44 protein-coding genes and 1 pseudogene are annotated in these 51,102 nt (G+C 74.0%); 14 read left to right on the top strand and 31 right to left on the bottom strand.

Annotated elements, in window-relative coordinates; all coding sequences use genetic code 11:
- Positions 1–182: 182 nt before the first annotated feature.
- The 8 genes from ACR9ZK_RS03435 to ACR9ZK_RS03400 all read right to left on the bottom strand — a co-directional run bounded on the left by ACR9ZK_RS03435 (position 183) and on the right by ACR9ZK_RS03400 (position 6,935).
- Positions 183–410, bottom strand: a complete 228-nt coding sequence (locus tag ACR9ZK_RS03435) for a hypothetical protein (protein WP_481340305.1) — start codon at positions 408–410, stop codon at positions 183–185.
- Positions 411–447: 37 nt separating this feature from the next.
- A complete protein-coding gene (locus tag ACR9ZK_RS03430; RefSeq protein ID WP_481340311.1) occupies positions 448–1,410 on the bottom strand; it encodes a DUF4332 domain-containing protein in 963 nt (320 codons plus the stop codon).
- A 37-nt stretch (positions 1,411–1,447) separates the two neighbouring features.
- Entirely contained in the window at positions 1,448–1,849 is a 402-nt protein-coding gene (locus ACR9ZK_RS03425; protein ID WP_481340303.1) for a hypothetical protein, read from the bottom strand.
- Between the two features lie 14 nt (positions 1,850–1,863).
- Complete coding sequence (locus tag ACR9ZK_RS03420) at positions 1,864–2,769, bottom strand: hypothetical protein (protein WP_481340301.1); 906 nt, start codon at positions 2,767–2,769, stop codon at positions 1,864–1,866.
- Between the two features lie 47 nt (positions 2,770–2,816).
- On the bottom strand, positions 2,817–3,926 hold the full coding sequence (locus ACR9ZK_RS03415; protein WP_481340299.1) for a hypothetical protein: 1,110 nt from the start codon (positions 3,924–3,926) through the stop codon (positions 2,817–2,819).
- A gap of 82 nt (positions 3,927–4,008) precedes the next feature.
- Complete coding sequence (locus tag ACR9ZK_RS03410) at positions 4,009–6,078, bottom strand: S8 family serine peptidase (RefSeq protein WP_481340297.1); 2,070 nt, start codon at positions 6,076–6,078, stop codon at positions 4,009–4,011.
- A 225-nt stretch (positions 6,079–6,303) separates the two neighbouring features.
- On the bottom strand, positions 6,304–6,510 hold the full coding sequence (locus tag ACR9ZK_RS03405) for a hypothetical protein (protein WP_481340295.1): 207 nt from the start codon (positions 6,508–6,510) through the stop codon (positions 6,304–6,306).
- The gene (locus tag ACR9ZK_RS03400) at positions 6,507–6,935 is read right to left on the bottom strand and encodes a thymidine kinase (protein WP_481340293.1); all 429 of its coding nucleotides are present in this window, start codon (positions 6,933–6,935) and stop codon (positions 6,507–6,509) included. Before ACR9ZK_RS03400 ends, ACR9ZK_RS03405 begins: the two co-directional genes overlap by 4 nt.
- A gap of 115 nt (positions 6,936–7,050) precedes the next feature.
- Here ACR9ZK_RS03400 and ACR9ZK_RS03395 point away from each other — a divergent pair, with 115 nt between their 5' ends.
- Entirely contained in the window at positions 7,051–7,953 is a 903-nt protein-coding gene (locus ACR9ZK_RS03395) for an aminoglycoside phosphotransferase family protein (RefSeq protein WP_481340309.1), read from the top strand.
- A 204-nt stretch (positions 7,954–8,157) separates the two neighbouring features.
- Positions 8,158–8,832 (top strand): hemerythrin domain-containing protein, encoded by a 675-nt coding sequence (locus ACR9ZK_RS03390; RefSeq protein ID WP_481340291.1) that lies wholly within the window; start codon positions 8,158–8,160, stop codon positions 8,830–8,832.
- On the opposite strand, the gene ACR9ZK_RS03385 is transcribed toward ACR9ZK_RS03390, so the two are convergent.
- On the bottom strand, positions 8,813–11,317 hold the full coding sequence (locus tag ACR9ZK_RS03385; protein ID WP_481340290.1) for an ATP-binding protein: 2,505 nt from the start codon (positions 11,315–11,317) through the stop codon (positions 8,813–8,815). The two genes, ACR9ZK_RS03390 and ACR9ZK_RS03385, sit on opposite strands and share 20 nt — an antisense overlap.
- 135 nt (positions 11,318–11,452) lie before the next feature.
- Between ACR9ZK_RS03385 and ACR9ZK_RS03380 the strand changes: the two genes are divergently transcribed.
- On the top strand, positions 11,453–17,011 hold the full coding sequence (locus tag ACR9ZK_RS03380; RefSeq protein ID WP_481340307.1) for an ATP-binding protein: 5,559 nt from the start codon (positions 11,453–11,455) through the stop codon (positions 17,009–17,011).
- 28 nt (positions 17,012–17,039) lie between these two features.
- On the opposite strand, the gene ACR9ZK_RS03375 is transcribed toward ACR9ZK_RS03380, so the two are convergent.
- From ACR9ZK_RS03375 to pdxY, 4 genes are all read right to left on the bottom strand, one after another.
- Positions 17,040–18,104, bottom strand: a complete 1,065-nt coding sequence (locus ACR9ZK_RS03375; RefSeq protein WP_481340288.1) for a YdcF family protein — start codon at positions 18,102–18,104, stop codon at positions 17,040–17,042.
- Positions 18,105–18,200: 96 nt separating this feature from the next.
- A complete protein-coding gene (locus ACR9ZK_RS03370) occupies positions 18,201–18,662 on the bottom strand; it encodes a hypothetical protein (protein WP_481340286.1) in 462 nt (153 codons plus the stop codon).
- A gap of 121 nt (positions 18,663–18,783) precedes the next feature.
- A complete protein-coding gene (locus ACR9ZK_RS03365) occupies positions 18,784–20,004 on the bottom strand; it encodes an ATP-binding protein (protein WP_481340284.1) in 1,221 nt (406 codons plus the stop codon).
- Positions 20,005–20,228: 224 nt separating this feature from the next.
- A complete protein-coding gene (gene pdxY / locus ACR9ZK_RS03360; RefSeq protein WP_481340282.1) occupies positions 20,229–21,077 on the bottom strand; it encodes a pyridoxal kinase PdxY in 849 nt (282 codons plus the stop codon).
- A 127-nt stretch (positions 21,078–21,204) separates the two neighbouring features.
- On the opposite strand from pdxY, the gene ACR9ZK_RS03355 reads away from it, so the two are divergent.
- Entirely contained in the window at positions 21,205–21,534 is a 330-nt protein-coding gene (locus ACR9ZK_RS03355; protein ID WP_481340280.1) for a rhodanese-like domain-containing protein, read from the top strand.
- 27 nt (positions 21,535–21,561) lie between these two features.
- On the opposite strand, the gene ACR9ZK_RS03350 is transcribed toward ACR9ZK_RS03355, so the two are convergent.
- From ACR9ZK_RS03350 to ACR9ZK_RS03340, 3 genes are read right to left on the bottom strand one after another with little or no spacing between them, the layout of a single operon-like run.
- The gene (locus ACR9ZK_RS03350) at positions 21,562–22,314 is read right to left on the bottom strand and encodes a hypothetical protein (protein ID WP_481340278.1); all 753 of its coding nucleotides are present in this window, start codon (positions 22,312–22,314) and stop codon (positions 21,562–21,564) included.
- Between the two features lie 52 nt (positions 22,315–22,366).
- Complete coding sequence (locus ACR9ZK_RS03345) at positions 22,367–23,227, bottom strand: Fpg/Nei family DNA glycosylase (RefSeq protein WP_481340276.1); 861 nt, start codon at positions 23,225–23,227, stop codon at positions 22,367–22,369.
- Between the two features lie 12 nt (positions 23,228–23,239).
- On the bottom strand, positions 23,240–24,343 hold the full coding sequence (locus ACR9ZK_RS03340) for an App1 family protein (protein ID WP_481340274.1): 1,104 nt from the start codon (positions 24,341–24,343) through the stop codon (positions 23,240–23,242).
- 68 nt (positions 24,344–24,411) lie between these two features.
- Between ACR9ZK_RS03340 and ACR9ZK_RS03335 the strand changes: the two genes are divergently transcribed.
- The 4 genes from ACR9ZK_RS03335 to ACR9ZK_RS03320 all read left to right on the top strand — a co-directional run bounded on the left by ACR9ZK_RS03335 (position 24,412) and on the right by ACR9ZK_RS03320 (position 28,817).
- On the top strand, positions 24,412–25,056 hold the full coding sequence (locus tag ACR9ZK_RS03335) for an N-acetyltransferase (RefSeq protein WP_481340272.1): 645 nt from the start codon (positions 24,412–24,414) through the stop codon (positions 25,054–25,056).
- A gap of 50 nt (positions 25,057–25,106) precedes the next feature.
- Positions 25,107–26,198: a hypothetical protein gene (locus tag ACR9ZK_RS03330; RefSeq protein WP_481340270.1), complete on the top strand. Its 1,092-nt coding sequence runs from the start codon at positions 25,107–25,109 to the stop codon at positions 26,196–26,198.
- On the top strand, positions 26,177–28,102 hold the full coding sequence (locus tag ACR9ZK_RS03325) for a penicillin-binding transpeptidase domain-containing protein (RefSeq protein WP_481340268.1): 1,926 nt from the start codon (positions 26,177–26,179) through the stop codon (positions 28,100–28,102). Before ACR9ZK_RS03330 ends, ACR9ZK_RS03325 begins: the two co-directional genes overlap by 22 nt.
- 127 nt (positions 28,103–28,229) lie before the next feature.
- On the top strand, positions 28,230–28,817 hold the full coding sequence (locus tag ACR9ZK_RS03320) for a hypothetical protein (protein WP_481340266.1): 588 nt from the start codon (positions 28,230–28,232) through the stop codon (positions 28,815–28,817).
- 80 nt (positions 28,818–28,897) lie between these two features.
- On the opposite strand, the gene ACR9ZK_RS03315 is transcribed toward ACR9ZK_RS03320, so the two are convergent.
- A complete protein-coding gene (locus tag ACR9ZK_RS03315) occupies positions 28,898–30,958 on the bottom strand; it encodes a M4 family metallopeptidase (RefSeq protein WP_481340264.1) in 2,061 nt (686 codons plus the stop codon).
- A 334-nt stretch (positions 30,959–31,292) separates the two neighbouring features.
- On the opposite strand from ACR9ZK_RS03315, the gene fdhD reads away from it, so the two are divergent.
- Positions 31,293–32,144: a formate dehydrogenase accessory sulfurtransferase FdhD gene (gene fdhD / locus ACR9ZK_RS03310; RefSeq protein WP_481340262.1), complete on the top strand. Its 852-nt coding sequence runs from the start codon at positions 31,293–31,295 to the stop codon at positions 32,142–32,144.
- A gap of 56 nt (positions 32,145–32,200) precedes the next feature.
- Positions 32,201–32,539 (top strand): YciI family protein, encoded by a 339-nt coding sequence (locus ACR9ZK_RS03305; RefSeq protein ID WP_481340260.1) that lies wholly within the window; start codon positions 32,201–32,203, stop codon positions 32,537–32,539.
- A gap of 139 nt (positions 32,540–32,678) precedes the next feature.
- Here the strand turns inward: ACR9ZK_RS03305 and ACR9ZK_RS03300 are convergent, their stop codons facing one another.
- On the bottom strand, positions 32,679–34,313 hold the full coding sequence (locus ACR9ZK_RS03300) for an ABC-F family ATP-binding cassette domain-containing protein (protein ID WP_481340258.1): 1,635 nt from the start codon (positions 34,311–34,313) through the stop codon (positions 32,679–32,681).
- The gene (locus ACR9ZK_RS03295; RefSeq protein WP_481340256.1) at positions 34,310–35,524 is read right to left on the bottom strand and encodes a molybdopterin molybdotransferase MoeA; all 1,215 of its coding nucleotides are present in this window, start codon (positions 35,522–35,524) and stop codon (positions 34,310–34,312) included. The genes ACR9ZK_RS03300 and ACR9ZK_RS03295 overlap by 4 nt, the downstream gene beginning before the upstream one ends.
- Before the next feature lie 101 nt (positions 35,525–35,625).
- Between ACR9ZK_RS03295 and ACR9ZK_RS03290 the strand changes: the two genes are divergently transcribed.
- On the top strand, positions 35,626–35,853 hold the full coding sequence (locus ACR9ZK_RS03290; protein WP_481340254.1) for a VOC family protein: 228 nt from the start codon (positions 35,626–35,628) through the stop codon (positions 35,851–35,853).
- Here the strand turns inward: ACR9ZK_RS03290 and ACR9ZK_RS03285 are convergent.
- Complete coding sequence (locus ACR9ZK_RS03285; protein WP_481340252.1) at positions 35,840–37,213, bottom strand: L-serine ammonia-lyase; 1,374 nt, start codon at positions 37,211–37,213, stop codon at positions 35,840–35,842. The two genes, ACR9ZK_RS03290 and ACR9ZK_RS03285, sit on opposite strands and share 14 nt — an antisense overlap.
- Positions 37,214–37,380: 167 nt before the next feature.
- On the opposite strand from ACR9ZK_RS03285, the gene ACR9ZK_RS03280 reads away from it, so the two are divergent.
- Complete coding sequence (locus tag ACR9ZK_RS03280; protein WP_481340250.1) at positions 37,381–38,349, top strand: ornithine cyclodeaminase family protein; 969 nt, start codon at positions 37,381–37,383, stop codon at positions 38,347–38,349.
- A 177-nt stretch (positions 38,350–38,526) separates the two neighbouring features.
- Here ACR9ZK_RS03280 and ACR9ZK_RS03275 read toward each other — a convergent pair whose 3' ends face one another.
- The 4 genes from ACR9ZK_RS03275 to ACR9ZK_RS03260 are packed head-to-tail and all read right to left on the bottom strand — an operon-like array spanning position 38,527 to position 43,153.
- Positions 38,527–39,327, bottom strand: coding sequence for an SRPBCC family protein (locus tag ACR9ZK_RS03275; RefSeq protein ID WP_481340248.1), 801 nt, complete (start codon positions 39,325–39,327; stop codon positions 38,527–38,529).
- Positions 39,328–39,333: 6 nt separating this feature from the next.
- Positions 39,334–40,191, bottom strand: a complete 858-nt coding sequence (locus ACR9ZK_RS03270) for an FAD binding domain-containing protein (protein WP_481340246.1) — start codon at positions 40,189–40,191, stop codon at positions 39,334–39,336.
- A complete protein-coding gene (locus ACR9ZK_RS03265) occupies positions 40,188–42,674 on the bottom strand; it encodes a xanthine dehydrogenase family protein molybdopterin-binding subunit (RefSeq protein WP_481340244.1) in 2,487 nt (828 codons plus the stop codon). Before ACR9ZK_RS03265 ends, ACR9ZK_RS03270 begins: the two co-directional genes overlap by 4 nt.
- A complete protein-coding gene (locus tag ACR9ZK_RS03260) occupies positions 42,671–43,153 on the bottom strand; it encodes a (2Fe-2S)-binding protein (protein ID WP_481340242.1) in 483 nt (160 codons plus the stop codon). Before ACR9ZK_RS03260 ends, ACR9ZK_RS03265 begins: the two co-directional genes overlap by 4 nt.
- A gap of 191 nt (positions 43,154–43,344) precedes the next feature.
- Here ACR9ZK_RS03260 and mgrA point away from each other — a divergent pair, with 191 nt between their 5' ends.
- Positions 43,345–44,388, top strand: a complete 1,044-nt coding sequence (gene mgrA, locus ACR9ZK_RS03255; protein ID WP_481340240.1) for an L-glyceraldehyde 3-phosphate reductase — start codon at positions 43,345–43,347, stop codon at positions 44,386–44,388.
- Positions 44,389–44,507: 119 nt separating this feature from the next.
- Here mgrA and ACR9ZK_RS03250 read toward each other — a convergent pair whose 3' ends face one another.
- From ACR9ZK_RS03250 to ACR9ZK_RS03240, 3 genes are all read right to left on the bottom strand, one after another.
- Entirely contained in the window at positions 44,508–45,299 is a 792-nt protein-coding gene (locus ACR9ZK_RS03250; protein WP_481340238.1) for a trypsin-like serine protease, read from the bottom strand.
- Positions 45,300–45,435: 136 nt separating this feature from the next.
- Positions 45,436–46,272: a sterol desaturase family protein gene (locus ACR9ZK_RS03245; RefSeq protein ID WP_481340236.1), complete on the bottom strand. Its 837-nt coding sequence runs from the start codon at positions 46,270–46,272 to the stop codon at positions 45,436–45,438.
- A complete protein-coding gene (locus ACR9ZK_RS03240) occupies positions 46,272–47,015 on the bottom strand; it encodes a FadR/GntR family transcriptional regulator (RefSeq protein ID WP_481340234.1) in 744 nt (247 codons plus the stop codon). Before ACR9ZK_RS03240 ends, ACR9ZK_RS03245 begins: the two co-directional genes overlap by 1 nt.
- Before the next feature lie 84 nt (positions 47,016–47,099).
- Between ACR9ZK_RS03240 and ACR9ZK_RS03235 the strand changes: the two genes are divergently transcribed.
- Complete coding sequence (locus ACR9ZK_RS03235; RefSeq protein WP_481340231.1) at positions 47,100–47,582, top strand: PaaI family thioesterase; 483 nt, start codon at positions 47,100–47,102, stop codon at positions 47,580–47,582.
- A 4-nt stretch (positions 47,583–47,586) separates the two neighbouring features.
- Here ACR9ZK_RS03235 and ACR9ZK_RS03230 read toward each other — a convergent pair whose 3' ends face one another.
- The 4 genes and pseudogenes from ACR9ZK_RS03230 to ACR9ZK_RS03215 all read right to left on the bottom strand — a co-directional run.
- Positions 47,587–48,789, bottom strand: a complete 1,203-nt coding sequence (locus tag ACR9ZK_RS03230; protein WP_481340229.1) for an XdhC family protein — start codon at positions 48,787–48,789, stop codon at positions 47,587–47,589.
- Positions 48,782–49,909: a vWA domain-containing protein gene (locus ACR9ZK_RS03225; RefSeq protein ID WP_481340226.1), complete on the bottom strand. Its 1,128-nt coding sequence runs from the start codon at positions 49,907–49,909 to the stop codon at positions 48,782–48,784. Before ACR9ZK_RS03225 ends, ACR9ZK_RS03230 begins: the two co-directional genes overlap by 8 nt.
- Entirely contained in the window at positions 49,906–50,793 is an 888-nt protein-coding gene (locus tag ACR9ZK_RS03220; RefSeq protein ID WP_481340224.1) for an AAA family ATPase, read from the bottom strand. The genes ACR9ZK_RS03225 and ACR9ZK_RS03220 overlap by 4 nt, the downstream gene beginning before the upstream one ends.
- An 80-nt stretch (positions 50,794–50,873) precedes the next feature.
- Positions 50,874–51,102 (bottom strand): annotated as a pseudogene (locus ACR9ZK_RS03215) (hypothetical protein); the annotation flags it as partial.

Here is a 51,102-nt window from a genome sequence, read left to right as displayed (position 1 = left end):
ACCGCGGGAGGCCCTCCCCTGTCAGCAGCTCACAGCGCGAAGTCGCATTCCCTCAACCAACGTGCCCGGTCAGTACACCTAGGACCCACCGCCGCGCCGCTGTGGGCCGAGCCGGCCCACAGCGGGTGAGTCCGACCCCGTGGCTCGGCCGTGGTGAGTCCGCCGCGGTCACTCGTCGGCGGTCATTCGTCGGCGGGGCTCCCCTCCTGCTGGGCCTCGAGCACCTCCGCGTCCGTGTCCTCCGGCGGCTGGCCGCCGGCCTCGCGATCCTCGTCGGGCACGGCTGACGTGGACTGCCCCTGGTCGGGATGCAGCGCGTCCAAGCCGTCTGGGCGGCCCTCCTCGGGGGCCGTCATCGTGGGCTCGGAGTCCTGGTCCTGCTCGGCGTCGTAGTCGGTGTCGTCGCTCATGTCGACCCCGTACCCGGTGACCGGCCGGCCGACGCGTCTATCCGCGCCGGGACGCGGCGGCCGCGGCCACCCACTGCCCGGCGAGCTCTGGGTCGAGCGGCGTGGCGCCCGGCACGGAACCGGCGGCCTCGTCGAAACGCGCCACGAGGTCCTCGACCGACGCGGCACCGACGGCCGCGAGCGAGTCGAAACCGGCTGCACGCAGCACGGTCACGTGCCTGCCGGTGGCGCCCGGCAGCGTCACGAGCTCGGCCTCGCTGACCCAGGTTCGCAAGGTCGCCCGGTCGACGCCGAGGCGGCGCTGCAGCTCGGTCGCGACGCGGGCTCGCGAGCCGACGCTGACGAGGTCGCCGGCGCGGAAGAGCCCCGCGGCGGCGAGCGCCTTGCGGCCCGCCGCGTCGACGGACGGCAGCGTCTCGAGCGGCACCGACGGGCGCAGCAGTGACGCCGCCTCGGCGTTCTCGACGGGGATCGGCACGATGGTCATGGCGAGCCGCCCGACCGACGCGTCCTCCGGGGCCCCCGGCGTCGGGAAGCGGTAGCGCAGGTTGCCGAGCTCGTCGAGGTCGAGGCTCACCCTGGTGTCGAGCTGCACCTCGCGCAGCGCGAAGCGGGTGACGCCGTTGGAGGACTCGGAGAGCTGGCGCTGCAGCTGGTCGGTGGCGTTGGCGATCGCGGTGCCGAGCTCGTCGTAGTGGCGGCCCTCGCCCTGCAGGGACGCGACCTGCGCGCGCAGTGCGTCGTTCTCCCTCTGCAGCCGGGCGACCTCGGCGGCGAGGTCCTCGACGAGCTTGCGGTCGCTGTCGTCCTCGACGGAGTCGACCGGCCGGAAGATGCCGAGGACGCCGTCGTTGCGGATGACGGTGGTGCTCGGGCGCAGGACGGCACCGACGAGCACCGATCCGGACAGCGATCCGGAGGGCGATCCGGACAGCGGGCCGGTGGTCGCGGTGCCGACGTGGGTCGCCGTGCCGGGTCGCAGCGTGCCGTGGTCGGTCATGTCGGTCACGGGGATCGTCCTCCAGGGGTGGGAGCGTTCAGGGGGTGGGGTCGGCCGGGTCGGCCGGGTCGGCCGGGTCGGCCGGGTCGGCCGGGAGAGCGCTGCGCGGCCGGGCGTCCATGACGACCCGCAGCCGCATCTGCGTCGAGGCCTCGTAGCCCAGGAGCGCCGAGTCGACCGGGTTCGCGGTGCGCACGATCAGGCTCGGCCGCCCCGGCACCGTCGCGGAGACCCGCGCCGCCAGCTGCACCTCGAGGGCCGTCGAACCGACGGTGAACCAGAGCGGCGGTGGCACCGGCACGTCCCCGGGAGGGTCGTTGAGCCACGCGTCGGTGCGGGTTTGCGCATCGGCGTCGATCGTCGCCTGCGCGTCGACGACCGCGCCGAGGAGCCCGGCGACGAGGTCGCCGAGCTCCGCGGCCGGGCTGCTGCTGCCCATGGCGGTCGCGGCCGTCAGAAGACGACGGTCGTGTCGTTGGAGACGATGCCGATGCGCGCCGAGACGATCGACTCGACCGGCGAGCGGTCCGCCGCCTCGTCGAGGAAGGTCCGCCGCAGCAGGATCTGCACGGTGCCGTCCGCGTCGGTCTGGTCGACGCCGCCGACGTACTCGAACGGCACGCCGGAGGTCTCGATCGAGATGGTCTTGCCCGCGATCGGCGTGCTGTCACGGCGGAAGTACTCGACCGTCACCTGCATCGTCCGCTGGGCCGGCGTGCCGCCTGCCGCGGGGATGTCGATGATCTCGCCGGCACTGACCGCCAGGCGTGGCCCTTGGACCGCCTGGCGCGGCTTCGGCACCCCGATGTCGTGCCGCGGGGTCAGCTCCGAGTACATGCGGATCCGGCCGCGGGAGACGTCGGAGGTCACCTCGCTCGTGCCCGTCGTCGTCGTGCGGTCGTAGTCGAGGTACGTGCGACCGCCGCCGAGGATGACGAACAGGCCGCCCTGGCTCGACCCGTCGCTGTCGGTCGTGGTCGTCGAGGTGCTCGATGCCCCGGCCGACAGCTCGCTGGCGACGAAGCTGCCCTGCAGGCGCACCTGGCTCCACTGGTAGAGGACCGGGTCGATGAAGGTGATGAGCGGCAGGCGCTGCTCGTGCGACACCGACTCGTCGATGTTGCCGTCGTCGTCGTAGACGGTCTCTTGGACCGCGAGGACGTCGACGGTGGTCTCGGCGAGCGCCGTCGTCGTCGTGACGGCGGTGTCGTTGAGCTTGCGCTGCGTCGTGGCGACGGCCTGGCCGACGCCCGCGACGAGGTCGCCGAAGGACGTCCCGGCGCGCGCGAGCTCGTCGCTGACGTCGGAGTTGGGGATGTCGAGCGGGGCCGTACCGGCCCCGACCGGGATGATGCTCATGGTGTGCTCCTCGTGGTGGGGGCTCCGCGGGTCGCTGCTGCGACCCGTCAGAGCGTGACCTGGCTGCTCTGGCGGACCTGCCCCAGCGAGGCGGTGACTGGGAACTGGCGGGGCGTGACGGTGGCCCCGACGGGGACGACGCGCGAGAGGGTGACCTCGACCTCGCCGTCCGTGTTGGTGGTGCTGCCGCCGAAGCCACCACCCGTCGTGAAGCTGATCCCGAGCCCGGTCGCCTCGACGACGAGGTTCTTGCTCGGGTTGACGGCGCCGGACGACTTGAGGACCTTGATGCGGACCTTGACCGAGCGCGTCCGCACGCCGGCGGCCGTCGTGTCGGTGACCGACCCCTGTGAGAAGTAGAGGCGCGGGCCGATGTCGACGTTGGCCGGCGGGGTGAACCCGTCCGCCTCGCGCGGCGCGAGGAGCGCGTCGACGCGGACCTGCCCCTGCGACCAGTCGACCTCCTGCTCGGAGCTCGACGTGACGGTCGTCGTCCTCGACTCGTCGTGGGTGTCGAACCAGCCGAGGAAGCCCCAGAACATGCCGACGGCGTTCGAGCCGATCGAGACCTGCTCGCGCTTGAACGTCATGGCCTGGGTGTTGTCGATCTCGCCGACCTCGAGGTCCATCGCGAGGCGCACGAACTTCCACTCGTGCACCGTCGGGGTGATGAAGTTGAGCACCGAGACCTCGGAGGTGACGAGCTCGGTGGCATCGAGGTCGGGCAGGCCGTCGTCGTCGAGCGTCTGGATGACGTCGGTGACGACCTTGACCTTCTTGTCCGAGAGCGCCTTGACGCTGTCGACGAGCCCCTTGTCGAGGGCGGTCTGCGACGTGGCGACGCCGAGACCGATCGAGGACAGGACGTTGCCGAACGTCGGGGCGACGCGGCCGAGCTCGTCGGTCACGTCGGCGCCGAGGGCGGCGGGCGTCGTGGCGGCGCCCGCCGGCACGGTGTCGTCGAGCGCGACCCCGCCTGCCGGACGCGTCGCGCGTCGGGTGAGCGCCGTCGACGTGCGCGACGCCGTCGACCCGTTGGCGCCGTCGGCGCCGTCGGCGCCGCCGGTGGTTGCCGATGCGCTCGCCGCCGGGGACGCCGTCGTGGGACGGCGTGCCGAGGTGCGGCGGGCGCGCGGCGCAGTCTTCGTCTCAGCCATGATGTGGCTCCTGCCTTGTGCGTGGCCGGTCTGCCTCGCAGACCGTCACGGGGGCGGACCCGTGCCCCCGTGGGAGTCAGAGTCAGGACGGCGGTGGGGTGATACGTCCGGATGTGCGCCGTAGCCGGCTGCCGCGCGGGGCGCGCACGGCGAGCGCGAACCGCCGGGCCCCGGTCATGACACGGCTGCCGGCGACCTCGATGCGGTGCAGCCCCTCGGCCGCGGCCGGCAGGTCGACGACCTCGACGGTGTGCACGGTGTCCGGTCGGCCGGGCGCACCGTCGGGGTGGTTGCCCCACCACGTCGTGCCGTCGGAGGTGGCGACGACCAGGTCGAGGTCGTCGACGAGGCGCGGGTCGGGCGCGTCGTACCAGGCCAGCGCCACCCGGACCGCACCTCCACCGGGCGGCACCCGCAGCGTCCAGGCGCGTCGGTCACCGGTGTCGAGGGCGTCGGCGTCGGTGTCGACGAGCCAGGCCACGTGCGCGGGTCCCGAGGGCAGCGAGCCGGCGACGTCGAGGCGTCCCCAGCCGCACACCTGCGGGTCCTCGCGCTGCCCGGTCGTCGAGCCACGTCGCAGCACGGGCGCCGCACCCATGAGGAGAATCGCCTTGAGCCCCAGGCCGGTCGGGCGCCGACGCGTCCGCTGCCAGCCCTGGAGCACGAGGGCTGCGCCGCCGCCGAGGACCCCGACGGCGATCGACGTGCCCGACCGGTAGCAGTAGTACGGCTGGGGCGAAGCGATGCCGTTGCCGATGTCCGGCGACACGAGGCTGCGCAGGCCCACGAGGTTCGTCCCGGGGGCGCACAGGTCGGGTTTGCGGCGTCCGTCCGGGGTCGGGCCGGTCGAGGTGAGCAGCGCGATGCGGTCGGGCTCGCCACTGACCGGGTCGACGCGGTCGGCGGGGTTGGGATACCGGCGGGATGCGTTCTCGAAGGCGGCCCACCCCCGACGCTCCCCGACGCCCGCCGTCGGACCCTCCGTCGCGCCGACGGCGAGGACGTTCTTCGCGCAGGCGGGCGAGTAGACGGTCGTCCCGTCGGGCGCTCGGTCGGCGTCGGGGTCGGAGCCGAGGTTGCCGGACGCGTAGAGGATGAGGTGGTCGGGGTGCTCGGCGAGGAAGAGGTCGACCTCGTGCGCGTCGTCGGTGTACGCGCCGGCGACGGCGTCGCCCCACGCGTTGACGTGGACCCGTGCGCCCTGCCCGGCGGCCGTCTCGAAGAGGTCGCGCAGGTCGAGGGGCCGGCCGGCGAGGTAGTAGCCGTCCGGAAAGGCCTTCTCCTGCACGGGTTTTGCATCGACGTACTGCTCGATGGCCTGCACGACGACGCGCGCGCCGGGGGCGACCCCGTGCTTGACCCCCTGGCTCGCCGCACCCGTGCCCACGACGGTCCCGGTGACGAAGGTCCCGTGGCCGCGGTTGGTGTCGGCCGCCCCGTCGTCGGCACCGGGGTGCACCGCGACGGCGTCCCAGCTGGCGTCGATCGGTCGGCTGACGAGGCCTGCCACGCGGCCGCGCAGGTCGGGGTGCAGGTCGTCGAGTCGTCCGGAGTCGAGGCCGGTGTCGACGACGCCGACGACGACGCCGCTGCCGTCGAGACCGTCGTGCCGCGGCAGGGTCGCGCCGACGGCGGTGTCGAGCGGGTCGTCGAGGACGTGCGGCAGGCGCGGCGTCGTCACGAGCTTGACGCCGACGACCGCGGCGAGGTCGGCCCGCGTCGTTCCGGCCGCGAGCTGCACCCGCAGCTTGCTCCGGTCCTGGGCGAGCACCCGGTGCCCGGCGTCCCGGAGCCGTCGCGCGACCGCGTCGCGCTCGGCCCGCTCGAAGACGACGACGTCGACGACGTCCGGGCCGGCCACCGAGGGAGGCACGACCTCGCGGGTGCAGTCGGCGGCCCGGTAGGGGACGGCACCGACGGCTCCCGGCACGGAGTCCTCGAGCGGGCCCGACGCGTCGGGCAGGTCGACGCACGCGCCCGACGGCGGGCACCAGAACCGGACGGTCACACCCGCGCTGGCGAGCGCCGCCCGCAGCCCGGCGTCGACGGGCGTACCGAAGCGGACGACGACCCTCGGGCCCTCGCCGCGGCGCCACTCACCGCCCGGCACCCGCACCGGGGTGCCGTGCACGAACACGACGTCGTCGCTCATCACCGACAGTGGCCCGAGCGCGCCGCGCTGATACGTGCGCACAGCGGCCGCGTCGTCGCGTGCGCCGTGGACACGGGCCGCGCGCCGCCGTTCCGGATGACGACCACCATCGGCCGGTGGACGCGTCGGGCCTGCTCAGCGTCGCGCAGGCGCGAGGGTCGTGGTCGCCATCCGTGACGCCGCAGGAGCCTCGGGCGCCCACGGCGAGCGCCATGACGAGCGCCGTCAGTCGCGCGGGCGGACGAAGCACGTGCGGCAGCGTGCCTCGTAGGAGAACGTGCCGTCGTCCGGAAGGGCCTGCGTGCCGCCCGATCCGCCCGATCCGCCCGCTCCGCCGAGCCGGTCGAGGAACGGCACTCCACCACGCAGCACCTGGGTGTGGGTGGCGCTGAAGTCGGGGCACACGTCGCACACGGCTCGCCGGTACGTCACGGCGTCGGGTCCGAGCTCGAGCAGGGCCCGGACCGGCGCGAAGAGCTCGCCGCGGTGGTCGAGGTCGATGCCGCGACGACGACGCGCGTGCCGCGACGCAGCAGCTGGCCGACGACCTCGATGTCGGCGACGTCGAACATGTGGACCTCGTCGACGGCGACGAGGTCGAGCTCGGCGTCGAGCGCCTCGGCGAGGGCGAGGGTCTTGGTCGTCGTGAGGACGCCGCCGCTGCGCGAGGTGACGCCGGTGTCGCGCACGTGCCGGGCCGACTGGTAGACCCGGTGCCTGACGCGCGTGTACTGCAACGGCGACAGCAGGGAGATGAGCTCGAGGCTCTTGCCCGACTTCATCGGCCCGAGGACGACGTCGAGCGACACCTCGCTCGCGGTGCGGACGGCCTGCCTGACGTCGTCGATCGTGGTCACGGGCCGCAACGCTATCCGTCGGCGCCGACGGTCCTGGCCCGCGGCCGACCCCCGCGCTCGGGACGCAAAGGGTTCGCCCGTCGGAGGCGTCGGCGCCTAGGGTGGCCGGGTGCCGATGCATGCCGACGAGGTCCGGGCCACTCCCGCGCTGGTGCGCCGACTCGTCGAGGACCAGTGCCCGCAGTGGGCCGGGCGGCCGGTGACGCCGCTGCCCGACGACGTGGAGGGCACGGACAACGTGCTCTTCCGGCTCGGCGAGGACCTCGTGGTGCGGATGCCGAAGGTGGCCCACGCGGCTGGGCAGGCCGCGTCGGACGCGCGCTGGCTCCCGGGGCTGGCGCCGCACCTGCCTGCCGAGGTCCCGGTGCCGGCGCACCTCGGTCACCCGGGAGGGGGTTACCCGTGGGCCTGGGCCGTGGTGCCGTGGCTGCGCGGCACGACGCCGCCACGGCTCGGCTCCGACGACGTGCCGCTCGCGCGCGACCTGGCTGCCTTCACCCGCGCCCTGCACGCGGTCGACGCCACCGGCGGCCCCTCCCGGCAACCGGGCTCACGCGGCGCGCCGCTGCGGCACGTCGACGACGCCGTCCGCGGAGCGCTCGGGCGGCTGCAGGACCAGGACGACGGCCTCGACCTCCGGGCCGCCGAACGCGCCTGGGAGACCTGCCTCGCCGCGCCCGACTGGGACGCTGCGCCGGTGTGGATCCACGGTGACCTGCAGCCCGGCAACCTCGTCGTCGACGCGGGCCGCCTCGTCGGCGTCATCGACTGGGGCGGGCTCGGGGTCGGCGACCCCGCCCCGGACGTCGCCGCCGCCCTCTGGACGTTCACCGGCGCCGCCCGCGACGCGTACCGTGAGGCGGTCGCCCCCGACGACGCCACCTGGCTCCGGGCGTGCGGCTGGGCGCTCGCGCCGTCGCTGACCGGCGTCGACTACTACCGGCACACCTTCCCGCGGATGGCCGAGCACGGCCGGCGGATGGTCCGGGCCGTCGTCGCCGAGCTCGCGTCCGCCTGACCGACCACCGGCACCGTCGTCCGGCACCTACGTCCGGGCACCGGGTCGCGCACGAGGTCCGGCAGCGGCCGGCTCGTTCCGGCTCGTTCGGGCGTGGTGCGTGGAGGTGGTGTGGGTGCGCTGTGGAGCCGCCGTGGCTGGGGTGTGCCGCACCCGCCGCCCACGCTGGACAGGTCAGCACCACGCCAGTGAAAGGGTTTGACCGTGAGCGCCACCACCTTCAGCACCACGCCGACGTCGGACCGCCCGTGGGTCCACGAGATGGTCATCGTCCACCGCGCCTTCCGGCGCGAGACGCGCCTGCTGCCGGGGCTCGTGCGCCAGGTCGCCGACGGGGACGTCGAACGGGCCGGGACCGTGGCCGGGGCCGTGCGCCTCGTCCTCGCCGGTCTCGAGATGCACCACACCGGTGAGGACGCGGTGCTGTGGCCCGCGCTGCTGGAGCGGGCCGCGCCCTCCACCGGGCTCGTCGAGACGATGCAGGCGCAGCACCACGGCATCGAGGACCACCTCCAGCGCGTCGAGCACCTGCTGCCCACCTGGGAGGCGGCACCCACCCGGGCCCGCGGCGCGGCGCTGGCCGACGTCCTCGAGCGTTTCGCCGCCGACCTCGCCCAGCACCTGGACCTCGAGGAGCGCGAGATCCTGCCCCTGTGCCTGCGGTACGTCACCGTCGCCGAGTGGGACAGCCTCGGCGAGCACGGGATCGAGAAGATGACGCGGTCCCAGCTGCCGCTGCTCTTCGGGGCGCTGCTGGAGGAGTGCACCCCGGAGGAGCGCCGGGCGATGCTCGCGAAGCTGCCCCTGCCGGTCCGGCTGCTCGTGCGCACGGTCGGCGCGCGGCAGTACCGACGCTTCGTCAGCCGCGTCCGGGGGTGACGTGCGCTTCGCCTTGGGAGGTGATCGCGTCCGCGACCTCTGCCGCGAAACGGCCCACCTCCTCCGGGGTCGCGGTCCGACCCGCCTCCCACGCGGCGGCGAACTCGTCGGGACCCAGCCGCGTCCGGGCGGCGACCAGCCCGGCGTCCACCGTGGCGCGCGAGGGCGGGTAGTGCGGGTCCACCGCCGTCGCGTCACCGAGCGTGGCGGCCGCCCCGAAGAGGAACGCTGCGGCCTCGGGTCGTCCCGACCGCGCGGCCACACCGGCCATCTCCGGGACGGCGTACCCGAGCGTCCAGGCGAGGCGTAGCGGAAAGGACACGGCGAGGGACTCGCCGAGCAGGGCCGCTGCGTCGGCATCCGCACCGGCGTGCTGTCGGGCCGTCGCCAGCGTGTTGAGCGCGGTGGCGAGGCCGAACTCGTTGCCGAGCGCTCTCGCCGCCGAGACCGCCTCCTCGAGCAGTCCGGTCGCAGCCTCGGCGTCGCCCGCGAGCAGGACCGCCTGCCCACGGCCGAGCTGCACGTGCAGCCGGACCCAGCGGCGCAGGTCGCCGTCGCCGCCCTCCTCACCGCCCAGGTCCGCGGCGCGGCCCTCTGCCTGCGCCAGAAGCCGCTCCCCTGGGACCAGGTCCCCGGCGAACAGCGCGCCGAGCCCGCTGAGCAGGGTGGCCTCGACGACGAGGAGGGTCTCGCCGGCCCGGTCGGCCAGGCCGGTCGCGACCTCGCCCAGCCGGCGCAGGCCGACGACGTCACCGACGACGAGCAGCAGGCCCATCCGACCGACGGCGGCCCGCGCGACCGCCGACGGTGTGCCCGCGCCCGCGGCCCGGTCGAGCCACTCGAGTCCCTCGCGCACCCGTCCCCTCATCGCGAAGTACGGCCAGAGCGAGCCGGCGAGGTCGGCCGCATCGGCGACGCGGTCCAGCTCGAGGAGCCGGAGGAACCCTGCCCGGAGGTTGCCGTGGTCGGCATCGAGGCGGTCGAGCACCGGCCCGACGTCGCGGGCCCAGAGCCGGCGGTGCGCGGCGAGGGCCACCTCGCGCGCCTGGACGGCGTGCGCCTCGGCCGCGGCGAGCGCGTGGTCCTCGACGTGCGCCCGTGCGATCGCGTACTGCCGGACGGGCTCGAGGAGACGGAACCGCGGGGTGCCGTCGGGCGAGGGCACCGGCAGGACGAGAGCCTGCTCGACGAGGGCCGCCACGCCGGGCAGCGCGGCGTCACCGGGCAGCGCGGCGTCACCGTGCAGCGCGGCACCGGGCAGCTCCGCACCGGGCAGCGCGGCGTCGCCGGGACGGCCGGTGACGCCCGCCTCCACGGCCTCGAGCCAGTCCAGGGAGAACCCGCCGGTGAAGACGGCGGAGCGCAGGAACAGGGCCCGGTGCCGCGGCTCGAGCAGCTCGACGCTGCCGTCCAGGACCGTCGACATGCTGCGCTGCCGGTCCGGCAGGTCGCGTGGACCGGGCACGCCGACGTCGGCGCTGCCGGACTCGAGCCGGGCGAGGAGGGCGTCGGCGGGCAGCACGCGGGTGGCCGCGGCGGCGAGCTCGATGGCGAGCGGGAGTCCGTCGAGGTGGCGGGCGATCGCGGCGAGCGTCGCAGGCGCCGTGCCGTCCCGCAGCGTGTGCGCGCCCGCGGCGGACGCCCGGTCGAGGAACATCGCGACCGCGGGCGAGTCCGCCACGTCACGCCCGTCCCCGGCCACGGGCAGGGTGAGCGCTGCCAGCGGCACCTCCTGCTCCGCGCGCACCCGCAGGGGCGCGCGGCTCGTGGCCAGGACGGTGAGCCCGGGCGCGAGCGCGACGAGCTCGGCGAGCCCGGGCCCGCACCCGGTCACCTGCTCGACGTTGTCGAGGACGAGCAGGACGCGGCGGTCGGCGAGGTGGGCGGCCACCTGCTCGACGAGCGGGACCGTCCCGGCCGGCTGCTCGACGACGCCGAGCGCCACGGCGACGTGCGGCAGCACCTGCGACGGCTCGCGCACGGCCGCGAGGTCGACGAGCCGGACGCCGCCCGTGAAGAGGTCGGTGACGCGCGTCGCGACCTCCGTCGCCAGCCGCGTCTTGCCGACGCCACCAGGGCCGGTGAGGGTCACCAGCCGCGCACGCTGCCCCGCCAGCAGCCCCTCCAGGCGGACGAGGTCCTCGTCCCGGCCGAAGAGCGGCGCCACGGCGGCCGGAGCGAGCCGACCGGTGGTGGCCGGTGGGACCCACGCGGGCGGGGCGCCGGTCTCCGCCTCCGAGGGCTCACCCCGGGCCGGCACGGCCCGCACGAGCCCGGCGCGCTCGGCGTCGTCGAGCCGCAGCGCGTCCGCGAGGGCACGGACCGTGTGCGGGTGGGGACGTCGTCGCTCCCCGCGCTCGAGCGCCCCGATCGCCTTGGCGCTCACGCCGGACCGTCCGGCGAGCTCCTCCTGGGTCAGCGCGCGGTCCTCGCGCAGCCGCCGCAGCACGGCGCCGAAGTCGCTGTCCGACGACGACCACCTCACGGCAGCGACGGTAGCGCCCGACACGTCCGGCCACGGGAGAACGACGCAAGCCCTCTACTCGCCGGTCACCGGTGAGCCGTGGAAGGCTGCGGGGTGCGACACCACCCCCGTCAGCGTCCCCAGGAGGAGCACTCGATGATCTCGCGCATCGCCATCGTGAACCGTGGAGAGGCCGCCATGCGGCTCATCCACGCGGTGCGTGACCTCAACGCCGCGGCGGGCCCGGACGGTCACCGCATCGAGACGGTCGCGCTGCACACCGAGGGCGAGCGCCGGGCCATGTTCGTCCGCGAGGCCGACCTCGCGTACGACCTCGGCCCGGCGGCGAACCGCCCCTACCTCGACCACACCGTCCTCGAGCGCGCGCTCCGGGCGACCGGCGCCGACGCCGCGTGGGTCGGCTGGGGTTTCGTCGCCGAGGACCCGACGTTCGCCGAGCTGTGCGACCGCATCGGTGTCACCTTCATCGGCCCGAGCGCCGAGGCGATGCGCAAGCTCGGCGACAAGATCGGCAGCAAGCTCATCGCCGAGGAGGTCGGCGTGCCGGTCGCGCCGTGGAGCCGCGGCGGCGTCGACACCCTCGCGGACGCCACGGCCGCGGCGGCCCGCATCGGCTACCCCCTCATGCTCAAGGCGACGGCCGGCGGCGGCGGCCGCGGCATCCGCCGCGTCGACTCCGATGCCGACCTCACCGACGCGTACGAGCGCACCCGCGACGAGGCGCAGCGGGCCTTCGGGTCGGGCGTCGTCTTCCTCGAGAAGCTCGTCACCGGCGCCCGGCACATCGAGGTGCAGGTCATCGCCGACGGGCAGGGCACCGCCTGGGCCATCGGCGTGCGCGACTGCTCGATCCAGCGCCGCAACCAGAAGGTCATCGAGGAGTCGGCCTCCCCCGTCCTGACGCCCGAGCAGGCGCAGGAGGTCAAGGACAGCGCCGAGCGGCTCGCCGTCGCGGTCGGCTACGCCGGTGCCGGCACGGTGGAGTTCCTCTACCACCCGGGCGAGCGCTTCTTCGCCTTCCTCGAGGTCAACACCCGGCTGCAGGTCGAGCACCCGATCACCGAGTCCGTCACCGACACCGACCTCGTCAAGCTGCAGATCCACGTCGCGAACGGTGGGCGCCTCGACGACCTCCCGCAGGGCCGGCCCACCGAGCGTGGCCACGCCGTCGAGGCCCGGCTCAACGCCGAGGACCCCGACCGCGACTTCGCCCCGAGCCCGGGCCGCATCAGCCTGCTGCAGTTCCCGGCCGGTCCCGGCATCCGCGTCGACACCGGTGTCGGAGAAGGCGACTCGATCCCGGCCGACTTCGACTCGATGATCGCCAAGATCATCGCCTACGGCCGCGACCGCGACGAGGCGCTGGCCCGGCTGCGCCGCGCCATGGCCGAGACGACCGTCGTCATCGAGGGCGGCTCGACGAACAAGTCGTTCATCCTCGACCTGCTCGACCAGCCCGAGGTCGTCGACGGGTCGGCCGACACCGGGTGGATCGACCGGGTCCGTGCCGAGGGCCGCCTCGTGTCGCACCGGCACTCCGGCGTCGCGCTGGTCGCCGCCGGCATCGAGGCCTACGAGGACGCCGAGGCCATCGAGCGGGCGCGGCTGTTCGAGTCCGCCCGGGGTGGCCGCCCCCAGGTCCAGCACACCGTCGGCCGCGCCATCGACCTCAAGCTGCGCGGCACCGCGTACAAGGTCACCGTCCTGCGCACCGCCTCGCACCGCTACCGCGTCACCGTCACCGGCGGGGGCGCCGAGCACCTCGTCGACGCCGAGCTCGACCTCATCGACGAGTACGCCGGGCGCATCAGCGTCGAGGGCCGCAGCCACCGCCTCGTCACGGCCACGCACGGTCCCGTGCAGCTCGTCGAGGTCGACGGCGTCACGCACCGCGTCTCGCGGGACGAGGGCGGCGTCGTCCGCTCGCCCGCGCCGGCGCTCGTCGTCGCGACGCCGGTCGAGGTCGGTGCCGAGGTGGCGGCGGGCGCCCCCGTGCTCGTCCTCGAGTCGATGAAGATGGAGACGGTGCTGGCCGCGCCCGTCGCCTCGCGGGTCCGCGCGATCCTCGCGAGCGTCGGCAGCCAGGTCGAGACCGGTGCGCCCCTCGTCCGCCTCGAGCCCCTCGAGGACGCCGACGAGGCCGCGGACGCCGCACCGGCCGCCGAGGAGAGCGTCGACCTCGACCTGCCCGAGCCGACCAACGGCACCGCTGGCGCGGACCGGCGGGCGGCGCGGGCCCTGGCCGACCTGTCGGCAACCGTCCTCGGCTTCGACGGCGGCACCGACAGCGGCGAGGGCGGCACGCTCGCCGCCTACCTCGCCGCGCGGGACGAGCTCGCGGCCGAGGGGCGCGTGCCGCTCGCCCAGGAGATCGCGATCCTCGACCTCATCAGCGACTTCGCCGAGCTGAGCCGCAACCGGCCGGCGCTCGAGGAGCGCCACACCGAGCTGCTCGTGCACAGCCCCAAGGAGTTCTTCCACTCCTACCTGCAGAGCCTCGACCCGGACCGAGCCGGCCTGCCGACCGACTTCCGCGACAAGCTCGCCCGCGTCCTGCGCCACTACGGCCTCACCGACGTCGAGCGCACGCCCGAGCTGGAGGAGGCGGTGTTCCGCATCTTCCTGTCGCAGCAGCGCTCGGCCCCCGAGGTGGCGTTCGCGACGTCGGTGCTCCAGCGCTGGCTCGGCGAACCGGCCCCGGCGGCGCCGCTCGACGCCGCGGCCCGCGACGCCCTCGACCGGCTCGTCGTCGCGACCCAGCTGCGCTTCCCGGTCGTCGGCGACCTGGCCCGCAGCGTCCGGTTCCGCTGGTTCGACCAACCGCTCGTCGACGCCGAGCGCGCGAGCGTCCTGGCCGGCGTCCGTGACAAGGTGGCCGCGCTCGCGGCCGACCCCGACGCCCCCGACCGCTCCCTGCGCGTCGACGAGCTCGCGGTGATCCCGGAGCAGATCGTCCGGTTCCTCGCCGAGCGGCTGCACGCGTCGGTCGACACCGAGGCCGGCCTGCAGCAGCACGAGCCGATGCTCGAGGTGCTCATCAAGCGGCACTACCGCGAGCACGAGCTGCACGCCCTTCGCACCTTCACCGAGGCCGGCCGCCCGTTCGCCACGGCCGACTACACCCTCGACGGCCGCCCGACGCACCTGACCTCGAGCATCGGTGCCGTCGACGAGCTCACCCCCGGCAGCGCCCTCGACACCGCGGTGTCGGCCGACGTCTGGGCCCGCCCCGAGGGCAGCCAGTCCGTCGTCGACCTCTACCTGCGGTGGCCCGACGAGCCGGAGTCGCCGGACGAGGCGAGCGACCGCCTCGCGGCGCTGCTCCAGGAGCTGCCGTTCGCGCGCGACACACGGCGCGTGGCCGTGTGCGTCAGCGGCGGCACCGACCGGCACGTCGACTACTTCACCTTCCGGCCCGTCGAGGGGCGCCTCGTCGAGGACCGCCTCGTCCGCGGGGTGCACCCGATGGTCGGCCGCCGCCTCAACCTGTGGCGGCTCAGCGCGTTCGACGTGACGCGCCTCGAGGCCCCCGAGGACGTCCTGCTCTACGAGTGCGTCGCCAAGGACAACCCCGAGGACCGACGCCTCGTCGCGCTCGCCCAGGTCCGCCAGGTCGTCGTCGTGCGCGACGAGCACGGCCAGGTGTCCGGCCTGCCGCACGTCGAGCGTGCCATCGCCCAGTGCCTCGAGGCCGTCCGCCGGGTCCGGGCCGCCCGTGGTCCCGGCGGCTCGCGCCTCGACATGAACCACGTGTGGGTGCAGATCTGGCCGACCATCGAGGCCGACCTCGGCCAGCTGACCGCGCTTCGCGGGAAGATCGCGCCGCTCACCGCCGGCGCCGGCATCGAGGAGGTCCTCGTCCAGGCGAACGTCACCACCGCCGCGGACCAGAAGCCGGTCCCCATCGCCGGTCGCTTCTTCTACCAGCCGGGCTCGGGCGTCGAGGCGGCCGTCGGCGCCCCGCCCACCGAGCCGCTCGCTCCGCTCGACGACTACGCGTCGAAGGTCGTCCGGGCGCGCCGCCGGGGCCTCGTCTACCCGTACGAGCTGCAGTCGATGATCGCCGGCCAGGGCGGCACCGTCGTCGAGCACGACCTCGACGACACCGGTGTCCTCGTGCCCGTCGACCGTCCCGTCGGGCTGAACAAGGCGGGCATCATCGTCGCCGTCGTCACGACGCCGACGCAGCGGCACCCGCAGGGTGTGACGCGCGTCGTGCTGTCGGGCGACCCGCTGCGCTCGCTCGGCTCCGTCGCCGAGGCCGAGTGCGCGCGGGTCATCGCCGCCATCGACCTCGCCGAGGCGATGAAGGTGCCGCTCGAGTGGTACTCGCTGTCGGCCGGCGCCCGCATCTCGATGGACTCGGGGACCGAGAACATGGACTGGGTGGCCCGCGCCCTCAAGCGGATCATCGAGTTCACGCAGGCGGGCGGCGAGATCAACATCGTCGTCGCCGGCATCAACGTCGGCGCCCAGCCGTACTGGAACGCCGAGGCGACGATGCTCATGCACACCAAGGGCATCCTCGTCATGACGCCCGACAGCGCCATGGTCCTGACCGGCAAGCAGTCGCTCGACTTCTCCGGTGGCGTCAGCGCCGAGGACAACTTCGGCATCGGCGGCTACGACCGCGTCATGGGCCCCAACGGCCAGGCCCAGTACTGGGCCAAGGACCTCGTCGAGGCCCGCGAGATCCTCATGGCGCACTACGAGCACGCCTACGTCGCCCCCGGCGAGGCCGGCCCGCGCCGCGTGCCGACGAGCGACCCCGCCCACCGCGACGTCACGCTCTTCCCGCACACGTTGCCCGAGTCGGGGTTCACGACGGTCGGCGACATCTTCTCGGCCGTCACCAACCCCGACCGCAAGAAGCCGTTCGACATCCGCACCCTGATGCGGGCCGTCAGCGACCAGGACCACGAGCCGCTCGAGCGCTGGGCCGGCATGGCCGACGCCGGGACCGCCGTCGTCCAGGACGCGCACCTCGGCGGCTTCCCGGTCACCCTCATCGGCATCGAGTCCAAGCCGGTTCCGCGCCGCGGGTTCCCACCCACCGACGGCCCGGACACGTACACGGCCGGCACGCTGTTCCCACGGTCGAGCAAGAAGGTGGCCCGTGCGATCAACGCCGCGAGCGGCAACCGCCCCGTCGTCGTGCTCGCGAACCTGTCCGGCTTCGACGGCTCGCCGGAGTCGATGCGTGAGCTCCAGCTCGAGTACGGCGCCGAGATCGGCCGGGCCATCGTCAACTTCGAGGGCCCGATCGTCTTCACGGTCGTCTCGCGGTACCACGGCGGCGCGTTCGTCGTCTTCTCCAAGACGCTGAACCCGCGCATGACGGTGCTGGCGGTCGAGGGGTCGTTCGCGTCGGTGCTCGGGGGCGCGCCCGCGGCCGCCGTCGTCTTCTCGCGTGACGTCGACGCCCGCACCGCCGCCGACCCGCGCGTCGCGCAGCTGGCGGAGCAGGTCGCCGGGGCGTCAGGCGTCGAGCGGGCCCGCCTGGCCACCGAGCTCGCCGAGGTGCGCAGCTCGGTGCGGGCCGAGAAGCTCGGCCAGGTGGCCGCGGAGTTCGACGCCGTGCACAGCATCCAGCGCGCCGTCACCGTGGGGTCGGTCGACGCCGTCATCGCGCCGCACGACCTGCGCCCGCGCATCATCGCCGCGGTCGAGGCCGGGTTGGCCGGCACACCCTGACGGGCCGGGGGACGGCGTCGGCCCGGCGTCAGCCGGCGACCGCCCGGGCCGCTCCGGCGCTGGAGGCCACCCACAGCAGCAGGCCGACGGCGTTGACGCACGGGTGGTGGGTGACGGCGGCGGCGACCTCGCGCAGGAAGGCGCTCGGCAGGAAGGACCACGGGGTGCGGGCCGGGCTGACGTCGGCGTCGATGCCGAGGCGACGGGTCAGCAGCGCCGCGCGGCCGGCGTGGTAGCTCGACGTCACGACGCGCAGCCGCCCGGTGACGCCACGCTCCTCGAGCAGGCGCAGCGACCGGACGAGGTTCTCCTCGGTGGTCGTCGCCCGGTCCTCGGTGACGATGCGCGCCGGGTCGACGCCGCGGTCGAGGAGGTAGGCCGTCATCGCCGCACCCTCGGACACCGGCTCGTCCTCACCCTGGCCGCCCGAGGGCACGAGCAGGGGGCAGCGTCCGTGGGCCTCCTCCGCGCGGAGCAGCGCGAGCGCGGCATCGAGCCGGTGGGCGAGCAGCCGCGGGACCTGGCCGCCCACGAGCCCCGACCCGAGCACGACGATCGCGACGGGCGCGGGACGCGGCGCGCGACGCAGGTAGGCGACGCAGTACAGCAGGTAGCTGACGATCACGAGGGCCGGGTAGCCGGGCAGGAGCAGCACGACGAGGCAGACCGCCGGCAGGGCGGTCGACCCGGCGCCGGCGCGGGTGCCCGAGCCCGCGCCGAACCAGACGAGAGCCACGCCGAGGGCCGTGACCCCCGTCATCGCGACGCCGACGACGAAGGACAGGAGCGTGCCGAGGGTGCGGCCCTCGGGGCCCACCAGGCGCGCGCCGTTGACGACGAGCACGGTGCCGACGACGAGTGACACCGCCCACGGCAGGGTGAGCGCGACGACGCCGTCACCGAGCGGGCCGTCGAGTGCGTCGAGCGGCTGGAGGAGCGCCACGGCGGCAAGCCAGCCCGCGGCGGTGAGCGCAACACCGATGCGCCACCGCCGGGGGTCGCGGCGCCGCCACCACCCGGCGATCCCGAGGAACGCGATCGTGAGGGCGAGCGCGACAGCGGGACCGACGAGGTGGGTCACGAGGTGGGTCACGCGGCCGGACCCCGGGCGACCCCGTCACCGCACCGACGCCCCGGTCCGCTCATGCGCCCCACCCTAGGGTGCGCACCCACAACGGCCGTGTCGCCGTCAGGAGCCGGGCTCGTCGGTGTTCTCCAGGTGCGCCGCGAGGGCGCCGAGCGCGGCCGGCTCGCAACCCGCGGCCCACGCCGCGTAGGCCGACTCGCGCGCGGCGGTGTGCGCGTCGGGCTTGAGCGCGGCGATGACCGAGGCGACCGCCTTGGCCTCTGCGCACTCGTCGTGCAGCCGCAACGTCTCGGGGTCGGGGTAGCCGGCGTCGGGGTCCAGGCCCCCGTCGCACGCGGCGTCGAGGCGGCGCTCGAGCTCCCACAGGCTGACGAGCTCGTCGATGCCGGGCCCCGCGGCGATGCCGTCGCGCGCGATGTCGAGGGCGGTCCGGTCATGGACGCCGGCGACCCCGCACGCGAGCCGCGCCGCGGCGAAGGCGAACCGACGGGCACCGCCGCTGCTCGCGCGACCGATGCGCGCCGCGAGCGCGGGCGCGACCGATTCGAGGCGATGCGTCGGCACGACGTCTCCCGGGGTGGACGGCGGGTCTGCGGACGCTCCCGTACGTACCCGGTCGCGGCTACCCGTCGTCATCGTCGCGGGTCCCGGCGCCGGCGAGGCGCTGGGCCCGGCCCGAGCCCGGTCAGGACTGCGTGCGCAGGTAGCGGCCGAAGTGCGGGACGGTGAAGGCGATGAGGCCGCGCTCACCGGAGTAGATGAGGCCCTTCTTGATGAGCGAGTCACGGGCCGGTGACAGCGACTGCGGCTTCCGGCCGAGCACCTCGGCGACGGCCGACGTCGGTACGGCCTCACGTTCCTCTGCGTGGGAGTCCTCCTGCGGCGCAGCGGGTTCGGCGATGGCGGCGTCGGCCATGGCCCGCAGGTACTCCCGCTCGGCGGGGGTCGCGCGCTCGAAGCGGGAGCCGAAGAACCCGACCGCGAGCTCGCTCTCGGCCTCGGGTACCGCGACCCGGATGTCCTGGGCGGTGACCGGCGAGGTGGGGGCGACGTCCCACACGACCTTGCCGTAGGCCTGGATGAAGTACGGGTAGCCGGCGGTCACGGCGTACATCTCGTCGAGCGCCTCCGGCGTGAACGCGCAGCCCTCCTCGGCCGCCGGCCCGACGAGGGCGTGGTCGGCGGCCTCACGCGGCAACCGGTCGATGCGCGAGTAGCGGAACAGCCTCTCGGAGTAGGACTTCGAGGCGGACAGCACCGCGGGCAGGTGGGGCAGGCCGGCGCCGACGACGATGACCGGCAGCCCCGACTGGGAGATCTCGTGGCAGGCCGCGCACAGTGCCGAGACGTCGTCGGGGTCGAGGTCCTGCATCTCGTCGATGAAGAACGCGATGCCCTTGCCGACGTCGGCCGCGAGCCCCCCGATGTCGGTGAACAGCTCGACGAGGTCGATCTCGATGTCGCCGCTGTCGGCCCGGCCGGACACGGTCGGCACGTCGATGCCCGGCTGCCACCGGTCGCGCAGCCGGGCACCCGGTGGGTTGTCGCGCAGGGCGAAGGCCTTGATCGTGCCGAGCACCTGGTCCACGACCTCGGCGCGGGGGTGGCCCAGCTCACGGACGGCCTGGTGAGCGGCCGCGGCGAGCGGGCGGCGCAGCCGCTGGTCGGGCCGCGCCTCGAACTTGCCGGTGCCCCAGTCGGCCCGCACGGCAGAGGACCGCAGGGCGTTGAGCAGGACGGTCTTGCCGACGCCGCGCAGGCCGGTGAGCACGATCGAGCGCTCGGAGCGTCCGCGCGCGATGCGCTCGAGGACGACGTCGAAGGTGCGCAGCTGCTCGTCGCGGCCCGCGAGCTCGGGCGGACGCTGGCCCGCGCCCGGGGCGTACGGGTTGGTGATCGGGTCCACGCTCGGAGGCTATACGTCTGTCTACGCTTCACCGGAGACATCCGCATACGGGGCGAGAGCGTGTCGGCGGTTGCGCCGGAGCCTGGCCGGGTCCGTGGGGGGTCACTCTTCGGTGGAAGCGAATTCCACTGAAAACAGGACAAAAAGGCGCCGTTCCGCACGGTCAGGGGTGGTCATGCGGAACGGCGCGCCTGTGACTATAACGGCTCTGGGGGCCGAGTGGGTCATCGAACCCGCACGATCTCGAATTTCTCGTCGGGGTCGGCGATGGCGTCCTGCTCGGCGACGAGCAGCATCTCGTCGGAGCCGCTGGCGTGGGTCCGCTCGAGCACCGCGTACATCGTGGCGGCGGTGCGCCGCAGCGCCGCCTCGGGCCCGTCCGTGAGGTGGTGGGCGAGGAAGACCGCCGCGGTGACGTCACCACCTCCGCGGACCGTCATCGGCAGCATCGGCGTCGTCACGAGCCAGGCGCCGTCGGCGGTGACGCACGCCATCTGGATCGAGCCCTCCGGGGTGTCGGAGGTCAGGGCGCTCGTCACCAGCACGACGGCGGGTCCCGACGCGCGCAGGTGGTCGGCGGCCGCGAGGAGGTCGTCCTGGCTCTCGACGCTCCGGCCCGAGAGGAACTCGAGCTCGAACTGGTTCGGCGTCACGATGTCGGCCCGCGGGACGACGTGGTCGCGCATGTACTCGGGGATGCCCTCGCGGACGAAGAACCCGCGCCCGACGTCGCCCATGACCGGGTCGCAGCAGTAGACCGCGTCGGGGTTGGCGGCCTTGACACGGGCCACCGCGTCGAGCACGACCTCGCCGACGGACTCGGCACCCTGGTAGCCGGAGAGCACCGCGTCGATCGAGGGGAAGGCGCCCCGCTCCTCGACACCGGTGATCACCTCGGCGACGTCGGCCGGCGGGATGAGCGGGCCGCGGGTCGCGCCGTAGCCGGTGTGGTTCGAGAACGTCACGGTGAGCACCGGGTAGACGTCGTGGCCGAGGCGCTGGAGCGGGAAGACCGCCGCCGAGTTGCCGGCATGGCCGTACGCGACGTGAGACTGGATCGACAGGATCTTCACCGCGCTCACGATAGTGCCGGCCCGTGGTGGCCCGGTCCTGCCTCGGCCGAGGCTCGGTCGTGGCTCGGTCCTGGCTCGGTCGTGGCTCGGCCGAGGCTTGGTCGTGGCTCGGTCGTGTCGTGTCACGATGGAGGGCATGAGCATCCCGACGACGACCGTCTCCCAGCTTCCCGACGACGCCGTCATGGTCGACGTGCGCGAGCCCGACGAGTGGGCCGCCGGCCACGCCCCCAACGCCGTCCACATCCCGCTCGGTGAGCTGCCCGCCCGCCTCGGTGAGCTGCCCGACACCGACGAGACCGTCGGCATCGTGTGCCGCATGGGCGGCCGCTCGGCCCGGGCCGTCCAGTGGCTCGTCATGCAGGGCTACGACGTCGCCAACGTCGAGGGCGGCATGCTCGAGTGGGAGCGTGCGGGCAAGAAGGTCGTCGCCGACGGCGACCCCCGCATCATCTAGCCCCAGGGCGGGGGCGACTGAGCTGGCTCAGGACACCGGCACCGTCAGCGGGTCGGTGCACACGAGAGCGGCACCCGACGGGGCGGCCACCGGGGCCTGGAGGACGCCGCGCACCGTCGGTGAGGGCCGCAGCTGCGGCCCCGCCGGGCCGACCTGCACGCAGAAGGAGAAGGCACCTGCGGCCGGCGGCAGCGGGTCCTGCGGCGCGGTGAAGGCGGCACCCGGGACCGCGAGGGCGAGCGGCGTCGGCACGAAGGCGCGGCCGGTGAGCGTCCCTCCGGCGGGCAGCGCGCGGGCCCCCATCGTCGGCGCCGCGGCGAAGCGCACGTTCGGCGCCGTGGCGAACCCCTGCTTGCTGACGCGCACCGTGCCCTCGTGCGCGTAGACCCACGCGTGCTCGCGGTCGACGTCGGCCGGCAGGACCGCCGAGCCGAGCGAGTCCGGCACGATGTCGTAGGCGGCGAGTGGCCTCGACCCGGTGTTGGTCAACGTGTACTCCACGACGACGCCGGGCTCGGCCTTGACACCGCTCGCGTGCGCCGGTGCGCCGGGTGCCGCGCTCGCGACGAGCCGTACCCCTCCGGCGCTGCCCGTGGCCCGACCCGATGCACCCGCGCCGGTGCCGTCGGTCGGCGCCGGCAGGGTGGAGCCGACGACCGTCGTACCGTCGGAGGACCCCGAACCTGGCGACGCGACGGAGCCGCACGCCGCCGTGGCGAGGACGGTCAGCAGGGCGGCCGGCAGCAGGGCGGTGGAGGGGGCGCGAAGGATCGGCTTCATGACGGTGCAGACAACCACGGCGACCGAACCGTTGCACTCCGGACGAACCGGGTCACTTGAGCAGCTTGGACATCCGCCGGTCGGCGAGCGGCTTGCCACCGGTCTGGCACGTGGCGCAGTACTGCAACGACGTGTCGGCGAACGAGACCTCCCGCACGACGTCGCCGCACTCGGGACACGTCTGCCCGGTGCGGGCGTGCACGCGCATGCCGGCGCGCTTGGCGTCCTTGAGCTCCTTGGCCGGCTTGCCCGACGCCGTGGCGACGGCCGAGGCGAGCGTCTCGCGCAGCGCACGGTAGAGCCGGTCGACGACGTCGGGCGCGAGCGACCCGGCGATGGCGAAGGGGCTGACCTTCGCGACGTGCAGCACCTCGTCGGAGTAGGCGTTGCCGACCCCGGCGATGACCTCCTGGTCGCGCAGCAGACCCTTGATCTGGGTGCGGCGACCCTCGAGGATCTCGCCGAACCGCTCGCGGGTGAAGTCCTCGGCGAGGGGGTCCGGGCCGAGGCGGGCGATGCCCGGCACCTCGTTCGGGTCGCGGACGATGTAGGCCGCGAGCGACTTCTTCGTGCCCGCCTCGGTCAGGTCGAAGCCCGAGCCGTCCGACAGCCGCACCCGCAGGGCGATGGGCGACTTGCCCGGCCGCAGGACCGTCGCCGGCAGCTGGTCGGACCAGCGCAGCCAGCCGGCGCGCGCGAGGTGGAAGACGAGGTGGGTGCCGTCGGCGTCGATGTCGAGGAACTTGCCGTGCCGGTGGACGCCGTCGACGGGCACGCCCTCGAGCGCCTGCGGCGGCGGGTCGAACGTCTTGAGGACGCTGAACGAGGCGAGCTCGACCGTGGCGACGGCAAGACCGGCCGTCCGCTCGACGAGGAAGTCGACGAGTGCCTGCACCTCGGGCAGCTCCGGCATGGCGTCAGTCTGTCACCCGGTGGCGACGTCGCGGCCCGGACGCGACGGCTGCTGGTCGGCCGCGACCGGCTCGCCGACCCGTCCGTGGTCCTCGAGGAGGCGCAGCAGCTCGTGCCCGTCCGGCGCCGAGAACGTCTGGACCGTGCGCGCGGCCCACGGCCGCAGCGGCGGGTCGAGCTTGATGGGGTTGGACAGGACCTGCTCGGCCGGCGTCAGCTGCCGGATGCAGATGGCGTCGACCCGGTCCGGGCGTGCCTCCGCGAACTCGGAGTAGAGCGCGGGGTCGTGCTGGCCGTCGTCGCCGACGAGCAGCCACGTGATGTCCGGGAAGTCGCGGGCCAGGCGGTGCAGGCAGGTGCGCTTGTGGTCCTGCCCGCTGCGGAACCAGCCGGTGTTCGTCGGACCCCAGTCGGTGAGCAGCAGCGGCCCGAGCGGGAACCCGTTGTCGACGAGGAACCGGGTCAGGGTCGGCGTCGTGTTCCACGCGCCCGTCGACACGTAGACGATGGGTGCACCCGGGTGGGCGGCGAGCACGCGCCGGTAGAAGGGCGCCATGCCGCTGACGGCGCGGCGCGTCTTGCCTCGGCGCACGAAGGTGTTCCACGCCGCGATCATCGGGCGGGGCAGCATCGTCGTGATGACGGTGTCGTCGATGTCGCTGACGATGCCGAACCGCACGTCGTCGCCGACGATGAACACGTCCGCCGGCACCGGGTCGGCCCCGCGCGCCTGGACGACCACCTGCTGCCACCCCGGCGCCAGGCCGTGGTCGTGGGCGACGAGGTCGACGTACCCGCCGCGGTCGGTGCGGCCGTAGACCTCACGGTCGCCGATCGTCACCGTGACGGGGACACCGCTCGCGTGGGCCGTGACGAAGACGCGCCAGCCGCGGTCGTAGCGCGCGGGAGCGAGCGCGCCGGTGGCGTCCTGACGGCTCGGCGGGCCGGCCTTGCCCCTGCGCTGCAGGATGACTCGGGCGAAGACGCGGACGAAGTCGGTGGACCCGTAGCCGATGTGCGTGACGACCTTGTTGCCCCATCCACGTCCGCGCAGGACGCGCTCGACCTGGCGGTCGACCGCGTCCTCGACGACGGCGGCCGCGTGCGGTCGGGACATGACCCGACCCTACCGGCAGTGGTCATCCCGTGGACGACGGCGAGCGCCCGGCGGACCGGAGGGGTTGTATGGAGCGCGTGCACCCGATCGCCTCCGTCCTGACCCACGCCGCCACGGGCCACTTCCCCGCCGTCGACGGTGCCTGGCGGCGCGTCCCACCGTGGCGCGAGGGCATCGAGGGCGTCATCGCCTTCACGGGCCACGCCGTGCTCGCGGTCGCCGACGACGTCCACGACGACCACCTCGACGGGCTCGGGGCGGACGGCTTCGGCGGCGCGAGCAACCCGCGCGTCGTGTCGGCCCTCGCCGCGGGCGGCTGGATCGACTCCCTCGACGTCGTGCTCGTCGCGCGCGGCCGCGGCGGCGAGCCGGCCCTCGTGCCCCGCAGCGACCTGCGCAACCACCCGCGCGCCGAGCACGCCACCGCGGTCCGCAGCAGCGTCCGCACCTTCGGCTACCCGCAGGCCCGCGACAAGACCCTCGTCACCCTGTCGCTGGGGCTCGGTGGGCTGCCCGAGGTCGGCGTCGAGACCGACCCGGCGCGGGAGCGGTCCGGCACCGAGGTCGTCCGCGACAGCCTGACCCTCGTCCCCGAGGACGAGGTCGTCGTCGCGACGTGTGCGCCGGGCAACGCGCGGGCCCTGCGCGCTTTCCTCTCAGCGGGATTCGAGCCGGTCGCGTCGGTGCAGCTGTGGCGTCCGGAGCGGGGTTGACGGTCGTCGGAGGACTGGCGCGGGCGCGCCCGACGTGATCGGATCTCCCGGTGGACACCGCTGCCCGCCGCTTCAGCCCAGAGGCACGACTCCGGTACGCCCGCACCCTCGTCTGGCCCGTCGCGCCCCTCGCCGCGACCGCCTGGTGGGTCGTCGGGGCGCTGCCCTGGATCGTCGACGCCCTCGGCGCGTCCTCACCCCGGTACTGGGTCGCCGACGCCGTCACGGGTGAGGCGAGCGGGGGCTACGTCACGCTCCTGCCGTTCCGGACGGTGTTCCTCCCGCTGCTGCTGGCGATGACGCTCGTCGGCGGCGCCGCTGCCGGTCTCTGCGTCCGTTGGGTGCGCCGCGACGCGGGACGAAGGGTGCTGCCCGCGGCAGCCGCCGTGGTGGGTGCGCTCGCCGCCACGGCCTACTCGGTGGTCCAGTCGGCGGGCGCGACCCGGCAGCTCGGCAGCGACTTCGACCGGGACGACCGCGTCCTGGTCGGCATCGCGGCCGTCGCCGTCGCCGGTTCCCTCCTCGGGGCCGGGCTCGGTGCGGTCATGGCCCTCGCACGGCCGGGCGTCGCGGCCCTCGCCGCGGCGCCAGTGGCCGTGGCGGCCGGGGCCTGGACGACGCGCCTCGTCGTCGTGGCCCTCGGCGCCGAGGATGCCGGCTCGGTCGTCCAGTGGACCGCGCCCGCCACCGTCGGCCTCGTCGCCGGTCTCGCTCTGGCCCGGGTCGGCGGCACGAGCCGCCGACGCGTCGCCGGGTGGGCCGGCGTCGTCGTCGCCGTCGCCGTGACCCAGGCCGCCTCGGCCGCGTTCGAGCACCTCGCCGGCGGGCTGCGCACGGGTGTCGGCCTCCCCGGGACGCTGGGCGGGCTCGCGGCGGACGCGCGCGGTGTCTTCGTCACCGCCCTGCTGCCCACCCACCTGTCGTGGTGGTGGCTGCCCGTGGCCCTCGGCGTGGCCCTCGTCGTCGCGCCGCTCCGGTCCCCGGTGCCCGTCGCTCCCGTCGTCACCGGCGCCACCGGCGCCACCGAAGCCACCGGCGCCGCGCCGGGGCGTGTGCCGGTCGACAGCACGACGCGGCGACCGGCCGATCCGGCGTGGCGCCCGCCCCGTACGGTGGGGCCATGCTGCCCAGGACCGGGATGAGGAGAGCCGCGGCCGCCGCTGTGGCTGCGGCCGTCGTCGGCGGCCTCGGCGCCGGCTGCTCGATGTTCGAGCAGCCGCCCGCGCCCGACGACACCGCTCGCGCGCTCGCGGCCGGCCTGAGCAGGGCCGACGTGACGGGCGTCGCCCTCAGGGGCACCACGGCGCAGAAGGTCAACGCCTTCCTCGCGGCCGCCTTCAAGGGCATGGACGGCAAGCGTCCGGCCGTGACCCTCCAGCGGATGACCCACGCCGAGGGGTCCGAGCGGGCCACGGCCACCTTCGCGACGACGTGGGACGTGTCCGCGTCCCCGACCGACTGGACGTACACGACGCAGGCCGACCTCACCCTCGTCGACGGCACGTGGCAGGTGACGTGGAGCCCGCGGGTCGTCGCGCCCGACCTGCGCTCCGACGAGGGCCTCGCCCTGGCGCGCACGTGGCCGCGACGCGCCGACATCCTCGACCGCAACGGCGCCAAGCTCATGACCGAGCGCGAGGTGGCCGTCGTCGGCATCGACAAGACGAAGGCGTCGGGGTCCGCCGCCACGGCGTCGGCGCGCCGGCTGGCGGCGCTCGTCGGCGTCGACCCCGGCCGCTACGCCGCGAAGGTGTCGCAGGCGGGCAGCAAGGCCTTCGTCGAGGCCATCACCTTCCGCGCGGACGACCCGACGCTGACGAGGAACGCCCAGGCCATCGACCGGGTCCCGGGCGCCGTCACCGTGCCGGCGCTCCAGGTGCTCGGTCCCAGCCGCACCTTCGCGGCGCCCATCCTCGGCACCGTCGGGGAGGTGTCCGCCGAGGACGTCACGCGGTCCAAGGGCGTCCTCGAGGCCGGCGACACCATCGGCAAGAACGGCCTCGAGTACCGCTACGACGCCCGGCTGCGCGGTCGGCCGGGCCTCGCCGTGCAGGCGGTCCGGCGCGGCGCAGACGGCAGCGTCCTCGACAAGCGGGAGGTCTTCGCCGAGCAGTCCACGGACGGTACCCCCGTCACCGTGACGCTCGACGAGAAGCTGCAGGCCGCCGCCGAGGCGGCGCTCGCCCGCCAGACCCAGCGCCCCACGGCCCTCGTGGCCGTCCGCATCTCGACCGGTGAGGTGCTCGCCGCCGCGGTCGGCCCCGGAGCGAACGGCTCGACGCTCGCGCTCGCCGGCCGCAACCCTCCCGGCTCGACGTTCAAGATCGCGAGCTCGCTCGCCCTGGTCCGCAAGGGTGCGACGGCCGCGACGACGCTGCCGTGCACCGACTCGATCACCGTCGACGGCCGGCGCTTCAGCAACTACACGACCTACCCGAAGCAGCACCTCGGTGACATCCCGATGCAGACCGCCCTCGCGTTCTCGTGCAACACGGCCTTCATCAGCCAGTACCGGAAGGTGAGCCAGGCCGAGCTGGCCACGGCCGCGCAGTCGCTCGGCATGGGCGAGAAGCTCGACCTGCCCTTCACCGGCTTCCTCGGTTCGGTGCCCGCCACCGACGACACCGTCGAGCACGCGGCGTCGTTCATCGGGCAGGGACGCGTCGAGGCGTCGCCGCTGACGATGGCCCTCGTCGTCGCATCGGTCGTCAAGGGCCAGACGGTCCGGCCGGTGCTCGTCAAGGGCAGCCCGGCGCTGCCGGCGCCGGCGACGCCCCTGCGGCCGGAGGAGGCGCAGGTGCTGCGCCAGGAGATGCGGGCCGTCGTGCAGGAGGGCTCCGGCACCGTGCTCGCGCCGCTCGGTGTCGAGTACGCCAAGACCGGCACGGCCGAGTTCGGCACGAAGAACCCGCCGGACACCCACACGTGGATGGTCGCCGCACGCGGCGACATCGCCGTCGCCGCCTACAACGAGGTGGGCGACAACGGCGTCACCGGCTCGGCGCCGTTCATCATCGACTTCCTCAAGCGGACGAACGTCCGCTGACGCCCCACGCCCGAGACGCCACCCCCGCGGCCGGACGTGGCCCGCCACCGGAAAGTTGATCGAAGCGTTGCCTCCACCGACCGCGTCCTCCGTGCGCCGGCCACGGCCGGGGTCCACGATGGGACCCATGGGGCGCGCAGGCCGGTGCCTGGGACTGGCAGCCGTGGCACTCCTGCTCGCAGGGTGCGGCGTCGACGTGCCCTCCACCGACGGCGACTTCACGACACCACCCGCACCCGCCGGCGCCGAGGCGTCGACGTCGCCGGCCTCGACGAGCGCCGAGGACAGCATCGGACCCGAGTACGGGCCACAGTTCCCGCTGACGCTGCGCCGCACCGGGGGCGTCGCCGGCTTCGACGACCGCATCGTGCTGCGCGCCGACGGCAGGCTCCTCGTGGAGACCCGATCGGTGCACGGCCGCGTCTGCACCCTCAGCGGCCCGCAGCTGCGCCAGGTCGTCGGTGCGCTGAGCACCCTGCGTCTGGGGCCCTGGAGCGGCACCGTCGGCCCCGCGGGTGGGAGCGGCTCCGCCGACCCGGCCACCACGGCCGCGAGCGACCCCATCACCATCTCGGTCACCGACGACCGCTCGCGGGCCGTCGACCTCACCGACCCCTCGGTGGGCGAGGCCGCGGGCCTCGTCGGCTCGCTCGTCGCGGACGTGACCCTGTCCTCGCCCGCCACGACGCGCTGCGCCGACCCGCCCCCTCCCTGAGGACGCGGCGAGGCCGGTGTGCCGCGTGGGCGACACACCGGCCTCGCGTCGAAGCGGTGGAGGGGAGGTGACAGGGTGGGTCAGAAGTTCGTCGACACGTCGTCGACGACGAAGCTCGTCTGGAGCGAGGAGTCCTCGTTCATCGCGAACTTCAGGGTCACGTTGGTGCCCTTGTAGGCGGTGAGGTCGATCGTCTTCTGGACGTAGGAGGCCTTCGGCGTCGACAGGTTCGAGTAGCTGTGCTTCGTCACGCCGTTGATCTGCACGGTGGCCGTGTCGTAGGCGGTCGTGGTCGTCGTCTCGGCCGTGTCGATGCGGATGTAGTACGTCAGCGTCGGGGACGTCGCCGTCGAGGGGACCGCGAACGTCTGCGACTCGTTCTCCGAGGCGGTGCTGCCGTTGCCACCGAGCCACAGCTTCCAGGACCCGGTGCGTGCGGGACGGCCCGTGTTGTTGGTGATCGGGCCGGACGTGCCGGTCCAGCCGGTCTGGCCGGACTCGAAGCCACCGTTGGTCAGCGAGCCGCCGGTGGGCGGGGGCGTCGTGCCGCCGCAGGTCTCGGTGCTGGCCGGGGCGGCGATGGCGCCCATGGCCTTGTCGACCGCGGTGCACTCGGCCGAGCCGGCGCCGTAGAGGTCCTTGGCCGCCTTGATGACGCCGGTGCGGGCCGCCGCGTAGTTGCTGCTCGAGGTCAGGTACGTCGAGAGGGTGCGGTACCAGATCTTCTCCGCCTTGAGGTGGCCGATGCCGGTCACCGTCGAGCCGTCGCACGTCGGGCTGTTGTAGCTGACGCCGTTGATCGTCTTGGCGCCCGAGCCCTCCGAGGCCAGGTAGTACCAGTGGTTGAGGGGGCCGGAGGAGTAGTGCGGGTCGAGGCCGCCGAGCGAGCTGCTCCAGCAGTCCTTGGAGCCGCCGTCCTTGCTCGGCTTGTCCATGTAGCGCAGCGGCGTGCCGTTGCCGTTGATGTCGATCTCTTCACCGATGAGGTAGTCGGGCACGTCGCTCGGGTTGTTGGCGTACCACTCGACGCCCGTGCCGAAGATGTCCGAGGTCGCCTCGTTGAGGCCGCCCGCGTCGCCGGTGTAGGCCAGGCCCGCGGTGTTCTCCGTGACGCCGTGGCTCATCTCGTGCCCGGCCACGTCGAGCTCGACGAGCGGGGAGGCGTTGTTCGCGCCGTCGCCGTACGTCATCTGCGTCCCGTCCCAGAAGGCGTTGACGTAGTTCTGGCCGTAGTGGACACGGCTGCGGGCGCCGGTGCCGTTGTTCCAGATGCCGGCCCGGCCGAGCTGGGTGTTGTAGTAGTCGTAGGTCTTGCCGGCGCCGTAGTGGGCGTCGACGGCCGCCGACTGGCGGTTGCTCTGCGACCCGGTGCCCCAGACGTCGTCCGCGTCGGTGAAGGTCGTGCCGTTGCCGCTCGTTGCCTGGTTGAGGTCGGTCGCGTAGTTGCCGTGCGTGTCCTTCATCGTGTACGCGCCGGACGTGCCCGACGTCGCGAGGGACACGGTGCCGACGAAGATGCCGTTGCCCGTCCCCTCCTTGATGTCGTCCCAGCTCGTCAGCGTCCTGCCCGTGTTCGCGTCGACGATCGTGTGCAGGCGCGTCGGCGTCTGGTCGGCCTTGATGCCCTCGGTGACGACCTCGTAGGCCAGCTTCGGGCCGGTTGCCGACTGGAAGACGACGAGCTCGCCGGGGGTGGCCCTCTCGTCCCGAGTCGCCTGGGCGGCGGCCAGGCCGGCGGCGTGCGCCGTGCTGCGGGCGATCTTCGGCGAGAACGAGGCCGGGGTGACGTCCTTGCGGATGTTCCAGGTCACGCTCCGGACGGCGCCGGACGCGTCCTTGTGGCTGACGAAGTCGCCGCCGATGACGCGCAGGCCGCCCACCGTGCGCTCGTACCGGACGTGCGTGGCACCGTTCGGGTCGGCGATGACCGACTTGACGGTGAGCGCCTCCCCCTTGAGGCCGAGGGCGCTCGCGGTGGCCGCCGCGCGGGACTGCTCGGTCGCCTTGAGGGTCTGCGACTCGGGGGCGGGTGCCTTGTCGTGGCCGCCACCTGCCGCTGCACCCGCCGGGATTGCCGGCGAGATGGCCAGCGCGAGGGCCAGCAGGCCCCCGGTCGCCAGCCCGGACTTCAGTCGATTCACTGGGAACTCCTTGTCAGGATGCGGCTCGGTCGGCCGCCTCGGAGAGGTGTCCCGGCCGTCTCGCTGGGTGAGATGCGGCGGAACGAGCGCGACGCTCCCAGCCGTCCGGAATTCCGGTCAACGGGGCTTACCAAGTCTTTGCCAAACCCGGTCCAAACGCTGAGTAACGCCTGGCGACAGGGAGATTCGCGACTGGCGGGCGCTTGGCCGATCTCCCAGACTGACCCGCCGAGAGGCCGTGACGACCCCCCGCCACCGGCGTCGGCGCGGGGCTCGTGACGGCGTCGGTGGACGGCGGGCCGCACGGCCCGTCGGGTCTCCTAGGCTGGACGGCATGGGACGGGTCACGGTGCGGCGGAAGGTGACGACGGTCGACGTCGCCGCACCCCCGGAGCGCACCCGGACGACCCGACCGGACACCCTGACCGTCGAGGAGCCGCTCGAGATCCGCGTCGGGGACACTCCCCTGACGGTGACGATGCGCACGCCCGGGCACGACATCGAGCTCGTCCACGGGTTCCTCCTGTCCGAGGGCATCATCGGCGCGGCCGAGGACGTCTCGCTGGCCCGGTACTGCGCCGGCGCGGTCACCTCCTCCGACAGCGGTTTCGACGAGAACACCTACAACGTCATCGACGTGACGCTCGCCCCGGGCGTGGCACCGCCCGAGGCGTCTGCGGCCCGGGCCTTCCTCACCTCCTCGTCCTGTGGCGTGTGCGGCACCGCGAGCATCGAGCAGCTGCGCACCCGGACCGCCTTCGACGTCGCGGCCGACCCGATGACCGTCACCGCATCGACGCTGCTCGGCCTGCCCGACGCACTGCGCGCCAGGCAGCAGTCCTTCGACCGCACGGGCGGCCTGCACGCGGCGGGCCTGTTCACCTCCGACGGCGAGCTGCTCGCGGTGCGGGAGGACGTCGGGCGGCACAACGCCGTCGACAAGGTCGTCGGCTGGGCCATGCTCCAGGGGCGGCTGCCGGCCGCCGGGTGCATCCTCATGGTCTCGGGTCGCGCCTCGTTCGAGCTGGTCCAGAAGGCCGTCGTGGCAGGGATCCCCTGCCTCGCCGCCGTCTCGGCTCCGTCCTCGTTGGCCGTCGAGCTCGCCGAGGACGCCGGCGCGACCCTCGCCGGCTTCGTTCGCGGCACCCGCTTCAACGTCTACACCGGCGCCCACCGCGTCACCTGACCCGCCCGCTGCCGCCCACAGCCGCACACAGCCGCACAGCCGCCCGAGGAGCAACCGTGCCCGTCTTCGCGATCCACTACACCTACCCCGACGACCCCACCGAGATGCTGACGGTGCGGCCGGCGCACCGCGAGTGGCTCACCTCCCAGCCCGGTCTCCTCGTCGGAGGCATGTACCAGGCCGGGCTCGACGAGGTGAGCGAGGGCGAGACGACCGACCAGGAGCCCGCCAACGCCGCCCTCATCGTGTGGTCGGGCGAGTCGCTCGAGGCGGTCAGCGCCACCTTCGACCAGGACCCGTACTGGCAGGGCGGCTACGTGCTGCGGCGCGTCATCCGCGAGTGGGACCCACCGCTCGGCCCGTGGGTCGCCGACGCGACGAACTCCCCCGCCTGACGCGTCGGACCTCCCCGCCCGACGAGGCGGTCACGGCGACAGCGCACCGACGGCGCCACGTCGAGGCACCACGTGGCGCCCTGTTGCGGCGCGTCGCCGCCGATCGCCACGACAGGACGCCATCTGGCGCGTCGTCGCGTCAGAGGCGGGTGACGCGACCGTGCTCGACGTGCCAGCGCTCGTCGAGACGGACGTTCTCGAGCAGGCGACGGTCGTGGCTGACGAGCAGCAGCGCGCCGTCGTAGGACTCGAGCGCCTCCTCGAGCTGCTCGATGGCCGGCAGGTCGAGGTGGTTGGTCGGCTCGTCGAGGACGAGGAGGTTGACGCCGCGGGCCTGCAGCAGCGCCATCGCGGCGCGGGTGCGCTCACCGGGCGACAGGCGCCCGACCCGGCTGGCGACGTGGTCGGCCTTGAGCCCGAACTTCGCGAGCAGCGTCCGCGCGTCGGCGGGTGCGAGGTCGGGCAGCGCGTCGCCGAACGCGTCACCGAGCGGAAGGTCCTCGCGCAGGCCGGTTCGGCCCTGGTCGATCTCTCCGACCGCGACGCTGGCCCCGAGCGAGGCCCGACCCTCGTCGGGGGCGACCCGGCCGAGGAGCAGTGACAGCAGGGTCGTCTTGCCGGCACCGTTCGGGCCGGTGATGCCGATACGTCGGCGCGCCTCGACCTGCAGGGACGCCGGCCCGAGCGTCCAGTCACCTCGGCGCACGAGGGCTCCGTCGAGCGTCGACACGACGCTGCTCGACCGCGGCGCGGCGGCGATGCCGAAGTTCAGCACCCACTCCTTGCGCGGCTCGGCGACCTCGTCGAGCCGGGCGATCCGCGACTCCATCTGGCGCACCTTGCGGGCCTGCTTCTCGGCGGAGTCCTGCTGGGCGGCGCGACGGACCTTGTCGTTGTCGGGGCTCTTGCGCATCGCGTTGCGCACGCCCTTGGACGACCACTCGCGCACCGTACGGGCGCGCGCCTCGAGCCCGGCCTTCGTGCCGGCGTACTCGTCGTAGGCCTCGCGCGCGTGCCGCCGTGCGCGCTCACGCTCGTCGAGGTAGGACTCGTAGCCGCCGTCGTGGACGTGGACGGCGTTCTGGTGCAGGTCGAGCTCGACGACCCGGGTGACGCACCGGGCGAGGAACTCCCGGTCGTGGGACACGACGACGATGCCGCGACGCTGGCCGGCGACGAACGCCTCGAGCCGGTCCAGCCCCGCGAGGTCGAGGTCGTTCGTGGGCTCGTCGAGCAGCACGATGTCGAACCGGCTGAGCAGGAGCGCGGCGAGCGCGACGCGAGCCGCCTGGCCGCCGGACAGCGACGTCATCGGGGCGTCGGTGCCGACGTCGAGGCCGAGCTCGGCGAGGACGGCCGGCAGCCGGTCCTCGAGGTCCGGTGCGCCGCTGGCCAGCCAGTGCTCGAGGGCGACCGCGTACCGGTCGTCGGCGGCCGGGTCCGTGCCCAGCTCCGACGCGGCCTGCTCCATCTCCGCGGTCGCCGCTGCCGCGCCGGTGCGGCGCGCCACGTGGCCGGCCACCGTCTCACCGGTCACGCGCTCGTGCTCCTGGGGCAGCCAGCCGACGAACGCGTCGGCCGGCGCGGTCGTGACGCTCCCGGCGAGCGGCACGTCCACACCGGCGAGCAGGCGCAGCAGCGTCGACTTGCCGGCGCCGTTGGGGCCGACGACACCGACGACGTCTCCGGGCGCGACGGTCAGGTCGAGGTGCTCGAAGAGGGTGCGGTGCGCGTGGCCGCCGGCGAGGTCCTTGGCGACGAGGGTCGCGGTCACAGCGGGTGCACCGTGACGACGTCGCCGTCGATGAGCTCGTCGACCGGCTCGGGCACCTCGACGAGGCAGTTGGCCGCCGCGAGCGCCGTGAGGTGACGCGCGTCGGGCGCACGCACCGTGCCGTCGGGCGACAGGACGCTCGTCAGCAGCTGGAGTCGTCCCGCTCGGGTGCGCCGGCGGGGCCCCCGGTACGTCGCGCTGACCGGCACGCGCGGCGGCGCACCGTGCCGGGCGTCGAGCGCGGGCCGGACCAGCACATGGAAGGCGACGAACGCGCCGGTCGGCGTGCCGGGCAGGCAGACGACCGGCGTGGAGCCCCAGCGCCCGAGGCCCTGCGGCCCGCCGGGCTGGAGCGCGAGGTGGACGAAGCGGAAGCCGTCGACGGGCTCGCACACCTGCCGGACGACCTCGTGCGCCCCCGCGCTGACGCCGCCGGTCGTCACGACGAGGTCGACGGTCGGTGACGCGTCGAGCTGCTCGAGCAGCCCGCGGAGCACGGCCGGCTCGTCGGGGCAGGTGTCGATCCGGGCGAGGGTGGCGCCGGCGGCCTCGAGGAGGGCGGCGACCATGTCGGAGTTCGACTCGTGGATGCCTCCCGGACCGGGGTCGAGGCCGGGGTCGGTCAGCTCGGCCCCGGTGGCGACGACGGCGACCCGGGTGCGCCCGTGGACCTCGGCGTGGACGCAACCGGCGGAGCGGGCGAGCGCGATCACCCCCGGCGTCAGGACGGCGCCGGCCACCGCGACGACGCCGCCGGCGCACAGGTCCTCGCCGCGCAGGCGGACGTGCTGGCCGGGCTCGACCGGTCCGGTGACGGTGACCGACGCCGGCGCCGGACCGGTGCGGGCGGCGTCGGTGCGCTCGACCGGAACGACCGCCCGGGTCCCCTCCGGCAGCCGGGCGCCGGTCATGACCCGCGCGGCCTGGCCCGGGCCGAGGCTGAACGTCGGCGCGTCACCGGCGGCGACGTCGCCGACGACGGGAAGGGTGGCGGTGGGCGCGTCATCCGGGTCGTCGGTCAGGTCGGTGGCCAGGTCGGCGGTCAGGTGCACCGCGTAGCCGTCCATGGCGCTGTTGTCGAAGCGCGGGAGGTCGTCGCGGGCGAGGAGGTCGGCCGCGAGGTACCGGCCGCGCGCACGGTGGTCGAGCGCGACGCGCTCCACGGGCGCGACACCGAGCAGCTCCGCCACTGCGGCGCCGTGCTCAGCCACGGAGACGTGGTGTGGGTGGTCGCTCGGCACGCGGCAAGTCTGCCGCACCGCGGGCGGACACCGCGGCCGGGTCTGCGCCGGTGGCTCGTTACGGTCGGTGGATGCCTTCCGCACCCATCCGGCGGCACGTCGGCCAGGCCGTCGTCCCGGTCCGCGACCTGGCGCGCTCCGCGCGCTGGTACGGCGAGGTGCTCGGCGTCGAGCCGGACGCCGCGTCGCACGACGGCACGATCCTCGACATCCCCGTGCAGGACGGCCCAGGGATCGCGCTCGACGCCACCCGCCCCGACTTCACTCCCGAGCGCACCCGACGCGTCAGCACTCGATGACGTTGACGGCGAGGCCACCACGGGCGGTCTCCTTGTACTTCACCTTCATGTCGCGGCCGGTCTCACGCATCGTCTTGATGACCTTGTCGAGGCTGACGACGTGGGAGCCGTCGCCGCGCAGCGCCGTGCGGGCCGCCGTGATGGCCTTGACCGAGGCGATGGCGTTGCGCTCGATGCACGGGATCTGGACCAGCCCGCCGACCGGGTCGCAGGTCAGGCCGAGGTTGTGCTCCATGCCGATCTCGGCTGCGTTCTCGACCTGCTCGGGGGTGCCGCCCATGACGGCGGCCATGGCCCCGGCCGCCATCGAGCACGCGGAGCCGACCTCGCCCTGGCAGCCCACCTCGGCGCCGGAGATCGAGGCGGTCTCCTTGTAGATGACGCCGATGGCGCCGGCCGTCAGCAGGAACCGGACGATGCCGTCGCGGTTGGCGCCCGGCACGAAGTTGGCGTAGTAGTGCAGGACGGCCGGGATGATGCCGGCGGCACCGTTGGTCGGGGCGGTGACGACGCGTCCGCCCGAGGCGTTCTCCTCGTTGACGGCGAGGGCGTAGAGGGTGATCCAGTCCATGCCGCGCAGCGGGTCGTCGGTGCTGCCCTCGACCCGCAGCCGCCGGGCGAGCTCGGGGGCGCGACGCCGCACGCGCAGGCCGCCGGGGAGCACGCCCTCGGTCTCGATGCCGTTGCGGACGCACTCCTTCATGACGGCCCAGATCTCGAGGAGCCGCTCGCGGACCTGCTCCTCGGTGCGCCACGACAGCTCGTTCTCGAGCATGATCCGGGCGATCGACTTGCCCGTCTCGCGGCAGTGCGCGAGCAGCTCGTCGGCGGTCCGGAACGGGTGCGCGACCGGCGTCGAGTCCTCGACGATCTTCGAGGACCCGTCGGCGTCCTCGCCGACGACGAACCCGCCGCCGACCGAGTAGTACGTGTGCGAGGCGACGACCTCGCCGGACCCGTCGAGCGCGGTGAACGTCATGCCGTTCGGGTGCAGCGGGAGGGCCTTGCGCCGGTGCAGCACGAGGTCCTCGTCCTCCACGAGGTCGATCTCGTGCTCACCGAGGAGGCTGAGGCGCCGGCGCGACCGGATGTCGGCCAGGCGACCCTCGACGGCCCGCGGGTCGCACGACTCCGGCCGCTCGCCCGTGAGGCCGAGCAGGACCGCCTTGTCGCTCCCGTGCCCGTGGCCGGTGGCGCCGAGGGACCCGAACAGCTCGGACCGCACGCGCGCGACCTCCCCCAGGCGTCCCTCCTCGCGCAGCCCCTCGGCGAACAGCGCGGCGGCCCGCATGGGCCCGACGGTGTGTGAGCTCGACGGCCCGATGCCGATCGAGAAGAGGTCGAAAACGCTGAGCGCCATGCTGTCCTGACTTCGTGTCGTCGTTGACGTCTGCCACCCGGGGTGGTGGGTGACCGCTCGACTCTACGTCCACCCGCTGGCCGGACGCACACGCCTCGACGCGGCCCCTCCGAGCGGCGCCGCTGCCCTGCCGCGCGGACGGCCCGCGGGTGACCTAGATTCGAGCCGTGCCGCACCCCACGCCAGCGCAGCCGCGCTGGGTCGACGCCTCGGCCGTGCGCCGGGCGCTCTCGCCGGACCGGGCCCGCCGCCTGCTCCGGCAGGCGCTCGTCGACGGCCTCGACCCGGCCGTCGACCCGCCCCGCCAGGCCCTCGGCACCGACGCGGGACAGCTGCTCGTCATGCCCTCGGCCAGCCGCACCGCCGCGGGCGTCAAGGTGCTGTCGGTCGCGCCGGGCAACGGCGCCCGCGGGCTCGAGCGCATCCAGGCCGTGTACGTGCTCATGGACGGCGAGACGTTGACGCCGAGCGCACTCCTCGACGGCGCGGCGATCACCTCGCTGCGCACACCCGCGGTGTCGGCGGTCGCGGTCGACGCGCTGTCCGCGCCGGAGGTCGAGTCCGTCGTCATCTTCGGCAGCGGACCCCAGGCGCTCGGGCATGCCGAGGCGCTGCTCGCCATCCGGCGTCCGTCGTCGGTGACCGTCGTCGGACGCCGACGCGACGCCGCCCGGGCCACGGCCCAGCGGCTGTCGGGTCTCGGCACGAGCACCCACCTCGGGACGCGAGCCCTGACGGCCGACGACCACGAGGTCGAGCAGGCCGTCCGCGAGGCGCAGGTCGTCGTCACCGCGACGTCGTCCGCGACCCCGGTCCTCGAGGACGCGTGGGTCACCGACGGCACCTGCGTCGTGGCCATCGGCTCCCACGAGGCACATCGGCGTGAGCTGCCGGGCCGGCTCCTCGGGCGCTCCCTCGTCGTCGTCGAGGACGTCGCCACGGCCCGCCGTGAGGCGGGGGACGTCATCCTCGCCGCGGCGCAGGGCCACCTCGCCTGGGGGGACGTGCGTGACCTCCGGGACGTCGTCCTCGGCCGGGTCGAGCGGGTGACCGACCGGCCCACCGTCTTCAAGAGCGTCGGCATGGCGTGGCAGGACCTCGTCGTCGCCGAGCACGCCGCGCGGAGCCGGGACTGACCCCGTGTTGCGCGCCCGCGGGTTCGGCGCAATTCCTGCGACGCCGCCGCCGTTCCGAGCGACGATGGCCTCCGCGCCACTACTGGCCCGTCACCCGGCGTCGAGCAGCGGCCGGGCGACGGACGAGGGCCCATCCACCGGATGCGGATGGGCCCTCGTGTCGTGCGTGGGCCCTGGTCAGTCGCCGCGCCGGCCGATGAGCCAGCCGACGAGGGCGCCGACGAGCGCCGCCCCCGCGTACGGCGCGTAGCGCTGCACGAGGACGGGCAGGACCGCGGTGCCGAGGTCGAGCGCGTCCTGGCCACCTGCCCGCGCCGTCGACGCCTCGGGCGCGGCGTCGGCCGAGGTGACGCCCTTGGCCGGCTCCGACGTCTGCGACGCACCCGACGGCTGTGACGCCCTCGATGCCTCCGACGCCCCAGAGGCCCCAGACGCACCGGACGCCTCCGACGCCCCGGAGGACGCCGAGGCCCCCGACGACGCCGAGGCCCCGGCCGTCACCGGCGCCCCTGTCGCGTCGGCCTGCTCCGTACCCGCGCCGCCGAGCTGCTTCTCGATGCACGCGACGAAGGCCTGGAGCAGCTTGTCGGAGACGTCCTGCATGACCCCCCGGCCGAACTGCGCCGGCTTGCCGGTCACGGCGAGGTCGGTGACGACGTCCGCCCGGGTGCCGTCGAGGTCGGGGCGCAGGGTGATCGTCACCGTGGCCCCGGCCGTTCCGTTGCCCCGCTTGTCCTTGCCCTTGGCCTCGATGACCGCGTGGTGCACGAGGTCGTCGCGTTGCACGATCGACCCCGACCCGGAGTACACGAGGGCGATGGGCCCGAGCTTGACCTTGACCGTGCCCGAGAAGGTGTCGTGCGTCGTGTCGGTGACCGTGGCACCGGGGAAGCAGCCGCCGACGCGCTCGAGGTCCATGAACAGGGCCCACGCGTCCTCGACCGAGGTCGGCACCGTGAAGGAATGGGTCAGCTCCACCGGCGATCACGCCCCCGCCGCGGCGAGGACGGCCCGGCGCGTCAGGACCGTCGCCAGGTGCCGCCGGTAGTCGGCGTCGCCGTTGAGGTCCGAGGGCGGGTCGGTGCCCTCGGCGACGGACGCCACGGCCTCGCGGACCGCCTCGTCGGTGGCCTGCTTGCCGACGAGCGCCTGCTCGACCGCCCTGGCGCGCAACGGCGTCGAGCCCATGTTCGTCAGGCCGACGCGGGCCTCGGCGATCGAGCCGCCGTCGGTCCGGACCGCCGCCGCGACCCCGACGATCGACCACTGGTGGCTGACCCGCACGAACTTCTCGTAGTGCGCCCCCCACCCGGTGTGCTTCGGGATGCGGATCTGGGTCAGCAGCTCGCCGTCGCCGACGGCCGTGGTGAAGAGGTCCTCGAAGAAGTCGTCGGCCGCGACCGTGCGGGTGCTGCCGCCCTCCCCGGCGATGACCATCTGGGCCGCGAGCGCGAGCGCCGGCGCCCCGACGTCGCCGGCCGGGTCGGCGTGCACGAGGGCGCCGCCGACCGTGCCGCGGTGGCGGATCTGGGGGTCGGCCACCGTGGCGATCGCCTTGGACAGCAGGGCCGCGTGGGTCGACACCGCCTCGGACGCGAGCACCTCGGCGTACGGCGTCATGGCGCCGATGACGACGTGGTCGCCGTCCTCGGAGATGCCGCGCAGCTCGGCGATGCGGCCGAGGTCGACGACGACGCCGGGGGCGTTGAGCCGCATCCGCAGGATCGGCAGCAGGGACTGCCCGCCGGCGAGGACCTTGGCCTCGTCGCCGTGCTCGGCGAGCGCGGCGACGGCCTCCTCGACGCTCGACGGGGCGAGGTAGTCGAACGATGCGGGGATCACTGGTCGCTCCCTTCACCGAGGCCGGCGGCCGGGTCGGCGTTCGGCGCTCCCTCGTCGAAGTGGGGTTGGGCGTCGCGGTCGCCCTCGGTCGTGACGGCTGCCCCCGCCTGGATGGCCTTCCACACCCGCTGGGGGGTGCACGGCATGACGAGGTCGTCGACGCCGAGGTGGCGCACGGCGTCGACGATGGCGTTGACGACGGCCGGCGTCGACGCGATGGCTCCGGCCTCACCCACCCCCTTGGTGCCGAGCTTGGTGTACGTGGAGGGCGAGGTGGTGTGGTCGGTGACGAAGCTGATCGTGTCGGCCGTCGTGGGCAGCGTGTAGTCGACGAAGGAGCCCGTGACGAGCGTGCCCTGGTCGTCGTACTCGGCGCCCTCCCACAGAGCCTGCGAGATGCCCTGGACGAGGCCGCCGTGCACCTGGCCCTCGACGATGAGCGGGTTGATGATGGTGCCGATGTCGTCGACGCACACGTACTTGCGCATCGTCGTGGCGCCCGTCTCGGTGTCGACCTCCATGGCGCACAGGTGGGTGCCGTGCGGGAACGAGAAGTTCTCGGGGTCGAAGGTCGCGTCCGCGTCGATGCTCGGCTCGACACCGTCGGGCAGGTTGTGGCCGGTCCACGTCGCGAGCGCGACGTCGGCCATCCCGATCCCCTTGTCGGTGCCCTTGACCCCGAAGCGACCACCGGTGAACTCGATGTCGTCGACACTCGCCTCGAGCAGGTGCGCCGCGATCGGCTTCGCCTTCTCGATGACCTTGTCGGCGGCCCGGACGACGGCCTCGGCCCCGACGACGAGCGAGCGCGACCCGTAGGTGTCCATGCCCTTGGGGGCGATCTGGGTGTCGCCGTGGAGCACCTCGACGTCCTCGAACGGCACGCCGAGGCGGTCGGCGACGATCTGGCTCCACGCCGTCTCGTGCCCCTGGCCGTGCGGCGAGGTACCGGTGAGGACCTCGACCTTGCCGGTGGCGAGCATCCGGATGCTCGCCGACTCCCAGCCGCCCGCGGCGTAGTTGAGCGCGCCGAGGATGCGCGAGGGCGCCAGGCCACACATCTCGGTGAACGTCGAGATGCCGATGCCCAGCTGAACCGGGTCGCCGGACTCACGGCGCCGCTTCTGCTCGGCGCGCAGCTCGTCGTAGCCGAAGAGCTCCTTGGCCTTGGCCGTCGCGGCCTCGTAGTTGCCGGAGTCGTACGTCATGCCCGCCACGGTCGTGAACGGGAACTCCTCGTGCGTGATCCAGTTCTTCTCGCGGATCTCGAGCGGGTCGACGCCGACCTCGACGGCGAGCTCGTCCATGAGCCGCTCGATGGCGTACGTCGCCTCCGGGCGTCCCGCGCCGCGGTACGCGTCGACCCACGTCTTGTTCGTCAGCAGCGTGCGGACGGTGAAGTGGTAGGCGGCGAACTTGTAGATCGAGTTGAACATCCACGCGCCGAGCACCGGCACGCCACCGCCCACGAGGCCGACGTAGGCGCCGAGGTCGGCCAGCAGCTCGACCTTGAGCCCGGTGACGGTGCCGTCCTTCTCGGCGGCGAGGGTCAGCTTCTGCCACTGGTCGCGCCCGTGGTGGCCCGACAGCAGCGACTCGGAGCGGGTCTCGGTGTACTTGCACGGCTTGCCGACGAGCCGGGCGACGGCGATGGTCGCGAACTCCTCCGGCGTCGTCTGCAGCTTGCCGCCGAAGCCGCCGCCGACGTCGGGCGCGATGACACGCACCTTGGACTCGGGCACGCCGGTGGTGGCCGCGACGAGGAACTTGAGGATGTGCGGCACCTGCGTCGAGGTCCACACGGTCAGCTGCTCGCCGGTCGGGTCGCAGACGGTCGAACGCGGCTCCATGAAGGCAGGCAGCAGCCGCTGCTGGCGGTACTCCCGCTCGATGAGGATGCCGCCCTCGCGCGCCTTCGCGATGGCCTCCTCGACGTCGCCGCCCGAACCCTGGGCCGCCGAGTCGAGCGTCCAGACGGCGCTCGTGTTGGTGCCGAGGTCGGGGTGGGCGAGGACCTCGTCCTTCGCGGCCTCCTTGAGGTCGAGGACCGCCGGCAGCTCCTCGTAGTCGACGTCGACGAGCTCGACGGCGTCGCGGGCGGCCGCCGCGGAGCGCGCGACGACGACCGCGACGATCTCGCCGGAGCACGCGACGTGCTCGACGACGATCGGCAGGTGGTCCGGGGTCTTCTGCTCGGCGTTGAGCGGCCACGCCGTGGCGACGAGGCCCTGCTTGCCCTCGACGTCGGCGCCCGTGACGACGGCGACGACGCCCGGGGCCGCCTTGGCAGCGGCCGTGTCGATGGCGGTGATCCGGGCGTGCGCGAAGGGGCTGCGCACCATGGCGAGGTGGAGCATGCCGGGCAGCTGGATGTTGTCGGTCCAGCGGGTGCGGCCGGTGATGAGGCGCTGGTCCTCCTTGCGGCGTCGGGCCCTGCCGATCTCGCCGCCCGCCTCGGTGGGCCGGTCCTCGGTGATCGTCATGAGGACACCGCCTGCGAGCTGAGGTCCCTGGCCGCCTGCTGCACGGCCTTGACGATGTTGTGGTAGCCCGTGCAGCGGCACAGGTTGCCCTCGAGGCCCTCGCGGATCTCCTGCTCGCTCGGGTCGGGGTTGTCCTTGAGCACGTCGCAGGCCTGCATGATCATGCCCGGGGTGCAGTAGCCGCACTGGAGCGCGTGGCACTCGTGGAAGGCCTTCTGGACGGGGTGGAGCTCGCCGTCGGTGGCGAGCCCCTCGATGGTGGTGACCTCGTGGCCGTCCGCCTGCACGGCGAGGACGTTGCACGACTTGACGCTCGTGCCGTCGAGGTGGACGGTGCACGCGCCGCAGTTGCTCGTGTCGCACCCGATGACGGTCCCGGTCTTGCCGAGCGTCTCGCGCAGGTAGTGGACCAAGAGGGTCCGGGGCTCGACGTCGTCGGAGTACTCGACCCCGTCGACGTTCACGGTGATACGGGTCATTCGCTGTGTCCTCCTGCCGCGCTGCAGTTGACTTCCCACGGTGAGTCTTTGCCACAAGCGGTTCGCGCACAAGGGGCTGTCGCCACGGACGCCGGACGGACTCCGGACGAGGCGGGCGCCGGACGCAGACCCGGCCGCCGGACCGGGACGCGGCCTCGTCGGCGCCTGCCCCGCGGGGCAGACTGTCGCCCATGACGTTCCACGCCGACGACTACCAGGCGCTCCCCTCGCGCTACGACTCGATGACCTACCGCCGGACCGGCCGCTCCGGCCTCGACCTGCCGGCCGTCTCGCTCGGCCTCTGGCACAACTTCGGCGACGACGTGCCGCTCGAGAACCAGCGCGCGACGCTGCGCCGGGCCTTCGACCTCGGCGTCACCCACTTCGACCTCGCGAACAACTACGGTCCGCCCTACGGCAGCGCCGAGCGCAACTTCGGCACGATCTTCGCCCAGGACTTCAGGCGCTACCGCGACGAGCTCGTCATCAGCAGCAAGGCCGGCTACGACATGTGGCCGGGCCCCTACGGCCAGGGCGGCGGCAGCCGCAAGTACGTCCTCGCGTCGCTCGACCAGTCGCTGCAGCGGATGGGCCTGGACCACGTCGACATCTTCTACAGCCACCGCTTCGACGACACGACGCCGCTGGAGGAGACCATGGGCGCGCTCGACACCGCGGTGCGCCAGGGCAAGGCCCTCTACGTCGGCATCTCGAGCTACTCGGGGGCGCGCACGCGGGAGGCCGTCGAGATCCTGCGCTCCCTCGGCACGCCGCTGCTCATCCACCAGCCGAGCTACTCGATGCTCAACCGCTGGGTGGAGGAGGACCTGCTCGACGTCCTCGGCGAGGAGGGTGTCGGGTGCATCGCGTTCAGCCCGCTCGCGCAGGGGATGCTCACCGACCGGTACCTCGACGGCGTCCCCGAGGGCTCGCGCGCCTCGCAGGGCAAGTCGCTGTCGACCGACCTGCTGACCGAGCAGAACCTCAAGCACGTCCGCGCCCTGAACGACATGGCGAAGGAGCGGGGCCAGTCACTGGCGCAGCTGGCGCTGGCCTGGGTGCTGCGCGACGATCGGGTCACCTCGGTGCTCGTCGGCGCCTCGTCGGTGCGCCAGCTGGAGAACAGCCTCGGCTGCCTCGACAACCTGACCTTCACCGACGACGAGCTGCGCCGCATCGACGAGCACGCCGTCGAGGGCGGCATCAACCTCTGGAAGACCTCCAGCGCCCACTGACCCGAGCCCACCGACGACCGTTGGTCACCGAACCGTTCCGACATGCCGCGTCGACACGCGGGTGCGGCGAGGACGGTGGATCAACGGTCGTCGGTCGGGCCGAGGCGCTCCGCCTCCGCTCAGTCGAGGAAGCTGCCGACGAACGCGAGGACGTCGGGCCGGTCGACGCGGAAGACGCCGCCCGTGCCACCGCACGTCGAGTTGATCCCGAACGAGGTCACGGCCGCGACGACGTTCGAGCTGCCGAGGAAGTTCGGCCCGCCCGAGTCACCGAAGCACGTGCCGCCCGAGCTCGCGTTGTTCGACAGCAGCAGCGACTGCGGGCCGGTGAACCCGGTGTTGACCTGGAGCAGGTACGGGTGCGCCACCATGCGGATGCGCAGGGCCTGCTCCTTCCACGACGCGGCGTCCGGGAACGACTGCTGCAGGCCGTAGCCCACGGCCGTGAACGTCGTCGAGCGGCGCGGCTTGAGCGCGTCGAGCTGGTTGCTCGACGGCAGGGAACCGTAGGCCGGCATCGCCATCGGCTCGTCGAGGACGACGACGCCGACGTCGTGCAGGTAGAAGGCGTCGGTGTCGAAGTCGGGGTGCGTGTACGGCGTGCCGCCGACCTGTCCTGTCGTCGGGTAGCCGTTCTGCGGGCGGCCATTCTCGACGTCGGACTGGAACCAGATCTCGACGTGGGCGGCAGGCGCCTCGGTGCAGTGCCCGGCGGTGAGGTACACCGTCGGGCTGAGCAGCGTGCCGGAGCAGCGCCAGAGCGGGTTGCCCTTGGCGTCCTGGGCGACCATGAGCCCGACGAACGGGTGGGCGTCCCCGTCGAGCGCCCCGTCGGTGATGGCGGCGGCCGGGGCCGCTGCCCCGGAGACGAGCGCGAGGGTCGCGACGAGCGCGAGCCAGAGCTTCTTCATGAGCTGACCTTTCGAGGGCTGGCACGCCGCGGCGAGCGGCGCGTCCCCCCGAGGGATGCCGCCACCGTAGGCCAGCCCGGGCGTCCGCGTCTCGTCGTTCCCGAGAGTTTCCCGGGAGTTCGGTGGGAGCCCGCCGTCAGGCGACGCCGCCGCGCGGCCGCCAGCCCGGGCCGCGGAGCAGGTACCCGACGCGGTCGCGCCACGAGGCGGCGGCCCGTACGTCCGACCAGATCGACGCGTACTCGTGCGTCGCGACGACGAGGGGGTTGTACGTGCGCAGCTGCGTGGTCAAGCCGTAGAGGACGCGCTCGCCCTCGGGCTCGAAGGTGCCGAAGAGCCGGTCCCAGACGATGAGGATGCCGCCGTAGTTGCGGTCGAGGTACGCGTCGTTCGTCCCGTGGTGGACGCGGTGGTGCGACGGCGTGTTGAGGACGAGCTCCACCGGGCGCCAGAGGGTCCCGACGCGCTCGGTGTGGAGGAAGAACTGGTAGACCAGCGAGACGGACTGCTGCAGGAAGATGGCCCAGGGAGGCACCCCGAGGATCGCGAGCGGCGCCCAGAACGGCACGCCACCGAACGGCGTCCACGTCTGGCGGAGCGCGGTCGAGAGGTTGTAGCGCCGGCTCGAGTGGTGCACGACGTGGCTGGCCCAGAGGATCCGCACCTCGTGGTGCGCCCGGTGGTACCAGTAGTACGCGAGGTCCTCGGCGAGGACGATGACGACCCACGTCCACCACAGCGCCGTGTCCAGGCGCAGCGGGCTCAGCTCGTAGAGGGCCGCGTAGACGACGAGCTGGACCGCCTTGTAGCCGACGCCGACGCCGACGCTGCCCAGACCCATGGCGAGGCTGGTGGCCGTGTCCCGCACCTCGTAGCCCACGACGTCGTCGTCGGGCGCGAACCACAGCGAGGCGACCTCGACGACGATGAACAAGACGAAGAACGGGATCGCCGCGAGGATGAGGTCGACCATCACGCCCCCTCGGCCGCGCCGGCACGGACCCGGGACGTGCCGCTCTCGCCGAGCGCCTCCCAGACGTCGAGGGCCTGGCGCAGGATGGCGTCGGCGAGCCGGGCCGCCTCGTCGGCGTCGCCGGACGCGATGGCCGCCCCGAGCGGTCGGTGCGGCAGCAGGTCGGCGCGGTCGGCCGCGAGCAGCGCCTCCATGACCTCGGGCCGGGCGTCGATCGCGTGGATGAGCGAGTTGAGCGCGAGGCGGAACGCGAGGTTGCCGGACGCCTCGACCACCTCGAGCCAGAAGGCGCGGTCGGCGTCCGTCGACGAGGCGTCGTCGTAGGCGGCCGCTGCCGCGGTGACGCGCCCGCGGGCCTCGGGCGTCGCCCGGAGCGCCGCGAGCCGTGCCGCGTCGACCCCGATGCAGCGACGCATCTCCAGCCCGTCGCGCAGGACGCCGGGCTCGAGCGCGCCGCCCGAGCGGGCCAGGTGGGCGAGCAGGTCGAGGCCCGCGCTGCTGCGCACGTCGAGGACACGGGTGCCGCCGCCGTGGACGACGCGGACGAAGCCGGCCGCCTGCAGGCGCTGGAGCGCCTCGCGGACCGCGTGCCGGTTGACGGCGAAGGAGGCCGCGAGCTCGCGCTCGGGCGGGAGGTTCTCGCCGGGGGCGAAGCGACGCGTCAGGACGGCATCGCGCAGCTCGGCGAAGACCTCGTCGGAGACCGACCGTCGGGCCACGGGGGTGAATCCATGCTCGTCCATGCGCGACACCCTGCCCGACGAGTGGCGCACTCATCAAGAGGTTGGACCAATTTCGCGAGGCGGTCCGCCCGGTAGGTTGGCGCCGTGCCCGACACCGACGTCACGATCCTCAGCATCCAGGAGCGGCTCTACCCGGACCTGCCCTGCTTCGGCTGCGGCCAGGCCAACGAGCGCGGACTGCGCCTGCGCAGCTACCCGCTCGGCGCGGCGGCGGCCGACGGCGTCACCGCGTCGTTCACGCCGTGGCCGGAGCACGACAACGGCCTCGGCTACCTCAACGGCGGCATCATCAGCACGGTCCTCGACTGCCACAGCGCGGCCGCGGTCATGCTCGAGGCGGAGCGCGGCGGGTGGCCACCACTGCCCGGCGCCGACCTGTCGTACGTCACGGCCGGGCTCGACGTGCGCTACCTGCGCCCGGCGCCGCTGCACGACCCCGTCGAGCTGTTCGCGGCGGTCGTCCACGCGTCCGAGCCGCAGATGACCGTCGAGGTGCAGCTGCGCTGGGACGGCAAGGTGCGCGCGCAGGCCACCGCGCTGTGGAAGCGCTGGCGGCCGCGCGCCTGAACGTTCAGGTCGACGCCCCGGCGTCCGGCTCCGTGTCGTGCGCGGGATGGTGGTGGTGGATCGGGCCGGCGAGGTCGCCGAGACGCTCGCCCCCACCGCCCCACCGCAGGGCGATGATCTCGGCGGCGATCGAGACGGCGGTCTCCTCGGGCGTGCGCGCGCCGAGGTCGAGCCCGATCGGCGAGCTCATCCGCGCCAGCTCGGCATCGGTGAGGCCGGCCTCCCGCAGCCGCGCCAGCCGGTCCTCGTGGGTGCGCCGCGAGCCCATCGCCCCGATGTAGGCGACGTGGGGCAGGCGCAGCGCCACCTCGAGCAGCGGAACGTCGAACTTCGGGTCGTGGGTCAGCACCGCGATGACCGTGCGGGCGTCGACGCGCCCCGCGTCGACCTCGGCGGTGAGGTAGTCGTGCGGCCACGTGACGACGACCTCGTCGGCCCCGGGGAAGCGGGACGCCGTCGCGAAGACGGGTCGGGCGTCGCACACGGTGACGTGGTAGCCGAGGAACCCCCCGACACGGGCGACCGCGGCGGCGAAGTCGATGGCGCCGAAGACGAGCATGCGCGGCTTGGGCGCGTGCGCGGCGACGAAGACCCGCATGCCCTCGCCCCGACGCTCACCGTCCGGCCCGTAGGTCAGCGTGCCGGTCGTGCCCTGGGCGAGCATGCCGCGCGCGTCGTCGCGCACCGCGTCGTCGGCGCGTTCGCTGCCGAGGGTCGAGGTCGAACGGGCGTCCCCGGCCTCCTCGGCCCCCTCGGCCCCCTCGGCCTCCTCGGCGTGGATGACGAGGCGGCGCCCGACCCGTGACGGGTCGGGGTGCTCGATGACGGTCGCGACGGCGACCGGGCGCCCCGCCGCGATGTCGGCGGCGACCTCGCCGAGCTCGGGGAAGGTGTCGCGCGAGACCTTCTCGACGAAGACGTCGAGGATGCCGCCACAGGTCAGGCCGACGGCGAAGGCGTCGTCGTCGCTGACCCCGTAGCGCTGCAGCACGGGCGTGCCGGACGCGACGACCTCCTGGCCCAGCTCGTACACGGCACCCTCGACGCAGCCGCCCGACACCGACCCGACGGCCTCGCCGCCGGGACCGACGAGCATCGAGGCGCCCGGCTGGCGCGGCGCCGAGCGCCACGTGCCCACGACCGTGCCCACGCCGACGGTCTCGCCGGCCGACCACCAGCGCATCAGGTCCGGGAGCACCTCACGCACGGGCCACCACCTCGATCAGCTCCTCGAACGCGGCGAGCGAGTGGCCCGCCACGAAGTCGTCAACGTGCGGCAGGGCAGCGACGATTCCCTGCTGCACCGGCTCGTAGCCGACCTTGCCACGGTGCGGGTTGGCCCAGACGACGCGATGGGCGAGCCCGGCCAGGCGGCGCATCTGCTCGCCGAGCACCTCGGGCCCGGTGCGCTCCCAGCCGTCGGAGACGACGACGACGACGGCGCCCCGGGCCATGCCGCGCCGGCCCCACCGGTCGAGGAAGGCGCCCACGGAGTCGCCCAGGCGGGTGCCGCCGGACCAGTCCGGCACGACGCGTCCCGCGGCCGTGAGCGCACGGTCTGGGTCGCGCTCGTGCAGGGCCCGGGTCACGTGCGTCAGCCGGGTGCCCATGGTGAACACCTCGACGTGGTCACAGCGGCGGACGTAGGCGTGCGCGAGCCGTAGCAGGCTGTCGGCGTAGGGACTCATCGAGCCGGACACGTCGACGAGCAGCACGACACGTCGGGCCCGGACTCCCCTGCGCCGGTGGCGGATCCGGCCCGGCTCACCCATCCGGCGCAGCTGTTCGCGCAGCGTCGCCGGGCCGTCCACCGTGCCCGACCGCGCCCGCACGTGGCGTCGGGCCCGCCGGCGCGGGGACCGCGGGTCGAGCGCGTCGAAGAGCCGCGCCGCGGCCGCGCGCTCGGCGGCGCTCAACGTGGCGAGGTCCCGGTGCCGGAGCACCTCGGTGTCGCTGGCGCGGGCCCGGACCGTGTCGCCGGCCGACGAGTCCTCGCCCTCGGTCTCGGCACCGAGCGGCGCCCGGCGCACCGGCGGACGGGCGACATCCGCGCGCGAGCCCCGGCGCACCTCCTCCGGGCCGAACCAGCGCTCGAACACCTCGTCGTAGACCGGGAAGTCGGCGGGCACCGAGGTCAGCGTGGCCCGCCCGGCCCAGTAGACGCCCGTCCGCCGCGCGACGCCGACCGTGGCGACCGCCACGAGGAAGGTGCGCTCGCGGTCGGCGGTCACGGCCAGTCCCGCCGCCCGCAGGGCCCGGGCGAAGCCGAGCAGCCACGCGTCCGGCGGCGCCTCGGCCGGCCGGTCGGCGAGCGCCCCCGAGGTCATGCCGTGAGCAGCCTGTCGAGCGCGGCGCGGACCCGCTCGGAGTCCTCGCGGTACTTCAGGGCGGCACCGAGCGTCGCAGCCGCCACCTCGGTGTCGAGGCGGGTGGCGCCGACGGCCTCGAGGGCGCGGGCCCAGTCGAGGGTCTCGGCGACGCCGGGCACCTTGATGAGCTCGCCCGACGCGCGCAGCCGCTGGACCACGGCCACGACCTGGCCCGCCAGCGCCTCGGACACCTCGGGCAGCCGGGACCGCACGATCTCGAGCTCGCGGGCCAGGCCGGGGTGGTCGATCCAGTGGTAGAGGCAGCGACGCTTCAGCGCGTCGTGCAGCTCCCGGGTGCGGTTGGAGGTGAGCACGACGAGCGGCGGGGTGGCGGCACCGATGGTGCCGAGCTCGGGGACGGTGACCTGCCACGTCGAGAGCACCTCGAGCAGGAACGCCTCGAACTCGTCGTCGGCGCGGTCGATCTCGTCGACGAGCAGGACGCAGGGCGCCGAGCGCAGGGCCTCGAGGACCGGCCGCGCGAGGAGGAACCGCTCGTCGAAGAGCTCCTCCTCCAGGGCCCGGGCGTCCCCGCCCGCGTCGCGCGAGACCGCCTCGACGGCCCGCAGGTGCAGGATCTGGCGCGGGAAGTCCCAGTCGTAGAGGGCCTGGGTGGCGTCGATGCCCTCGTAGCACTGCAGCCGGATCAGCCGCAGGCCGAGCGCCTCGGCGAGGGCCTCGGCGAGGGCCGTCTTGCCCGTGCCCGGCTCGCCCTCGAGCAGCAGCGGACGCGAGAGCCGCCCGGCCAGGAAGGTGACGGTGGAGAGCGCCTCGTCGGCGAGGTAGCCGGTGCGGGCAAGGGCCGACGCGACGTCGGCGGGGCTGGCGAGGGCGGGCTCCATGCCCCGAGCATCGCCGATGAGCGGCCCCGGTGGAAGCGGGGCGGGGGCGTCGACGGCCCGGCAGCTGCCGGGGGACGGCGTCAGGGGCTCGCGTCGAGCTCGCTCCAGGTGTCGGCGTCGCGGCCGGTCGCGAGGTCGCCGCACTCGACGAGCTCGTGCGCGTGGGTGCGGAAGTGGTCCCGCGCGCCACGGTCGCCCACCGCGGTGGCGACGACGCTCTCCCAGTGGTCGCGACCGATGAGGGCCGGGTGGCCGGGCACGCCGTCGTAGACCTGTCTCTTATACACATCTGACGCTGCCGACGACGGA

Source organism: Monashia sp. HAY1-5C (assembly GCF_056755255.1).
The sequence above is the reverse complement of the archived record's forward strand: the minus strand, read 5'-3'. Positions and strand labels throughout refer to the sequence as shown.

What these genes read in the sequence shown, in the direction of transcription:
- ACR9ZK_RS03435 (WP_481340305.1), bottom strand. Translation starts at nt 410, where the DNA reads ATGAGCGACGACACCGACTACGACGCCGAGCAGGACCAGGACTCCGAG.
- ACR9ZK_RS03430 (WP_481340311.1), bottom strand. Translation starts at nt 1,410, where the DNA reads ATGACCGACCACGGCACGCTGCGACCCGGCACGGCGACCCACGTCGGC.
- ACR9ZK_RS03425 (WP_481340303.1), bottom strand. Translation starts at nt 1,849, where the DNA reads ATGGGCAGCAGCAGCCCGGCCGCGGAGCTCGGCGACCTCGTCGCCGGG.
- ACR9ZK_RS03420 (WP_481340301.1), bottom strand. Translation starts at nt 2,769, where the DNA reads ATGAGCATCATCCCGGTCGGGGCCGGTACGGCCCCGCTCGACATCCCC.
- ACR9ZK_RS03415 (WP_481340299.1), bottom strand. Translation starts at nt 3,926, where the DNA reads ATGGCTGAGACGAAGACTGCGCCGCGCGCCCGCCGCACCTCGGCACGC.
- ACR9ZK_RS03410 (WP_481340297.1), bottom strand. Translation starts at nt 6,078, where the DNA reads ATGAGCGACGACGTCGTGTTCGTGCACGGCACCCCGGTGCGGGTGCCG.
- ACR9ZK_RS03395 (WP_481340309.1), top strand. Translation starts at nt 7,051, where the DNA reads ATGCATGCCGACGAGGTCCGGGCCACTCCCGCGCTGGTGCGCCGACTC.
- ACR9ZK_RS03380 (WP_481340307.1), top strand. Translation starts at nt 11,453, where the DNA reads ATGATCTCGCGCATCGCCATCGTGAACCGTGGAGAGGCCGCCATGCGG.
- ACR9ZK_RS03355 (WP_481340280.1), top strand. Translation starts at nt 21,205, where the DNA reads ATGGAGGGCATGAGCATCCCGACGACGACCGTCTCCCAGCTTCCCGAC.
- ACR9ZK_RS03350 (WP_481340278.1), bottom strand. Translation starts at nt 22,314, where the DNA reads ATGAAGCCGATCCTTCGCGCCCCCTCCACCGCCCTGCTGCCGGCCGCC.
- ACR9ZK_RS03345 (WP_481340276.1), bottom strand. Translation starts at nt 23,227, where the DNA reads ATGCCGGAGCTGCCCGAGGTGCAGGCACTCGTCGACTTCCTCGTCGAG.
- ACR9ZK_RS03340 (WP_481340274.1), bottom strand. Translation starts at nt 24,343, where the DNA reads ATGTCCCGACCGCACGCGGCCGCCGTCGTCGAGGACGCGGTCGACCGC.
- ACR9ZK_RS03335 (WP_481340272.1), top strand. Translation starts at nt 24,412, where the DNA reads ATGGAGCGCGTGCACCCGATCGCCTCCGTCCTGACCCACGCCGCCACG.
- ACR9ZK_RS03325 (WP_481340268.1), top strand. Translation starts at nt 26,177, where the DNA reads ATGCTGCCCAGGACCGGGATGAGGAGAGCCGCGGCCGCCGCTGTGGCT.
- ACR9ZK_RS03320 (WP_481340266.1), top strand. Translation starts at nt 28,230, where the DNA reads ATGGGGCGCGCAGGCCGGTGCCTGGGACTGGCAGCCGTGGCACTCCTG.
- fdhD (WP_481340262.1), top strand. Translation starts at nt 31,293, where the DNA reads ATGGGACGGGTCACGGTGCGGCGGAAGGTGACGACGGTCGACGTCGCC.
- ACR9ZK_RS03290 (WP_481340254.1), top strand. Translation starts at nt 35,626, where the DNA reads ATGCCTTCCGCACCCATCCGGCGGCACGTCGGCCAGGCCGTCGTCCCG.
- ACR9ZK_RS03285 (WP_481340252.1), bottom strand. Translation starts at nt 37,213, where the DNA reads ATGGCGCTCAGCGTTTTCGACCTCTTCTCGATCGGCATCGGGCCGTCG.
- ACR9ZK_RS03265 (WP_481340244.1), bottom strand. Translation starts at nt 42,674, where the DNA reads ATGACGATCACCGAGGACCGGCCCACCGAGGCGGGCGGCGAGATCGGC.
- ACR9ZK_RS03260 (WP_481340242.1), bottom strand. Translation starts at nt 43,153, where the DNA reads ATGACCCGTATCACCGTGAACGTCGACGGGGTCGAGTACTCCGACGAC.
- mgrA (WP_481340240.1), top strand. Translation starts at nt 43,345, where the DNA reads ATGACGTTCCACGCCGACGACTACCAGGCGCTCCCCTCGCGCTACGAC.
- ACR9ZK_RS03250 (WP_481340238.1), bottom strand. Translation starts at nt 45,299, where the DNA reads ATGAAGAAGCTCTGGCTCGCGCTCGTCGCGACCCTCGCGCTCGTCTCC.
- ACR9ZK_RS03245 (WP_481340236.1), bottom strand. Translation starts at nt 46,272, where the DNA reads ATGGTCGACCTCATCCTCGCGGCGATCCCGTTCTTCGTCTTGTTCATC.
- ACR9ZK_RS03240 (WP_481340234.1), bottom strand. Translation starts at nt 47,015, where the DNA reads ATGGACGAGCATGGATTCACCCCCGTGGCCCGACGGTCGGTCTCCGAC.
- ACR9ZK_RS03225 (WP_481340226.1), bottom strand. Translation starts at nt 49,909, where the DNA reads ATGACCTCGGGGGCGCTCGCCGACCGGCCGGCCGAGGCGCCGCCGGAC.
- ACR9ZK_RS03220 (WP_481340224.1), bottom strand. Translation starts at nt 50,793, where the DNA reads ATGGAGCCCGCCCTCGCCAGCCCCGCCGACGTCGCGTCGGCCCTTGCC.